The 57671-nt window shown below is 70.2% G+C and carries 45 protein-coding genes and 1 pseudogene (1 of these 46 running past the window's edge); 26 read left to right on the forward strand and 20 right to left on the reverse strand.

Annotated elements, in window-relative coordinates; genetic code table 11:
• Positions 1-693 (reverse strand): annotated as a pseudogene (locus KILIM_RS08235) (beta-1,6-N-acetylglucosaminyltransferase); the annotation flags it as partial.
• Positions 694-945: 252 nt separating this feature from the next.
• Here KILIM_RS08235 and KILIM_RS08240 point away from each other — a divergent pair.
• On the forward strand, positions 946-2490 hold the full coding sequence (locus KILIM_RS08240; RefSeq protein WP_006592198.1) for a lipopolysaccharide biosynthesis protein: 1545 nt from the start codon (positions 946-948) through the stop codon (positions 2488-2490).
• A 15-nt stretch (positions 2491-2505) separates the two neighbouring features.
• On the opposite strand, the gene KILIM_RS08245 is transcribed toward KILIM_RS08240, so the two are convergent.
• Positions 2506-3420 carry a glycosyltransferase family 2 protein gene (locus KILIM_RS08245; RefSeq protein ID WP_006592199.1) on the reverse strand — a complete coding sequence of 305 codons (915 nt, stop codon included), beginning with the start codon at positions 3418-3420 and terminating at the stop codon, positions 2506-2508.
• A 185-nt stretch (positions 3421-3605) separates the two neighbouring features.
• On the opposite strand from KILIM_RS08245, the gene KILIM_RS08250 reads away from it, so the two are divergent.
• Positions 3606-3869 (forward strand): F0F1 ATP synthase subunit epsilon, encoded by a 264-nt coding sequence (locus KILIM_RS08250; protein ID WP_006592200.1) that lies wholly within the window; start codon positions 3606-3608, stop codon positions 3867-3869.
• Between the two features lie 16 nt (positions 3870-3885).
• Positions 3886-4341 carry a DUF2550 family protein gene (locus tag KILIM_RS08255; RefSeq protein WP_006592201.1) on the forward strand — a complete coding sequence of 152 codons (456 nt, stop codon included), beginning with the start codon at positions 3886-3888 and terminating at the stop codon, positions 4339-4341.
• Between the two features lie 41 nt (positions 4342-4382).
• On the opposite strand, the gene KILIM_RS08260 is transcribed toward KILIM_RS08255, so the two are convergent.
• On the reverse strand, positions 4383-5054 hold the full coding sequence (locus KILIM_RS08260; protein WP_006592202.1) for a cob(I)yrinic acid a,c-diamide adenosyltransferase: 672 nt from the start codon (positions 5052-5054) through the stop codon (positions 4383-4385).
• A 100-nt stretch (positions 5055-5154) separates the two neighbouring features.
• On the opposite strand from KILIM_RS08260, the gene KILIM_RS08265 reads away from it, so the two are divergent.
• Together KILIM_RS08265 and KILIM_RS08270 are read left to right on the forward strand one after the other, a co-directional pair.
• Positions 5155-7218, forward strand: a complete 2064-nt coding sequence (locus tag KILIM_RS08265; RefSeq protein ID WP_006592203.1) for an ethylmalonyl-CoA mutase — start codon at positions 5155-5157, stop codon at positions 7216-7218.
• An 11-nt stretch (positions 7219-7229) separates the two neighbouring features.
• Entirely contained in the window at positions 7230-7577 is a 348-nt protein-coding gene (locus KILIM_RS08270) for a hypothetical protein (protein ID WP_006592204.1), read from the forward strand.
• A 50-nt stretch (positions 7578-7627) separates the two neighbouring features.
• On the opposite strand, the gene KILIM_RS08275 is transcribed toward KILIM_RS08270, so the two are convergent.
• Both KILIM_RS08275 and nucS read right to left on the reverse strand, forming a co-directional pair.
• The gene (locus tag KILIM_RS08275; protein ID WP_006592205.1) at positions 7628-9172 is read right to left on the reverse strand and encodes a gamma-glutamyltransferase; all 1545 of its coding nucleotides are present in this window, start codon (positions 9170-9172) and stop codon (positions 7628-7630) included.
• 106 nt (positions 9173-9278) lie between these two features.
• Positions 9279-10010 carry an endonuclease NucS gene (gene nucS / locus KILIM_RS08280; RefSeq protein ID WP_006592206.1) on the reverse strand — a complete coding sequence of 244 codons (732 nt, stop codon included), beginning with the start codon at positions 10008-10010 and terminating at the stop codon, positions 9279-9281.
• 86 nt (positions 10011-10096) lie between these two features.
• Here nucS and KILIM_RS08285 point away from each other — a divergent pair, with 86 nt between their 5' ends.
• Positions 10097-11878 carry a 3-hydroxyacyl-CoA dehydrogenase family protein gene (locus tag KILIM_RS08285; RefSeq protein ID WP_006592207.1) on the forward strand — a complete coding sequence of 594 codons (1782 nt, stop codon included), beginning with the start codon at positions 10097-10099 and terminating at the stop codon, positions 11876-11878.
• 24 nt (positions 11879-11902) lie between these two features.
• Here the strand turns inward: KILIM_RS08285 and KILIM_RS08290 are convergent, their stop codons facing one another.
• Positions 11903-14137, reverse strand: a complete 2235-nt coding sequence (locus KILIM_RS08290; RefSeq protein ID WP_157551595.1) for a hypothetical protein — start codon at positions 14135-14137, stop codon at positions 11903-11905.
• A gap of 168 nt (positions 14138-14305) precedes the next feature.
• On the opposite strand from KILIM_RS08290, the gene KILIM_RS08295 reads away from it, so the two are divergent.
• Positions 14306-14629 carry an Rv1322 family protein gene (locus tag KILIM_RS08295; RefSeq protein WP_040562700.1) on the forward strand — a complete coding sequence of 108 codons (324 nt, stop codon included), beginning with the start codon at positions 14306-14308 and terminating at the stop codon, positions 14627-14629.
• A 28-nt stretch (positions 14630-14657) separates the two neighbouring features.
• Here the strand turns inward: KILIM_RS08295 and KILIM_RS08300 are convergent, their stop codons facing one another.
• The 3 genes from KILIM_RS08300 to mce all read right to left on the reverse strand — a co-directional run bounded on the left by KILIM_RS08300 (position 14658) and on the right by mce (position 18937).
• Positions 14658-16853, reverse strand: a complete 2196-nt coding sequence (locus KILIM_RS08300) for a twin-arginine translocation signal domain-containing protein (protein ID WP_006592210.1) — start codon at positions 16851-16853, stop codon at positions 14658-14660.
• Positions 16854-16958: 105 nt separating this feature from the next.
• Positions 16959-18296, reverse strand: coding sequence for a crotonyl-CoA carboxylase/reductase (ccrA, locus tag KILIM_RS08305; RefSeq protein WP_006592211.1), 1338 nt, complete (start codon positions 18294-18296; stop codon positions 16959-16961).
• 200 nt (positions 18297-18496) lie between these two features.
• Positions 18497-18937: a methylmalonyl-CoA epimerase gene (gene mce, locus KILIM_RS08310; RefSeq protein WP_040562715.1), complete on the reverse strand. Its 441-nt coding sequence runs from the start codon at positions 18935-18937 to the stop codon at positions 18497-18499.
• A gap of 146 nt (positions 18938-19083) precedes the next feature.
• Here mce and KILIM_RS08315 point away from each other — a divergent pair, with 146 nt between their 5' ends.
• The 6 genes from KILIM_RS08315 (at position 19084) to KILIM_RS08340 (ending at position 25242) form a co-directional block, all read left to right on the forward strand.
• Positions 19084-20295, forward strand: a complete 1212-nt coding sequence (locus KILIM_RS08315) for an acetyl-CoA C-acetyltransferase (protein WP_006592213.1) — start codon at positions 19084-19086, stop codon at positions 20293-20295.
• A 171-nt stretch (positions 20296-20466) separates the two neighbouring features.
• Entirely contained in the window at positions 20467-21429 is a 963-nt protein-coding gene (gene meaB, locus KILIM_RS08320; RefSeq protein ID WP_006592214.1) for a methylmalonyl Co-A mutase-associated GTPase MeaB, read from the forward strand.
• 35 nt (positions 21430-21464) lie between these two features.
• Entirely contained in the window at positions 21465-21977 is a 513-nt protein-coding gene (locus KILIM_RS08325) for a MarR family winged helix-turn-helix transcriptional regulator (RefSeq protein ID WP_006592215.1), read from the forward strand.
• A gap of 95 nt (positions 21978-22072) precedes the next feature.
• Entirely contained in the window at positions 22073-23884 is a 1812-nt protein-coding gene (gene icmA, locus KILIM_RS08330) for a coenzyme B12-dependent isobutyryl-CoA mutase large subunit (RefSeq protein WP_083876009.1), read from the forward strand.
• A gap of 121 nt (positions 23885-24005) precedes the next feature.
• Positions 24006-24917: a tetratricopeptide repeat protein gene (locus KILIM_RS08335; protein WP_246308453.1), complete on the forward strand. Its 912-nt coding sequence runs from the start codon at positions 24006-24008 to the stop codon at positions 24915-24917.
• A 91-nt stretch (positions 24918-25008) separates the two neighbouring features.
• The gene (locus KILIM_RS08340) at positions 25009-25242 is read left to right on the forward strand and encodes a hypothetical protein (protein ID WP_006592218.1); all 234 of its coding nucleotides are present in this window, start codon (positions 25009-25011) and stop codon (positions 25240-25242) included.
• Positions 25243-25331: 89 nt separating this feature from the next.
• Here KILIM_RS08340 and KILIM_RS08345 read toward each other — a convergent pair whose 3' ends face one another.
• From KILIM_RS08345 to pgm, 3 genes are all read right to left on the reverse strand, one after another.
• Positions 25332-26177: a maleylpyruvate isomerase family mycothiol-dependent enzyme gene (locus KILIM_RS08345; RefSeq protein ID WP_006592219.1), complete on the reverse strand. Its 846-nt coding sequence runs from the start codon at positions 26175-26177 to the stop codon at positions 25332-25334.
• A 234-nt stretch (positions 26178-26411) separates the two neighbouring features.
• A complete protein-coding gene (locus tag KILIM_RS08350) occupies positions 26412-26891 on the reverse strand; it encodes an MmcQ/YjbR family DNA-binding protein (RefSeq protein WP_217997077.1) in 480 nt (159 codons plus the stop codon).
• Positions 26892-26946: 55 nt separating this feature from the next.
• Positions 26947-28611: a phosphoglucomutase (alpha-D-glucose-1,6-bisphosphate-dependent) gene (gene pgm, locus KILIM_RS08355; protein ID WP_006592221.1), complete on the reverse strand. Its 1665-nt coding sequence runs from the start codon at positions 28609-28611 to the stop codon at positions 26947-26949.
• Positions 28612-28743: 132 nt separating this feature from the next.
• On the opposite strand from pgm, the gene KILIM_RS08360 reads away from it, so the two are divergent.
• Positions 28744-29313: a potassium channel family protein gene (locus tag KILIM_RS08360; RefSeq protein ID WP_217997078.1), complete on the forward strand. Its 570-nt coding sequence runs from the start codon at positions 28744-28746 to the stop codon at positions 29311-29313.
• Complete coding sequence (locus tag KILIM_RS08365) at positions 29310-30608, forward strand: chloride channel protein (RefSeq protein ID WP_006592223.1); 1299 nt, start codon at positions 29310-29312, stop codon at positions 30606-30608. The genes KILIM_RS08360 and KILIM_RS08365 overlap by 4 nt, the downstream gene beginning before the upstream one ends.
• 209 nt (positions 30609-30817) lie before the next feature.
• Here the strand turns inward: KILIM_RS08365 and KILIM_RS08370 are convergent, their stop codons facing one another.
• The 5 genes from KILIM_RS08370 to KILIM_RS08390 all read right to left on the reverse strand — a co-directional run bounded on the left by KILIM_RS08370 (position 30818) and on the right by KILIM_RS08390 (position 40504).
• Complete coding sequence (locus tag KILIM_RS08370) at positions 30818-31615, reverse strand: SGNH/GDSL hydrolase family protein (protein WP_006592224.1); 798 nt, start codon at positions 31613-31615, stop codon at positions 30818-30820.
• 123 nt (positions 31616-31738) lie between these two features.
• Positions 31739-32149: a hypothetical protein gene (locus tag KILIM_RS08375; protein ID WP_006592225.1), complete on the reverse strand. Its 411-nt coding sequence runs from the start codon at positions 32147-32149 to the stop codon at positions 31739-31741.
• A gap of 131 nt (positions 32150-32280) precedes the next feature.
• Positions 32281-36396, reverse strand: a complete 4116-nt coding sequence (gene glgB / locus KILIM_RS08380; RefSeq protein WP_006592226.1) for a 1,4-alpha-glucan branching protein GlgB — start codon at positions 36394-36396, stop codon at positions 32281-32283.
• Positions 36389-38371: a maltose alpha-D-glucosyltransferase gene (gene treS, locus KILIM_RS08385; RefSeq protein WP_006592227.1), complete on the reverse strand. Its 1983-nt coding sequence runs from the start codon at positions 38369-38371 to the stop codon at positions 36389-36391. The genes glgB and treS overlap by 8 nt, the downstream gene beginning before the upstream one ends.
• The gene (locus KILIM_RS08390; protein ID WP_083876011.1) at positions 38372-40504 is read right to left on the reverse strand and encodes an alpha-1,4-glucan--maltose-1-phosphate maltosyltransferase; all 2133 of its coding nucleotides are present in this window, start codon (positions 40502-40504) and stop codon (positions 38372-38374) included. It abuts the gene before it with no gap.
• Positions 40505-40678: 174 nt separating this feature from the next.
• On the opposite strand from KILIM_RS08390, the gene glgP reads away from it, so the two are divergent.
• From glgP to KILIM_RS22225, 10 genes are all read left to right on the forward strand, one after another.
• A complete protein-coding gene (gene glgP / locus KILIM_RS08395) occupies positions 40679-43261 on the forward strand; it encodes an alpha-glucan family phosphorylase (protein ID WP_006592229.1) in 2583 nt (860 codons plus the stop codon).
• Positions 43262-43352: 91 nt separating this feature from the next.
• Positions 43353-45512: a glycogen debranching protein GlgX gene (glgX, locus tag KILIM_RS08400; RefSeq protein WP_006592230.1), complete on the forward strand. Its 2160-nt coding sequence runs from the start codon at positions 43353-43355 to the stop codon at positions 45510-45512.
• A gap of 69 nt (positions 45513-45581) precedes the next feature.
• Positions 45582-46088, forward strand: a complete 507-nt coding sequence (locus KILIM_RS08405) for a T3SS (YopN, CesT) and YbjN peptide-binding chaperone 1 (protein WP_006592231.1) — start codon at positions 45582-45584, stop codon at positions 46086-46088.
• A 3-nt stretch (positions 46089-46091) separates the two neighbouring features.
• On the forward strand, positions 46092-46871 hold the full coding sequence (locus KILIM_RS08410) for an enoyl-CoA hydratase/isomerase family protein (protein WP_006592232.1): 780 nt from the start codon (positions 46092-46094) through the stop codon (positions 46869-46871).
• Positions 46872-47045: 174 nt separating this feature from the next.
• On the forward strand, positions 47046-47831 hold the full coding sequence (locus KILIM_RS08415; protein WP_006592233.1) for an electron transfer flavoprotein subunit beta/FixA family protein: 786 nt from the start codon (positions 47046-47048) through the stop codon (positions 47829-47831).
• Between the two features lie 28 nt (positions 47832-47859).
• Positions 47860-48816, forward strand: a complete 957-nt coding sequence (locus tag KILIM_RS08420; protein WP_006592234.1) for an electron transfer flavoprotein subunit alpha/FixB family protein — start codon at positions 47860-47862, stop codon at positions 48814-48816.
• A gap of 602 nt (positions 48817-49418) precedes the next feature.
• The gene (locus tag KILIM_RS24480) at positions 49419-50654 is read left to right on the forward strand and encodes a cysteine desulfurase family protein (protein WP_051988705.1); all 1236 of its coding nucleotides are present in this window, start codon (positions 49419-49421) and stop codon (positions 50652-50654) included.
• Positions 50654-51748: a tRNA 2-thiouridine(34) synthase MnmA gene (gene mnmA / locus KILIM_RS08430; protein ID WP_006592236.1), complete on the forward strand. Its 1095-nt coding sequence runs from the start codon at positions 50654-50656 to the stop codon at positions 51746-51748. The genes KILIM_RS24480 and mnmA overlap by 1 nt, the downstream gene beginning before the upstream one ends.
• 206 nt (positions 51749-51954) lie before the next feature.
• On the forward strand, positions 51955-53238 hold the full coding sequence (locus KILIM_RS22220; RefSeq protein ID WP_006592237.1) for an alkaline phosphatase: 1284 nt from the start codon (positions 51955-51957) through the stop codon (positions 53236-53238).
• Positions 53235-53987, forward strand: coding sequence for an alkaline phosphatase (locus KILIM_RS22225; protein ID WP_006592238.1), 753 nt, complete (start codon positions 53235-53237; stop codon positions 53985-53987). The genes KILIM_RS22220 and KILIM_RS22225 overlap by 4 nt, the downstream gene beginning before the upstream one ends.
• A gap of 72 nt (positions 53988-54059) precedes the next feature.
• On the opposite strand, the gene KILIM_RS08440 is transcribed toward KILIM_RS22225, so the two are convergent.
• The 3 genes from KILIM_RS08440 to KILIM_RS08450 all read right to left on the reverse strand — a co-directional run bounded on the left by KILIM_RS08440 (position 54060) and on the right by KILIM_RS08450 (position 57101).
• Positions 54060-55517 carry an alanine/glycine:cation symporter family protein gene (locus KILIM_RS08440; protein WP_006592239.1) on the reverse strand — a complete coding sequence of 486 codons (1458 nt, stop codon included), beginning with the start codon at positions 55515-55517 and terminating at the stop codon, positions 54060-54062.
• Positions 55517-55948, reverse strand: coding sequence for a universal stress protein (locus KILIM_RS08445; protein ID WP_006592240.1), 432 nt, complete (start codon positions 55946-55948; stop codon positions 55517-55519). The genes KILIM_RS08440 and KILIM_RS08445 overlap by 1 nt, the downstream gene beginning before the upstream one ends.
• 205 nt (positions 55949-56153) lie before the next feature.
• Positions 56154-57101 (reverse strand): hypothetical protein, encoded by a 948-nt coding sequence (locus KILIM_RS08450; RefSeq protein WP_040562702.1) that lies wholly within the window; start codon positions 57099-57101, stop codon positions 56154-56156.
• A gap of 385 nt (positions 57102-57486) precedes the next feature.
• On the opposite strand from KILIM_RS08450, the gene KILIM_RS08455 reads away from it, so the two are divergent.
• On the forward strand, positions 57487-57671 hold the 5' end (the start) of the coding sequence (locus KILIM_RS08455; RefSeq protein ID WP_006592242.1) for a uroporphyrinogen decarboxylase/cobalamine-independent methonine synthase family protein. Its footprint extends 841 nt past the window's final position; only the first 185 of its 1026 coding nucleotides appear in the window; its start codon is at positions 57487-57489; its stop codon lies beyond the right edge, outside the window.

Here is a 57671-nt window from a genome sequence, read left to right on the forward strand (position 1 = left end):
GGCGGCGCGGGCCGCGTCGTCGTCGCGGGCGAGCTTGCGGACGAACGGCGCGTCGGAGGCGAGCGCCACGGCCCGTACGGCGGCCGCGTCGAGCAGGTGCGGGCTGGCCGAACCGGGGTCGATGATGCGGCCGGTCGTCGCCGAGTAGCGCACGGCCAGGCTCGCGTCGTCGTGCAGCAGCGATTGGAGGTAGGACTCGTCGCTGATTCGCACCGTCGCGAAGAACGCCCGCAGCGCCGGCTCGCGCGCATCGCGCGCCAACGCGACGTCGACGGCCCTGGCCGACAACGTCATCCACTGGCTGCACTTGGTGACCCGCAGGCCTGCCGGCGGTCGGGGGCGCAGCCGGGGCACCCCGACGAGCCACCGCCGGTCGCCCTCGACGAAGCGCGGCAGGACCTGCAGCACCCGCCCGGTGCGCCGGCCCAGTCGCCAGGCCAGGTGACGCACGGCCCGATAGCCACCCGCATGGCGCGGTCGGGGGACCGGCACCATGTACCAGCGGAAGCGCCAGTCCGCAGCCAGGTCGCCCAACGGGTCGAGAAGGGCGTCGGCGCCGCTGTCGACCACCTGCTGCTCCCAGCGGGCCAGATCGCGCACGGGGTAGTCCTGCCCGGAGATCAGCACCAGGTAGTCGGCGCCGGTCACCGCGCGTGCATTGGCCAGGGCCTCCAACATCGCCTCGGTCAGGCTCCACGCCCCCCCAGCGCGCGCGGATCGTGCTGCACAACGGCGTCGCGCCGGCCGCCCGCAGGGCTGCCGCGTCGAACTCGACCGGGTCCTCGAAGCGCACCATGACCCGAGCGCCGGGGCTCAGCTCGCGGACCCGCCGAACGAGCTGCACGATCCCCGAAAACCGATGCGCCAGAATGACATAGCAGAATGTCGGCCTGGCCATGCCGAGAGCCTAACCCGGGGGTATGCACCCGAGCAGGAGGAGCGCGCATGACACGACCGGAGACGCCGCCCGGCGACGGCGGCTCGCACTCCGGCCGCGGCCGCAACGCCAAGATCCTGCTCAAGGGCGCAAGCTGGTCGACGCTGGCGCAGGTCGTCCCGCTCGTCATCAACCTGGCCATGACCCCCTGGGTCATCCACGGCCTCGGGCCGGCGCGGTACAGCGTCTTCCTGCTCGTCTCCTCGATCGTGGCGATGCTGGGCGCCCTCGACGGCGGCATCGGTCAGTCCGTGCTGCGCTTCTTCACGATCTACGCCGGCCGCGACGACCGGATCGCGACCACTCGCCTCCTCGTCAGCGTCTCGGCCCTCGTCGTCGGGGGAGCGGGCCTCGTCAGCGTCGTCGTGCTCACCCTCTCCGGGCGCATCTTCGAGTTCTTCGCGCTGGATGCCGCGCTGCTGCCCGAGACGACCGTGCTGCTGTTCGTCCTGGTCCCGGTCACCGGATTGCTGCTGCTGCGCAACGTGTTCAGTTCGGTCGTCTACGCGCGGCAGCGCTTCGGCATCATGTCGATCGCGATCCTGGCCGCCTACGGCGCCTATGTCGTCGGGGTGGTGCTCACGGTCACGCAAGGCTGGGGGCTGTACGGCATCGCCGGGGCGCTCGTGGCCCAGGGCGTCGTGCTCGGCTGCGTCTCGGTGCCGACGGCCGTGCGCTACCTGGATCGCGCGGGGGCCCGCCTCATGAGTCGCGCCGAATTCGCCGAGTTCTTCGGCTACGCCTGGCGCGTGCAGGTCAGCGGCATCATGTTGTTCATCGGCGGGCAGAAGGACCAACTCGTCGCCGGGCGCCTGCTCTCGGCGCAGCTCTCCGGGCCATACGGGCAGGGCACGAGCTTCGCCACGCAGATCTCCTGGCTGCCGCGCAACGCGGTGGGACCGATCCAGGCCATGATCGGCCAGAAGGTCGGCGCCGCGGGCGCGCAGGCGGCGGTCGGCACCGTCGAGGCGATCCAGCGGGCGTGGGTCAAAGGCGTCACCGGATGGTGTGTCGTCGGGGCCCCGGCGGCGTACTTCGGGGTCCGCGCCTGGCTGCCCGACTCCTACGCCATCGCCGGGACCGTCGCCGCGATCCTCATCCTCGGCAACGTGTTCTGGCTCGCCTCACAGGTGCTGCTGCTGTGGGGGCTGACTCTGGGCAAGTCCGGGCTCGAGATGCGCTCGAACATGGTGTCGCTGGCCTGCAATATCGCGTTGTCGGTGCTGCTCGGGGCGCTCTTCGGCATCTTGGGGATCGTCGCGGCGACCGCCCTGGCGCGCGTGCTGCAGACCTGCTGGGTCTCCTGGGACGCCCGGCGCGTGCTGCCCACCCAGATCCGCTGGTTCGCGCGCGATATCCCCGTGGTCGGCGCCGTCGTCGGCTTCGTCGGCTGCGTCGCCGCCCAGTGGGCCGCCGCGCCGTACTACCCCAGTGGGGCGCTCGGCCTGGTCAGCGCCGGCCTCGTCGGTATCGTGCCGCTGCTCGCCTACGGCGCCTGCGCGCTACGCCCCGCCGAGTGGCGGGCCGTGTGGCGCTTCGTGCGGCGCAGGTGAGGGCCGATCAGGGCGTCAGTCGCGGCGCGGAGCCAGCGTCGCCAGGCCGCCCTTGCGCACGCTGCGCGCCAGCATGTGCGCGACGAACCGCGCGGCACCGGGGCTCCACTGCTGCCGAGGGATGCCCGCGGCCATCGCCAGTACCTGCGCGGTGTCGGCTTGGTTCGCGACGATCTCCAGCAGATTGCGCCGGGCCGCCACGGCGTCGGCCGTCGGCACCTCGCTCAGCCGCCCCACGATCCTGCGATACACCTGTGCGTGGCCGGCCGCCACTCTCTCCCGGCTCGCCGAGATCCGGTCCGGGTCGGCGTCGCCGCGCCAGTAGCGCGCCAACGTCCTGGGCACGCAGGCGATCCCGTGCCGCCGATTGAGCCGCAGGTAGAACTCCCAGTCCTGGCAGGCCGGCAGCGTCGGGTCCGGGCCGCCGACCTCCTCGTAGGCTCGGCGGGTCACCAGCACGGTGGAGAACGTGCCGACGTAGTTGCCGCGCAGCAGCGCCGGCGTCGCGACGCCCTCCTCGCGCGGCTGCCGCGGGGGCAGCACGGTGCCGTCCGGCAGCAGGGTCTCGTACCACGTGTAAACCAGCCCGTAGTCGGGCCCGACCTGCCCCAACCGCTCGACCTGGGCGGCGATCTTCTCGGGAAACCACAGGTCGTCTGCGTCGAGAAACGCCAGGTACTCGCCGCGGGAGGCCTCGACCGCGGTGCGCCGGGCCGCGTTGCCGCCCCGGTTCGTCTCATGCCGCAGGTAGCGCACCCGGTCGTCGCCGAGGCCGCGGACCACGGCCTGCGTGCCGTCCTGCGAGTGATCGTCGACGACGACGACCTCGAGATGCGGATAGGTCTGCGCCAACGCGCTGCGGACGGCGCTCTCGATCGTGTCGGCCCGCTTGTACGAGGGGACGATGACCGAGACAAGGGGCTGGGACACGATGCGGACCTCCTCGCCGCACCCCAGGCACGGCATCCGTGAGCAAGACCCCCCAGCAATGCCTCCCATCCTACGTTCCCGTGCCGACCGGCCCCACCCGCCGCGCGGTCGTGGGACGGCTGGCCCGACCGTCTGCCGCCTTGGCTAGACTCGACTCGTTCCACCGCCCCACCAGGAGGATTTTCGTGGCTGAACTGCATGTCGAACTGGTCGCCGCCCACGGCAAGCTCTGGGAGGGCACGGCCCACCAGGTCAGCGCCCCCGGCAGCGAAGGCAGCCTCGGCGTGCTGCCCGGCCACGTGCCGATGCTCACCGCGCTGGGCGAGGGCGAAGTGCACATCCAGGGTGGCGAGAGCGGCGGCAAGCGAGTGCGGGTCGAGGGGGGCTTTCTCTCCGTCGACCATGACCGCGTGACGATCGTCACCGACTCCGCTCAGGTTCAGGCCTGACCGCACCGCGAGCGCCATGGACGGGCTACTGCTGACCACCGAGATCATCGGCGGCGTGCTGATCGTCGGCATCCTGGTGTTCCTGCTGCTCACGCTCGTCCGTCGCCGCTTCATCGCCGGCGGCACCGTCCCCGTTCAGTGCGCGTTGCGGCTCGTGCAGGGCCGGTGGCGCAGCGGACTGCTCAAGCTGACCCACGAGAACCTTGAGTGGTACCCGCTCTTCGGCCTGACCTGGCGGCCCCGGTACGTCTGGCGGCGCTACGGGCTGGAGCCCGGTGAGATCGGCCCGCCCGACGGCGCCGAGCGCCGCAGCGCCCTCATCGGCATCATGCAGCCCCTGCGCGTCAGCTTTCAGGCTGACTCCGGCCGCGGGCCCGGCGTCTTCGACCTCACGCTCTCGGCCGCCGCCTACACCGCGCTGCGCGCCTGGCTCGAGGCCGCATCCCCGCCCGACCGCCGGTTCGAGGTCTGAGGCCGGCCGCTACCGGCGCCTGAGACCCCGTCCGTGCGAGCTCAGTCGCTTGCTGCGGCCGCAGCACCGTCTCCGGTGCGCTTCTTCTGCTTCCCGCCCTGCGGCTCCCGACCGCCACCCGGCTGCCAGAGCACGTCGCCGCCGTGCCCCAGATTCGCTACCCGCGCGAGAATGAACAGCAGGTCGGAGAGGCGGTTGAGGTACTTGGCCGTCAGCGGGTTGACGCCCCCGGGCGGGTCCGACCCCTTCTCCGCAGGCTCCATGCCGTAGGCCTCGATCGCGGCCCACGTCGAGCGCTCGGCCCGCCGCGTGATCGTGCAGGCCAGGTGCAGGTAGGCCGAGCCCGCGGTGCCGCCGGGCAAGATGAACGAGCGCAGCTTCTCCAACCGCTCGTTGTAGGTGTCGCAGTCCGTCTCCAGCTCGTCGATCCACTCCTGCTGCACCCGCAGCGGCGGAAAATCGTAGCTCGGAGCGAGCGGATTGCACAGGTCGGCACCCACGTCGAAGAGGTCGTTCTGCACCCGCGTCAGCGTCGCCACGACCTCCGGCTCGAGTCCGCCGGCTGCGATCGCGATCCCCAACGCCGCGTTCGCCTCGTTGGCGTCGGCGTAGGCCGCCAACCGCGGGTCCGTCTTGCGTGTGCGGGTGAAATCGCCGAGGTGCGTGAGCCCCTCGTCGCCGGTGCGCGTGTAGATCCGGGTGAGGTTGACCATGAGCGTCATCCTCCCACTCCCGCCCCCCAACCGCCCGGCCCGGCCAACGGTTTCGGTGGATGGCGGGTCGGGTGCGCGGTGCGCGGGATACCGTGCACCTATGGGTGAGCGCACAAAGCCGTGGGTCATGCGGACGTACGCCGGGCATTCCAGCGCGGCGGCCTCCAACGAGCTCTATCGCCGAAACCTGGCCAAGGGCCAGACCGGCTTGTCGGTGGCGTTCGATCTGCCGACCCAGACCGGCTACGACCCCGACGACGAGCTCGCCCGCGGCGAGGTCGGCAAGGTCGGTGTCCCGGTCAGCCACATCGGCGACATGCGGGCCCTCTTCGCCGGCATCCCGCTCGCGCAGATGAACACCTCGATGACGATCAACGCGCCCGCCATGTGGCTGCTCGCGCTCTACGAAGCCGTCGCCCGCGAGCAGGCCGACGAGGCCGGGGCGGACGCCGACGATGTCGTGCGCGGCCTCGGCGGCACGACGCAGAACGACATCATCAAGGAGTACCTCTCCCGCGGCACGCACGTCTTTCCGCCCGGGCCGAGCCTGCGCCTGACCGGCGACACGATCGCGTACACGCTGGTCAACATGCCCAAGTGGAATCCGGTCAATATCTGCAGCTACCACCTGCAGGAGGCGGGGGCCACGCCGGTCCAGGAGGTCGCCTTCGCGATGGCCACCGCCACCGAGATTCTCGACCAGGTGCAGGCGCGCGGGCTCGTGCCGCCGGAGCGCTTCGGCGAGGTCGTGGCCCGCATCAGCTTCTTCGTCAACGCCGGCGTGCGCTTCGTCGAGGAGATGTGCAAGATGCGCGCGTTCGTTCAGCTCTGGGACGAGCTGACCCGCGAGCGCTACGGCGTCACCGACCCCAAGCACCGCCGCTTCCGCTACGGCGTGCAGGTCAACTCCCTCGGCTTGACCGAGGCGCAGCCGGAGAACAACATTCAGCGCATCGTGCTGGAGATGCTCGGCGTCACCCTCAGCAAGGACGCCCGTGCTCGCGCCGTGCAGCTGCCCGCGTGGAACGAGGCCCTCGGCCTGCCGCGCCCATGGGACCAACAATGGTCGCTGCGCATGCAGCAAGTGCTGGCCTACGAGTCCGACCTGCTGGAGTACGACGACCTGTTCACCGGGTCCGTCGTCGTCGAGGCCAAGGTCGAGCAGATCGTCACCGAGGCCAAGAAGCTCATGGCCCGCATCGAGGAGATGGGTGGGGCCGTGGCCGCGGTCGAGTCCGGCTTCCTCAAGGGCGAATTGGTCGCCAGCCACGCCCGGCGCCGCCGCCGCATCGAGGGCGGCGACGAGATCGTCGTCGGCGTCAACGCGTTCACCACCACCGAACCCAGCCCGCTGACGGAGAACCTCGACACGGCCATCCACCGCGTCGACCCCGGCGTCGAGGCCGCCGCTCGCGAGGCGGTGGCGGCCTGGCGCACCGAGCGTGACGCCGACCCGGCCCGGGCGCAGGAGGCCGCGGAGGCGCTCACGCAGTTGAGCCGCGACGCCGCCGACGCGAGCGTCAACCTCATGCCCGCCACCGTGCGCTGCGCGCGCGCCGGCGTGACGACGGGGGAGTGGGCCCAGGCGCTGCGCGAGGTCTTCGGTGAGTTCCGCGCGCCGACCGGCGTCAGCGGCGCGGTGAGCAGCGCCGACGGGGCCGAAGACTCGGCCTCCGCGCAGCGGACCCGCGCGGTGCAGCAGGCGGTTCGGGAGACGGGTGAGGCCCTCGGCGGTCCGCTGCGGCTGCTCGTCGGCAAGCCCGGCCTCGACGGCCACAGCAATGGCGCCGAGCAGGTCGCAGTGCGCGCCCGCGACGTCGGCTTCGAGGTCGTCTACCAGGGCATCCGGTTGCGCCCCAGCGAGATCGTCGCCGCCGCCGTCGCCGAGGACGTGCACTGCGTCGGCATCTCGGTGCTCTCGGGCTCGCACAACGAGTTGGTGCCCGAGATTCTCGACGGCCTGCGCGATGCCGGAGCCGGTGACGTGCCGGTCGTCGTCGGGGGCATCATCCCCGCCGCCGACGAGGCCCGACTGCTGCAGTTGGGGGTCGCCGCCGTCTTCACCCCCAAGGACCACGACCTCACCGCGTGCATGGGTCGCATCGTCGACGCCATCCGCGCCGCCAACGGCCTCAGTGTTGACCGCGTGCTCGAATCCGCCTGATCATCAGGGTCGTGAGCGACCTGCAGTGTCCGGCGACCTTCTACGTGCGCGCTCCGGCTCCTGAGGAGCAGGTGCCACTGCCCGTCGGGAGCGACGACGAGCGGATCGTGCTCGTGTGGTCGGCGCCATCGCGCCTGGGCCTCGCGCGCCGGCTTGCCGCCGAATTGGGTTGCGACGCCCGCGAAGACGAGGATCTGGCCGGAGACGTCGTCGCCGCACTCGAGGCACTCTCGGACCTGCACCGGGGCGAGAGCGTCGTGGCACTGCCCGCGGGCGCCTACCCTGGACACCCCGCCGGCGCGTGGCTGCGCGTGCGCATCGACGCCGACGGCACGGCCGTGACGGTCGTTGAGGGGTAGCCCGGCCAGCAGGGCTGACGGGCGACGCCAGAGGGACGATATGTCGACGATCAGCCGACGGCGGTCGCGGCCTCGCGGCGGGGGTCGCCGGCGGCATCGAGTCGGCCGTCGTCGTGCCGGGCTGCCACGCCGACGCCGCCGAAGAACATGGCCAGCGGCGGGTGCTCCACGGACGGCAGTCCCGTCGCCGCGACCGCCTCCGCGAGCACCTGCGAGGCTTCATAGTGCAGCCGCGGGGAGCCGTCGTCCTCGATGGCGACGTGCACGCGCGGGGCGTCGATCGCCTGCTGCAGCGGGTGCCCGTCGAGGCAGACGCCCCCCAACACCTGGAACAGGGCTGTCGTGATGCGATCCGCCCCGGGGCTACCCACCGCGAGCACCGCCCCACCCCCGTGGCGGGCGGTCGAGGGCGCCATGTTCGACGCCAGGCGGGTGCCGACGGGCAGGGCGTGCAGGCCGCGTCGGTTCAGCTCCGGCTCGCCGAGCGCGTTGTTGAGGATGAGCCCGGTGCCCGGTGCCGTGATGCCCGAGCCGTACCCCGACGAGCTGGTGATGGAACAGGCCAGCCCGTCGGCGTCGACGGCGGAGACGTGGATCGTCTCGCTCGAGGTCGACACCGCATCGAGGCCCGCAGGGCCGAGCCGCTCGAGGGTGTCGATGAGTTCGCGGCCCGCCTCGCCCAGGTCGTGTGCCTGGTCGATGCTGCGCCGGCGATACTCCAACACCCGTCGCTGAATGTCGATGACGTCGCCCGCGTGGCTGACCCCGGCCTCCAGTCGACGCTGCCCGAGCATCCGCAGCATCGCGGTGAGCACCGGCCCGCCGATCGAGGGGGCGGGGTTGACCCCGATGTCCCAGTCGCCGAGCCGCGAGCGCAGCGCCGGGCGGGTGACCGTGCGATAGGCCGCGAGATCCTCGCGGCTCAGCAGGCCCTCGTTGGCATCCATGTCGGCGCCGACGACCTCGCCCAGCTCGCCGCCGTACAGCGTGGCCACGCCGTCGCGGGCGATGACCTCCATCGTGTTCGCCAGGTCGGGCGAGCGCATGATCTGCCCAGTCACCGCCGGCCCGCCGCCTTGGAGGACGAACGCGCGAGTCGCGTCGTGGTGATCGAAGAGCGGGAAGGCGTCACGCAGGTACGAGGCGGCGGACTGCCCCAGCGAGTAGCCCGAGCGGGCGTAGTGGGCGGCCGGCTCGACGAGCCGAGCCCACGGCGCGCTACCGAAGCGCGCGTTCGCCTCCGAGACGGCCGCGAACATGCCCGGGGTGGCGACCGAGCCGTGCCCGGCGAACAGCGTGATGCCGCCGTAGAAGTCGATGAAGATCTCGCGGATGCCGCGCCTGAACCGCTCGTCGGGCCGTCCTCGGCCGGGCATCTCGACGTTGCCGTCGATGACGAGCGGCTCCCCGCCCGGCGCCCAGATATTGACGAACGCCCCGCTCATCGGGCTCACGATGCCAGGTTCGGTCACGGTTGCCACGAGGATCGCCGTGACCGCCGCATCGACCGCATTGCCACCGTCCGCGACGACCTCGATCGCGGCTTGCACCGGCTCACGCCCCGGGGCTGCGATGGCGACGCGAGGGCTGGGCACTGCGGACTCCTTGTGGCAGACGGTGGTCTCGACATCACACCGGGGCGGACGTGCCCTGAGTCTGGCAGAGCCGCACGGTGGATGGCCGCCTGGCCCTGGGCTGGGATCAGAACAGGCGCTGCAGCGGGTCGTCGGCGCCGCGCAGGGCGTCGTAGTCCAACGTCAGGCAGGTGATGCCGCGGTCGGTGGCCAGGGTGCGCGCCTGAGGCTTGATCTCTTGAGCGGCAAAGACGCCGCGCACGGGGCCGCCGGTCGTCAGGTGCGGGTCGCGGTTGAGCAGCTCGAGGTAGCGGGTGAGCTGTTCGACGCCGTCGATCTCCCCGCGACGCTTGATCTCCACCGCCACGTGCCCGCCGTCGGCGTCGCGGCACAGGATGTCGACCGGGCCGATCGCCGTCATGTACTCGCGGCGCACGAGTCGATAGCCGGGGCCGATCGTCGTGATGTGCTCGGCCAGCAGCGCCTGCAGGTGCGCCTCGACGCCGTCCTTGACGAGTCCGGGGTCGACGCCGAGGTCGTGACTGGAATCGTGCAGCACCTCGTGGATGCGGATGCGCAGCTGGTCGGGCGTCGCGGCGGCCGCCTTCGGGCCGCGGCCCGTGCCGGCGAGCACGACCCACACGGCCGTCGTGCCCTCGGCCGCCTCGACCTCGCTGGGCTCGGCCACTGACAAGCGGCACGGCGGTGACATCCAGTTCAGCGGCTTGTACGAGCCACCGTCGCTGTGCACGAGCACCGACCCGTCGGCCTTGACGAGCAACAGACGGGTCGCCAAGGGGAGGTGGGCCGTCAGTCGGCCCAGATAGTCGACGCTGCAGGTGGCGATCACGAGACGCACCCCGCCACCCTAGGTGATGGGGTGGGAGGAGGCATCAGCGAGCAGAACGCGCATGACATCGCGCGGACCTGGCAGACTCCGACACCATGGCACGCGAGATCAAGACGGTGGCCGTCATCGGCCTGGGAACTATGGGTGCGGGCATCGTCGAGGTGTTCGCCCGCAACGGCATCGAGGTCGTCGGCATCGACGCCAACGAGGAGGCCGTGGCCCGCGGCCGGGGCTTCCTGGAGTCCTCGACGCAGCGCGGCGTCGACCGCGGCAAGCTCGACGCGGCGGCCCGCGAGGAGGTGCTCTCCCGGGTCACGTTCAGCGCGGACATGGCGGCCCTGGCGCACGTCGATCTCGTGGTCGAGGCGGTGCCCGAGCGCATCGAGCTCAAGCGCGCGATCTTCGCCCAGCTCGACGAGCACGCCCGCCCCGACGCGATCTTGTGCACCAACACCTCCAGCCTGTCCGTCACCGACATCGCGACCTCCACCAAGGAGCCCAAGCGGGTCGTGGGCATGCACTTCTTCAACCCCGCGACGGTCCTGCGGCTCGTCGAGGTGATCCGCACGGTCATCACCTCCGACGAGATCGTCGAGGCCGTCGTCGAGCTGTCCAAGCGCCTCGGCAAGCGACCCGTCGTCGTCGGCGACCGGGCCGGCTTCATCGCCAACGCCCTGCTGCTGGGCTACCTCAACCACGCCGCGACGATGTACGAGAATCGCTATGCCGCTCGTGAGGACATCGATGCCGCGATGACGCTGGGCTGCGGCTACCCCATGGGCCCGCTCGCGCTGCTCGACCTCATCGGCCTGGACACCTCCTACGCCGTGCTCGACACGATGTACAAGCAGGGCCGCGACCGGCTGCACGCCCCCACGCCGATCCTCAAGCAGCTGATCACCGCGGGGCTGCTCGGGCGCAAGGCCGGGCACGGTTTCTACACCTACGAGAAGCCCGGCTCCGGACGGCTCGTGCCCGACGCCATGAGCGCCCTGACCGCCGAGCCGGTGGCCCCTGGTGAGGCCGCGCCGATCGAGCGGGTCGGGGTCGTCGGCAGCGGCGACATGGCCATCGGTATCGCGGAGACGATCGCGCGGCACGGGCTGCCGGTGCGGCTCATCGCCCGCACCTCGGAGCGTGCCGCGGAGGCCCTCGACGCGCTCTCCAAGTCGCTGCACAAGGCCGAGCAGCGCGGGCGCATCGAGGAGGCGGAGGTGGGCGCCGCCCTCGCTCGCATCGAGTCCACCGCCGGCCTGGACGGTCTGCGCGACTGCCAGGTGGTCATCGAGGCGATCGCCGAGGACCTACCGGCCAAGCAGGCCATGTTCGAGAACCTGGACGAGGTGTGTGCTCCCGGCACGGTGTTGGCCACGACGACGGCGGCGCTGTCGGTCGTCCAGTGCGCCGCCGCCACGAAGCGGCCGGCCGATGTGCTCGGCATGCACTTCCTGTCCCCACCGCAGGATGTCGACCTCGTCGAGGTCGTCTCGACCGTCTCGACCTCCCCGCAGGCCGTCGGCACCGCCACGGCCCTGTGCGAGCGCATCGGCAAGCGGGCCGTGCAGACGGCCGACCGGTCGGGCTTCATCGTCAACGCGCTGCTGTTCCCTTACCTCAACGACGCCGTCAAGATGCTGGAGACCAACTACGCCTCCGCCGACGACATCGACACGGCGATGAAGGACGGCTGCGGCCTGCCGATGGGCCCCTTCGAGGTGCTCGACGCCATCGGCCTGGACGTCGCCCTCTCGATTCAGCGCGAGCTCTACCTGGAGTTCCGCGAGCGCAGCCTGGCGCCGGCGCCGTTGCTGGAGCACCTCGTGCAGGCCGGCTACCTGGGCCGTAAGAGCGGTCGAGGCTTTCGCACCTACGTCTAGTCGTCCGCGCGAGCAGCGCGGCAGCTACGTCGTCGTCGCCGGGGCCCCGGGCGTGCCGGGAGTCCCCGGGGAGGGCGACGTGGCGCTCGGCGGCTGCTGCCGGGTGACGTCGCCCAGGGCCGTGGAGACGGTCTGCGCGCCGGTCTTGATGCGTTCGGTGTAGGCCGCGGTGCTCCAGGTCGGCATGCCCAGCGGGAACGTGATGGGACTGCCCGGGGTGCTCGACTCGATCGTCACGTTGATGGCGCGGGCCACCGCCAGCGTCGGCCGCACCGTCGTCGGCACCAGGATCTGGCGGCCGGCCGGATCGGCCATGGCGAGCATCGACCAGGGCAGCCGGAACCGCAGGATGGCCGGGTCCTGCGCCGAGGCGCGGGCCATGTGCCAGGTCGCCAGCGAGTTGTAGTCGTCGGCGTTCTCGTCCCACCACGAGCCGAGCAGCAGGGTGCCGATGTCGAGGAACTGCGGGGCCACCGGCGCGGTGCTGCCGGGCACGAGGTAGCCCCGGTTGAGCACCAGTTGCTCGGTGTTCCAGCCGCCGGTCGAGGTCGAGGGCCACCAGCCGCGCGGCAGTCCGTCGAGGCGGATGGGGTCCAGGCCCGAGCGGATGAAGACGACCGTCGTGCTCATCGTCGGCACCATGCGGATGGCGACGTCGAAGATCGGTGTCCCGCTGCCGCCGGGAAAGCGCAGGCCCGCGCCCGCCAGCATGTCGAAGCCGATCTCCACCGGCGAGGTGACGCGCCCGGCGAAGTACAGCGTCAGGTAGATCCAGGAGGCGTCGTGCTCGAAGGTCACCCGCTGCATGTAGTCGGTGGATGCCTCGTGCACCACCCGCTCGCGTGAGCGCACAGAATCCTGTGTGATGAGACCGCGCCATTGCTCGCCGGAGAGCGGGTCGTGGAAGAGCGCGCGCTGGGCCGCCGGCACCTGCGTGTACCGCTCGGCGGTGTTCCACGTCGAGGCGGACCAATCGTCCTGCCAGGGGATCGTCGCCCCGGTCAGACCGATCGAGGCGAACATCGAGAGCATCTCGGCGTTGAGCTGCATCATCTGCGGCTCGCTGTGATGCCCCTGGTCGCGCCCGTTGACGCCGTTGCCCGCCGACCCTAGCCCGCTGCCGACGGAGAACGACGTGACGAACAGCGGGATGCCTTCGAACGCCTCCTGCAGCGCCTGCAGGTATGCCCGGTAGGCGTCGTCGCCCTGCAGGTCGGGCTCGTGGAAGAGAAAGAGCGGCCGATACGGCAAGGCGACGTAGGCGGCGAAATGCCCGCCGGGCCAGGCCGCCGTCGGCGTCACGGCGCGCGCGTCGAGGGAGACCAAGTCGGCCTGGGGGTCCGGCTCCTGCGGATGCTTCAGCGGGTCGATCTCCGGGGAGGCCGAGATGGCCAGCGGCACGCTGACGCCCCGCTGGGCCAGGTCGGCGGCCAATTCTTCGAGCCGCGCGGCGCACCAGCGCTCGGTGGGGGTGGCCGCGGCGGAGCTGGTGAAGAAGCGGCCGCGCACGCCGGGGGCGTCGGGGTTGGCCTCGTCGGTGCGCTGGAGCAGCGCTGGTTGCCAGCTCGTGCCCAGCACGAAGGCGATGGTCCACGGTGAGACGTCCGCAGTCCACGTGCCGGTGACCGGGGCGCTGCCGGAGCGTCGGCTCAGGTCACCGTGCACCGCGGCGCTGGCGCCGAGCACCTCGGCGCGGGCCCGCTGCGTCAGCGCTGAGTCGTACAGGCCCGAGCCGGTCAGCGCGTCGGCCGCCAGCACCTCCACGCCCTGGATGAGGTAGATCGGGGCCGCGGCGTTCGCCTCGTTGTAGCGCAGCAGCTCCTCGTAGAACACCGAGCCGTGCAGCCCGCTCAGGCGCACGACGCGCACCCCCAGCTCGGCCATCTGGACCAGCCAGCGCCGATAGTCGGCGCGGGTCGCGGAGCGAGTGCCGGTCACGTGGCCCGGCGTCGTGGGGGAGAGGGTGACGCCCGCCCAGAACGTCACGTCGCCCCCGACGGTGTGCAGCACGAGGCGGTTGTTGACCTGGCCCGCGACGCAGGCCAGCCCGTCGTGCTGCGCCGGCGCCGGCGCCCAGGAGTCGCCGATGGCGGTCGGTGTCGGACTGACCGGCATCGTCGGGAACTGCGTCGCGGGGCTCTGCGGCTCGGGCTGGTCGGAGCAGGCGGCCAGGGCCGCGGCCGACCCCAGGGAGCCCGCGACGAGAGCGGAGCCATGAAGGAATCGCCGCCTGCTCATCGGGGGAGGCGGGATGCTCACGTGCGTCTCCTGCTGTGGGGCCGGGCGTGCGGCGGGCAGCGGCACGCGGGGGTCTGGGCGGTCGGGTTCTCGGACGGAGGCGCCGGCGCGCAAGGGGTGCCGCCTGTGGCGACCCCGGCGCACGTGGCTTCTGTCCAGGCCTGTCTATCAGCCTGGAAGAATACCGGCATGCCGCGATCCAACCGGCGTCGGCGTGAACCCACGTCGCTGAGCATCGAGCGGGCCCTGGGCGGCACCGCTCGTACTGAGTCGCATCCTGACGGCCAGTGGTTCGTGCGCTCGGTGGCGGGCTCGCGGCCGGGGATCGGCGGGGCGGAGTCTGCGCCGCGCCGGTATCTGTGCCCGGGCTGCCAACAGCAGTTCGACGGCGCCACCGCGCATGTCGTCGCCTGGCCCGCCGACGGTCTGGGTGACCTGAGCGACCGGCGGCACTGGCACACCACGTGCTGGCGGGCGCGTGACCGCCGCCGTCCCGGCGGCGCCACCCGGTGACGCATCTCTCGTCGGTCGAGGCGTCTGCTCATCCCAGCATCGAGGTCTGCGCCAACGCGTCGGCGAAGGTTTGCGCCCCGGTCTTGATCCGCTCGGTGTAGACGGCCTTGTTCCACCCCTCCCACCGGATGTCGAAGGCCACCGGGGTGGTCGCCGTCGCGTTGCCTCCCGCGACCGCCACCGCGATCCGCTCGATCTGCACCGCCTGCGGCAGCTTGTTCTTGGGCACGACGGCGGTCAGCGACGACGGATCGCCGAGCGCCAGCAGGCCCCACGGCATCCGCAGGTGGATCCGGGTCAGCCCGTCGTCGCCGGCCGGGGTGATGGCCCAGGTCGAAAGGGTGTCGCCGGTGGTCCCGGACAGGGCTGCGGCGTCGTCGGCCCGCACGAGGTTGCCGATGTCGAGCAGTTCGGCCTCGCGCGCCGGAGCCGCGCCGCGCGCCGGGAAGGGGCGGTTGAGCGTCATCCGCTGCAGTCGCCAGCCGTCGGGATCGGGCGCGGGCACCGAGCCGTCCGGGAGCCCGTCCAGCAGCAGCGGGTCGAGCTCGGCGCGGATGCGCGTGCGGGCGGTGCCGGCGACCGGGTCGCAGCGGACCTCGACGTCGAACCGTTGCTGCGCACCGAGCCCGGGCAACCCCAGGCCCGCGCCCGGCACGATGTCGAAGCCCAGCGTCACCGGCGCGTCCAGCGGTTGCGAGTAGGCCAGCGTGAGGTGAACCCAGGAGGCGTCGTGGTCCAGGACGACCGCGGTGAGCCCCTCGCGCGCCTCGTGCACCGTGCGCTGTCCGGCGCGCACCGGGTCGTCGGCGAGCAGGCCGAAGTGCTGCTCGTTGGTCAGCACGTCGTGCCACAGCGAGCGCCGCTCGGAGTCGACGACCGCGTGCCGCGGCAGCGTGTTCCAGGTGAACTTGAACCATTCGCTGTTCCAGGCGAACAGCATGCCGCCACCGAGGCCGATCTCCTTGAACATGCGCAGCATGTCGGCGTTCATCCCCATCGCCTGCGGCTCGGTGTGGTGCCCCTGATCGCGGCCCAACGTGCCGATGTGCGCCGAGCCCAGCGAGGAGGGCACGCCGAACTCGGTGACGAGCAACGGCATCCCGGCGTGGTGCCGCTTGAGGTCCTGCAGGTAGGCGCGGTAGGGGTCGCCGGAGGGGTCGTTGCGGTAGCTGGGCTGCCAGCGCTGGAAGTCCGGATAGTACGGATAGGCGTGGTAGCTGGCGAAGGTGCCGCCGGGCCAGGCGTCGGAGGCGATGACGTGGTTGGCGTCCACGCCCACGAGGTCCTCGCGCTCCAGCGGCTCGTCGGGGTGGGTCAGCGGGTCGGTGGTCGGCCAGTTCGCCAGGGCCATCGGCACGCTGATCCCGGCCGCGGCCTCGTACCCGGCCAACTCGTCCATCCGGGCGGCGATCCACCGCTCGGTGGGGGTGGCCTGGGGGCCCGAGGAGAAGTACGTGCCCCGGTGTGCGGGCCGGTCGGCGTTCAAGCGGTCGGAGGCGTCGGTGGCCACCGGATCCCACTCCACGCCGACGATCCAGCCGGCGAGCCAGCGCGAGACGTCCGTGCTCCACGTGCCGCTGGCACGGCCCTGCACGGGCGCCCGGCGCAGGGTGCCGTGCACGGCGGCGCTGGCGTCGCGCACCTCCTCGACCATCGCCTCCGTCGACTCGGCCGAGAACAGGTCGTGCGAGTCCAGGTACGACTCGTTCGGCAGGTAGATGCCGTGCACGAGGTACAGGGGGTGCTCCGGATTGGCCTCGTTGTGCTCGGCCAGCACCTGGTACATGTGCGGCGGGTGGATCGTGTAGATCCGCAGCACCCGTACCCCGGCGTCGCGCATGAGGCCGAACCAGCGGCGGTAGTCCTCCGCGGTGATGGCCAGCTCGCCGGGGGAGTGCCCGGGGGTCGTGCTGCCCAGGTTGATGCCCGACCAGAAGGTGGCGTCGCCGGAGACCGTGTGCAGCCTGATCGTCTCCCCCTCCTGGGTCGCCAGGCAGCGCAGCCCGCCGATGGTCGCCGGTTTCGGCGCCCACGAGGGGCCGAGCGGCACCGGAGTCAGCGACGGGCTGGGCGCGGTGGGCGCGGGGGGCCCCGAGCAGCCGGCCAGGCCCAGACCCAGCAGGCCGCCGCCGAGCAGTGTGCCGGCGAGGAAGCCGCGTCGGCTCACGGGGCGGCGCAACAGGGCGGAGGGCAGTGGCGGCCGCGGAGGGAGATCACCGTGCATACCGCCCTCATCGGCACGTCGAGGCCCCCGGTGTACCCGGGGGCCTCGACCCGGCGCCCGAAAGGCTGCGCGCGCTGGGGTTTTCGGTGCGACTCAGGTGTGCGTCTAGATGTTGCGGAACCGGTTGATGGCGGCCTCGTGCGGTTCGCGTCGCTCCGGCATGGAGATGCCCAGGCCCGGTTCGGGGGCACCGACGAGCACGCCGACCTTGCCCTGGTGCATGTTGCGGTGCACGTCGTAGGCGGCCTGGCCGACGTCGCCGAGCGCGTAGGTCTTGCTCAGCGTCGGGTGGATCAGCCGGCGGCGGATGAGGCTGTTGGCCTCCCACGCCTCGCGGTAGTTGGCGAAGTGGCTGGAGACGATCTTCTTGAGGTTCATCCACAGGTAGCGGTTGTCGTACTCGTGCATGAACCCGGACGTCGAGGCGCAGGTGGTGATCGTGCCGCCCTTGCGGGTGACGAAGACGCTGGCGCCGAAGGTCTCGCGGCCGGGGTGTTCGAAGACGATGTCGACGTCGTAGCCGCGGGTCAGCTCGCGAATGTCCTTACCGAACCGGCGCCACTCCTTGGGGTCCTGGGTCTGCTCGTCCTTCCAGAACTTGTAGCCGCGCTCGTTGCGGTCGATGACGTGCTCGGCGCCCATCTTGCGGCAGATCTCCGCCTTCTCCGGGCTGGAGACCACGCACACCGGGGTCGCGCCGCCGGCCAGGGCCATCTGCGTGGCGTAGGAGCCGAGGCCGCCGCTGGCGCCCCAGATGAGCACCCGGTCGCCCAGCTTCATCGCCGCGCCGTTCTTGCTGATGAGCTGCCGGTAGGCGGTGGAGTTGACGAGCCCGGGGCAGGCCGCCTCCTCCCACGTGAGGTGCTCGGGCTTGGGCATCAGCTGGTTGGCTTTGACGATCGCCAACTCGGCGAGCCCACCGAAGTTCGTCTCGAAGCCCCAGATGCGCTGCTCGGGGTCGAGCATCGTGTCGTTGTGTCCGTCATGGTGCTCCAGCTCGACGGACAGGCAGTGCGCGACGCACTCCTGACCGGGCTGCCACAGGTGCACGCCCGGGCCGGTGCGCAGCACGACGCCGGACAGGTCGGAGCCGACGATGTGGTAGGGCAGGTCGTGGCGCTTGGCCCACTGCGACAGGCGGCCGTAGCGCTCGAGGAAGCCGAAGGTCGACACCGGCTCGAAGATCGAGGTCCAGACGGTGTTGTAGTTCACCGAGCTGGCCATGACGGCCACGAGCGCCTCACCCGGGGCGAGCTCGGGCAGCGGCACCTCGTCGAGGTGCAGGCTCTCGCGCGGGTCCTTGTCGCGGCTCGTGCGGCCGGCGAACATGTCGACCTCGTCCTTGTGCACGGTGACGGCCCGGAAAGACTCGGGCACAGGCAGGTTGCCGAACACCTCGGCCGATCGCTCACCGGCCAGGATCGCGTTGCGGATCTCGTCCATTCCTATGGCCTCCTCGCCATGCGGGGCCGGCGCCGACCAGGCGCCGCGTTGATGCCCAACATACCTAGCGGCGCATGATTAACATCGGTACTTCGCCGGGAAAGTCGGCGCCGCCGACCACCCGACCGGTAATCGGCAGGTGATCGGCGGCGATCAGGGCTGACCAACGCCCCGTCGTTCGGCTTGGATTTCGGCCTGGCTCAGTGCCCCTCGGTGGAGGGTTCGACGAGTTCGACGAGCACTCCACCGGCGTCCTTGGGGTGGATGAAGTTGATCCGGCTGCCGGCGGTGCCACGCTTGGGCTCGGGGTAGAGCAGGCGCAGGCCGCGCTCGCGCAGGGTCTCGCACACCTCGTCGATGTTCTTGACCCGGTAGGCCATCTGCTGGATGCCCGGGCCGCTCTTGTCGAGGAACTTGGCGATGGTGCTCTGCTCGTTCAGCGGAGCCAGCAGCTGGATGCAGGAGGTCGAGTCGCCGACCTCCATCATCGCCTCCGCGACGCCCTGCTCCTCGTTGACCTCGCGATGCGCCATGCGCATCCCGTACTTCTCCTCGTAGAAGGCGATGGCCTCGTCGAGGTCGCGGACCGCGATCCCGACGTGGTCGATATGGGTGAACAGACCGGTGACATCAGCGCTCATGCGCCACAGCCTAAGGGCGAGCACCGAGCCAGCGGGCGGGACCATTGGCAGTCCCTCGTCAGTCCCTCGTTAACGGTTGCGCGGTCCGGTTACAGTGGCGGCACTCGCTGCGACGACGCCGGGTGCCCGGCCGGAAGGACACGCTCATGACCCACCGCCCGCAGGACAATCCCAGCGTCATCGTCGCGGGGGCCCGCACCCCGATCGGGCGGCTGCTCGGGTCGCTGTCCGGGTTCACCGGCGCCCAACTGGGCGGCATCGCCATCCGCGAGGCCCTGGAGAAGGCGGGGGTCGCCCCGGGCGACGTGCAGTACGTCATCATGGGCCAGGTGCTGACCGCCGGCGCCGGTCAGATCCCGGCCCGCCAGGCGGCCGCGGCCGCGGGCATCCCGATGAGCGTCCCGGCCCTGACCATCAACAAGGTGTGCTTGTCGGGCCTCGACGCCATCGCCCTGGCCGACCAGCTCATCCGCGTCGGCGAGTTCGATGTCGTCGTCGCCGGCGGGCAGGAGTCGATGAGCCAGTCCCCGCACCTGCTGACGGGCAGCCGCGGCGGCCACAAGTTCGGCGACATCACGATGCTCGACCACATGTCCTTCGACGGGCTCTACGACGCGTTCACCGACCAGGGCATGGGCCCGCTGACCGAGTCCGGCAACGTCGGCGAGTTCGAGGTGAGCCGCGCCGACCAGGACACCTACTCCGCGCGCAGCCACCAGCTTGCCGCCAAGGCCTGGGCCGACGGCCTCTTCGCCGATGAGGTCGTGCCCGTCGCCATCCCCCAGCGCAAGGGCGAGCCCATCGAGTTCGCCGCCGACGAGGGCATCCGCGCCGACACCACCGCCGAGTCCTTGGGGCGGCTGCGTCCGGCCTTCGGCAAGGACGGCACGATCACGGCCGGCAGCTCCTCCCAGATCAGCGACGGCGCCTGCGCGGTCGTCGTCATGAGCAAGGCGCGGGCGCAGGAGCTGGGGCTGACCTGGCTCGCCGAGATCGGCGCCCACGGCGTGGTCGCCGGGCCCGACTCGACGCTGCAGATCCAGCCCGCGGCCGCCATCGCCGCCGCGTGCGCCAAGGAGGGCATCGAGCCGACCGACCTCGACCTCGTGGAGATCAACGAGGCGTTCGCGGCCGTCGGCATCGCCGCCGCCCGCCACCTGGGCCTGAACGAGGAGCTCATCAACGTCAACGGCGGCGCCATCGCCATGGGTCACCCGATCGGCATGTCTGGTGCGCGCATCGTGCTGCACCTGGCGCACGAGCTGCGTCGGCGCGGCGGTGGAGTCGGGGCGGCCGGCCTGTGCGGTGGCGGCGGCCAGGGCGACGCCCTCATCGTGCGGGTGCCGCGGCAGGAGTGAGCGCAGGCTTACCGCGCCCATCCGCGCCCATCCGCGCCCATCCGCGCCCGAGCCGACCGACTCAACTGCCAGGATGGGGCTCAGCCCACGTCGCCGCCCGCCCGCGACGACCATCCGACCCTGCTCCGCCCGGGATCGCCGCCGCGGAGCGCTAGGAGTGTGACAGCGCACATGGCACGCCGTGACGTCGACGTCCCCACCCTCGTCGAAGCCGCCCGAAGTGGCTCCCCGCGAGCGGTGGCCCGACTCATCTCCCTCGTGGAGGACGCGAGCCCCAAGCTGCGTGAGGTCATGGCTGCCCTCGCGCCGCACGCGGGGCGCGCACACATCCTGGGGATCACCGGTAGCCCGGGGGTCGGCAAGTCGACGTCGACCAACGCGCTGGTCGGGGCGTTGCGCGCGCAGGGCAAGCGCGTCGGCGTGCTAGCCGTCGACCCCTCCTCGCCGTTCTCGGGGGGTGCGTTGCTCGGTGACCGGGTACGGATGCAGGAACACGCCCTGGACCCCGAGGTGTACATCCGCTCGATGGCCAGCCGCGGGCACCTGGGCGGATTGTCGTGGTCCACGCCGCAGGCGATCCGAGTGCTCGACGCGGCCGGCTGCGACGTCGTGCTCGTCGAGACGGTCGGCGTCGGGCAGTCGGAGGTCGAGATCGTCGGGCTGGCCGACACGACGATCGTGCTGCTCGCGCCGGGGATGGGTGACGGTATCCAGGCGGCGAAGGCCGGCATTTTGGAGATCGGCGACGTGTTCGTCGTCAACAAGGCCGACCGCGACGGCGCCGACGCCACCGTGCGCGACATCCGGCACATGATCAGCCTCGGCGACCGCACGCAGCCGAACCTGTGGCGCCCGCCGGTCCTAAAGACCGTTGCGGCCCACGGCACCGGCATCGACGAGGTGATGGAGGGCATCGACAAACACCTCGCCTGGATGACCGAGCACGGCGAGCTGCAGCGCCGTCGGCAGCGCCGCGCCGCCGACGAGATCGAGGCCATCGTGCTCGCGCAGCTGCGCACCCGGATGGGTGACCTGCGCGGCTCGCATGGCATGGACGAGTTGGCCGCCCGAGTCGTCGCCGGCCAGACCGACCCCTACCGCGCCGCCGACAAGGTGCTCGCCGACATCACCTGAAGGCGCCTGAGGCCGCAGGGAGTAGCCTGACCTGCGTGTCTGTTCGCCTCGCCTTCGACCCGATCCGCCGTGCGGCGGTGCTTTGGGAGCGCCGCTGGGGGCGGGCGTCGGCACCGCAGAGCATGGCGACCGCGACATCGATCATGCGGGTGCAGCAGATTCTGCTCGCTGACTTCGACGCCGCCCTGGGTGAGCTCGGTCTGACCTTCGCTCGCTTCGAGGCGCTCGTGTTGCTCACGTTCAGCCGCGACGGACGCCTCCCGATGCGGGTCGTGGGGGAGCGCCTCATGGTGCACGCCACGAGCGCGACGCACATCGTCCAGCGGCTGGAATCCCAGGGGCTCGTCGCCCGCATCCCCAACCCCGACGACGGTCGGGGCACGTTGGCGGTCATCACGCCCGAGGGCCGCGAGCTGGCCGACCGCGGCATGGCGTCGCTGGTCTCCCGCGGCTTCGGGCTCTCGGAGCTGACCGGGCCCGAGCGCGTCGAGCTGTTCCGCCTGCTGGAGAAGCTGCGTCGCGCCCACGGCGACTTCGACTCCGACTGAACTGCTGCCGGCGAAACTGCTTGCAGCGCAAGGTATTTGAGAAGGAGCAGACTCAGCCCTGGCATTTACTAGGAGATCCTAGTAATCTCTTGGGCATGACGATCATCGAAGATCAGGCCCAGGCGGCCGCATCCGACTCTGCAAACAACAGTGTGCCGGGCGACGGGCGCCGCCGTTGGCAGGAGCGCTTCGACGCCGCCACAGCGCGCGGTCAGGTTCGCGATGCAGACTTCACCACCCTCTCCGGCATGGAGCTTGAGCCCGTCTACGGCCCGAGCGACGAGGCCGAGGCCGCGGACGAACGCATGGAGCGGATCGGCTGGCCGGGCGAATTCCCCTACACCCGTGGCCTTTACGCCACCGGCTACCGCGGCCGCCCGTGGACGATCCGGCAGTTCGCCGGCTTCGGCAACGCCAAGCAGACCAACGAGCGCTACAAGATGATCCTCGGTCGCGGCGGCGGCGGCCTGTCCGTCGCCTTCGACATGCCGACGCTCATGGGGCGCGACTCCAACGACCCGATGAGCCTCGGCGAGGTCGGCCACTGCGGTGTGGCCATCGACTCGGCCGTCGATATGGACATCCTCTTCTCCGACATTCCGCTCGGCGACGTCACGACCTCCATGACGATCAGCGGCCCGGCCGTCCCGGTCTTCTGCATGTACCTCGTCGCCGCCGAGCGGCAGGGTATCGACCCGGGCGTGCTCAACGGCACCCTGCAGACCGACATCTTCAAGGAGTACATCGCACAGAAGGAGTGGCTGTTCGATCCGGAGCCGCACCTGCGCCTGATCGGCGACCTCATGGAGTTCTGTGCGGAGAAGATCCCGGCGTACAAGCCGCTGTCGGTCTCGGGCTACCACATCCGTGAGGCCGGCTCGACGGCCGCGCAGGAGCTCGCGTTCACCCTTGCCGACGGTTTCGGCTACGTCGAGTTGGGTCTTTCCCGCGGCCTCGACGTCGATGTGTTCGCCCCGGGCCTGAGCTTCTTCTTCGACTCCCACGTCGACTTCTTCGAGGAGATCGCCAAGTTCCGTGCGGCCCGGCGCATCTGGGCCCGCTGGATGCGCGACGTCTACGGCGCCAAGACCGAGAAGGCGCAGTGGCTGCGCTTCCACACCCAGACCGCCGGCGTCTCCCTCACGGCCCAGCAGCCGCTGAACAATGTCGTGCGTACCGCGACCGAGGCCCTCGCCGCGGTACTCGGCGGCACCAACTCCCTGCACACCAACGCCCTCGACGAGACCCTCGCGCTGCCCACCGAGCAGTCCGCCGAGGTCGCCCTGCGCACCCAGCAGGTGCTCATGGAAGAGACCGGCATCTGCAATGTCGCCGACCCGCTCGGCGGCAGCTGGTACGTCGAGGCGCTGACCGACCAGATCGAGGCCGAGGCCAACAAGATCTTCGACCGCATCCTGGCCATGGGCGGCAGCGATCACTCCACGGCGGACCTGGCCGCGCTCGCGCAGACCGTTCGGCAGAACGTCGGCAAGTCCGAGGGCGGCCAGTGGCCGATGACGAAGGGCATCCTGCGCGGCATCGAGGAGGGCTGGTTCATGGCGGAGATCGCCGACGCCGCCTTCCAGCACCAGATCGCGCTCGAGCAGGGCGACAAGAAGGTTGTCGGCGTGAACACCCTCACCGAGTCGGTGGCCAGCGAACTCGACATCCTGCGCGTCAGTCACGAGGTCGAGCGCGAGCAGGTGCGCGAGCTGGACGACCGCAAGGCCGGCCGCGACGAGGCCGCGGTGCAGGCCGCGTTGACGCACATGGTGGAGGTCAGCCGCACCAGCGACAACATGATCCCCGCCATGCTCGACGCCGTCCGCGCGGAGGCCACCCTCGGCGAGATCTGCAACGTGCTGCGCGACGAGTGGGGCGTCTACCGCGAGCCCGCCCGCTTCTGACCGAGTCCACCCCGAAAGCCGGCGCCTCTTGGGGCGCCGGCTTTCGGGGCTCTGAGGGAGGGGGTGGTAGCCGGGGTGAGGAGCATCAGTGAGAATGGCGACCATGTCGGATCAGCCACTGATGCCCCGTTCTGCCATGCGTGGCGCCGTCGACCTCTCGGGGATCGGCCAGGCGCCGAGCGCACCACCCGCCTCAGGCGGATCGTCGACCGGATTCGCGGGAGGCGTTCGCGTCGATGCCACCGAGGCCGAGTTCCAAGACGTCGTCATGTCGACCCGCGACGTCGCCGCACTCGTCGTGCTCTGGTCGGCCGCCCATCCGGAGACCGAGCAGGCCGTGACGAACGCCGTCACCGTGGCGGAGCGCCAGGACGGACGCCTGCGGGTCGTCGCGGTCGACGTGCAGGCCAACCCGGGCATCGCGGCCGCCTTCCAAGTGCAGCAGATCCCGATGACCGTCGGCCTGGTCGCCGGCCAGCCGGTGCCGCTCTTCCCCGGAGTCCAGCCCGCCGAGCAGCTGGCCCCCGTCGTCGCCGAACTGCTCAAGGTCGCCGCGCAGAACGGCGTCACCGGCCACATCACCGACGCCGGCCAGGTCGAGGCGCCCGACGAGCCGGAGATCGACCCGCGCTTCGAGGCCGCGTTCGATGCCGTCGAGGCCGGCGACTACGACACCGCGATCGCCGCCTACGAGCAGGTACTCAAGGAGGCGCCCGCCGACGACGACGCCAAAGCCGGCCTCGCGCAGGTCAAGCTGCTCAAGCGGGTCGCCGATGCCGACCTCGCCGCAGCGCGCGCCGAAGCCGCCGCCAAACCGACCGATGTCGCCGCGCAGACCCTGGCCGCCGATCTCGACCTCGCCGGCGGCCACGTCGAAGACGCCTTCACCCGGCTCGTCGACCTCGTACGCGCCACCGCGGAGGAGGAGCGGGACGCCGCCCGCGCCCACCTGCTGGAGCTCTTCGAGATCGTCGGCCCCAAAGACGAGCGCGTCGTCAAGGCCCGCCGAGCCCTGATGAGCGCCCTGTTCTGAGGGTCGCGCCTTGAGGGAGGTTCTCGTCCGTCTGCCACGTGGTTGACCTGGGGTCATTGCCTACTGACCGGTAGCGGCCTACCGTCGCGTCATGACTCTGTTCAGCCTGCTCGGCCCCGCCCGCGGTACGGACGCGACGGCGTTTCTCCTGCCTTCGGACGGCGCTCCGCAGGCCGAGCGACGCACGCATCCTGTGCCGGGCGAGCCGTTCGGGGTACAGATGCCGAAGCGCTTGCTCGACCTGCCGGAGGAGGTCACGGCCTCGGTCGCGGCGGCCTGTGACTCCAACCTGGGGCTCGCCGGTACGACTGACCCGCACGACTGACCACTGACCCCCACGACTGACCACGCGGCTGACCGCACGATTGACCCGCACGCCCGGGTCGGACGTCGCGTGGGGCGCCGCGCGGCTGCTCAGCGCGGTGCCACCGCGTCCAGCACGCCCTCGAGCTCGGCGACCAGCACCGCGTCGCCGGCCCGAAGCGGCTCGGTGAGCACCGGGCGGCGCCACAGCCGGCAGTACAGGTCCTCGGCCGAACCCGACAGGATGCCGACCGGATGCACGGTGCCGTCGACCGGGTCATTTCCGGCGACGTAGATCGCCGGATCGTCGTGCTCGACTCCCCGCGGATCGGTGCCGGCGCGTCGCGCGAGCGTGACCAGCCAGGTGTCGCCCGTATCCGTCGCCACCACCCGGACGGTGCGACCCGGCTCCGGCCTGATCACGGCCCACGCGGGGTGGTACCCCATGAAGACGCGCAGCATCTCGTCGATGCCGTCGGCGGCCAGGGCGGCGTCGATGGGGCTGCGGTGGCTGCCGTCGGGCGCTGCCGTCAGCTCCGCGTCGAGGCGATGGATGCACGCCTCGTGCGCCTGCCGGCGCGCGGCGAAGCCCGCCGTCTGGTCTCGTGACCACGACCAACGCTGCGCCTGCGCGGGGGTGGCCTCCAGGGCGTCGGCTAGCCGAGCCGCCTCCTGTCGGAACGCCGCCAGCAACTCGGGACGACCGTCGGGTCGCGGCGCAGGGGTCAGCTGGCTCACCTCGGCTTCGGTGGTCAGGCCGTCGGAGACCACGCGGCACCAGAACGACTGCACGACGAGCAGGTGGGCCAGCAGATCGTCGGCGTCCCAGCCCGGGCAGGTCGGCACCCGGGCGCCCGACGGCGCCTGCGCTAGCACGTCGGCCAAGCGCTCGGAATCTTGGCGCAGAAAGCGCAGGTAGGCCTGCTCCGACAGGCGGGTCCCTTGGTGCGTGCCCATTGGCTCACCCTAGCCACAGCGATGGCGGAGCCCAGCTCGTCGCGACGGGACACAGCCTGACCCGACGGGACACACCTGATCAGCTGTGTGCCGTCGGGTTTCGCTGTGTTCCGTCGCGACCGGCCGTGTCCCGTCGCGACCGGCCGTGTCCCGTCGCGACCGGCCGTGTCCCGTCGCGACCGGCCGTGTCCCGTCGCGACCGGCTACCGGCAACAAGCCCCGACGCCCGGCGAGTCAGAGACCGCCGGGCAGCCCCTGCTCGGCCAACCAGGCCCGTGCCCGGGTCGGGGAGGCCTGGGCGAGCCAGGCACCCTGCACCAGCTCGACGATCTCGACGCGAGTCGTTTCGTGTAGGCGGCCGGCCCGCACGAGCACGCTGGGATGCCCCTCGAAGTGCGGGGTCGTGAAGAACGGGGACTCGGCATCCTGCACGAGGGCGAGCTTCTCGGCCTCCTCGCCGACCCAGATCACGATGACGTCGTCGTAGCGCTCCCCTGTGACGGGGTCCACGGCGTCCGGGCGGGGCGTGCGGAAGAACACGAACGACTTACCGCCCACCTGGTAGATCGGATTGGACGCCCGCTTGCCGGTCTCGACGGTGACGTGCGGCATCGCCAGAGCAGCCTCGTGCACGTCGGCAACGCGAGCGGGACGGTCGGCGCTCACCGCGTCCTGGCGATCCGGGCCCTCGAGCCACATACTCTGCGGCGACATGCAGAGAAGGTTCTCTGGATGTCGCCGCAAGGGAGCGTCTTTCGGGAGGCGGGGGTCAGCTGCCCAGGGCCGCCGAGACGACCTCACGGGCTTCGGCCTGCACCTGCTTCAGGTGCTCGGGGCCCTGGAAGCTCTCGGCGTAGATCTTGTAGACGTCCTCGGTGCCGGACGGGCGCGCGGCGAACCACGCCGACTCCGTCGTGACCTTCAGCCCACCGATCTTCGCGCCGTTACCCGGCGCCTCCGTGAGCTTGGCCGTGATCGGCTCGCCCGCGAGCGTGTCGGCGGCGACGTCGGCGGGGGAGAGCGCGCCGAGCATCGCCTTCTGCTCGCGGTTGGCCGGAGCATCGACCCGCGCGTACGCCGGGTCGCCGTGCTTGGCGACCAGCTCGGCGTAGTGCTGGCTCGGGCTCTTGCCGGTCTTTGCCTGAATCTCCGACGCGAGCAGCGCGAGGATGATGCCGTCTTTGTCCGTCGACCACACCGTGCCGTCGATCCGCAGGAACGACGCTCCCGCCGACTCCTCGCCACCGAACGGCCCGGAGCCGTCGAGCAGCCCGGGCACGAACCACTTGAACCCGACGGGCACCTCCACCAGCTTGCGGCCGAGGTCTTCGGCGACGCGGTCGATCATCGAGCTGCTGACGAGGGTCTTGCCGATGAAGCCGTCGGCCGGCCAGTTCGGCCGCCCGCCGCCGTACAAGTATTGGATCGCCACCGCGAGGTAGTGGTTCGGGTTCATCAGCCCGCCGTCGGGGGTGACGATGCCGTGCCGGTCGGAGTCGGCGTCGTTGCCGGTCGCGATGTCGTACTTGTCCTTCTGCTCGATGAGCGAGGCCATCGCGTACGGCGAGGAGCAGTCCATGCGGATCTTGCCGTCCCAGTCCAGTGTCATGAACCGCCACGTCGGGTCGACCAGCGGGTTGACCACCGTCATGTCGAGCTCGTAGTGGTCGGCGATCGCCTGCCAGTAGTCGACCGCCGCGCCACCCAGCGGATCGGCGCCGATCTTGACACCCGCGTCCTTGATCGCCTTCAGGTCGACGACGTTCTCGAGGTCGGCCACGTAGATGCCGCGGTAGTCGTACCCCTTGACCGCCTCGCGGGCCTGCGCGAAGGGCACGCGCCGGACGCCGCTCAGCCCGTCCTTGATGTAGTCGTTGGCCTTGGCCGCGATCCACTTCGTCGCGTCGCTGTCGGCCGGGCCTCCGTGCGGCGGGTTGTACTTGAAGCCGCCGTCGGTCGGCGGGTTGTGGCTCGGGGTCACGACGATGCCGTCGGCCAGTCCGGTGTGCGCCGGCAGGTCGTCGACCCCCCCGATCTTGCCCTTGTTGGCGCGCAGGATGGCGTGGCTCACCGCGGGGGTCGGTGTGTACCGGTCCTCCTCGTCGACGAGCACGTCGACGCCGTTGCCGACGAGCACCTCCAGGGCCGAGGCCCACGCCGGCTCGGAGAGCGCGTGGGTGTCACGGCCGATGAACAGCGGCCCGTCGTAGCCGTGCTCGGCGCGGTAGTCACAGATCGCCTGGGTCGTGGCCAGGATGTGGTCCTCGTTGAACGCCGTCTTCAGCGACGTGCCGCGGTGCCCCGACGTGCCGAACACCACGTGCTGGTCGATGTTGTCGGGGTCCGGTCGCAGCGTGTAATACGCGGTCACGAGGTGCGGGACGTCAACGAGGTCGCTGGGCTGGGCCAAAGTGCCGGCGCGGGAGTCGTTCATGCGCCCATCCTGTCAGCGTTGCCGCCCCGATGGCGGGTCCTAGGCACCACGAAGCGCCCCACACCGGCAGGAAGCCCTGACTGGCCCGCGCGTCCGTCGAACCGGTGGCTTTCCTGAGGCACGATGGAGCGCGTGCGTCGCCTGTCTACCCTCTGGCACGATCTGAGTCCGACGACTCGCTTGGTGCTCACCATTCCGCTCCTGGTCGGCTTCTACTACGTCGTCCCCGTCGATGCGGTCGACGCGTTCGCCGTGCCCCGGATCATCGGCACCGTCCTGGTCGTCGTCGTGCTGGGGCGCACGATCCTCTCGGAGCTGCGCAACCGAGACAGCGACATCAGCAGCCTTGTGATCCTGTTCCTCGCCGTCGTCATCGTCGGATCGCTGCTGTTCTTCACGCTGCAGACCCATCGCCCGCAGGAGTTCGTCGGGCTGGAGACCCGCACCGACGCCCTGTACTTCACCTTGACGGCGATGACGACGGTCGGCTTCGGCGACATCCACGCCCAGGGGCAGGTGGCCCGGGCGGTCGTCAGCGTGCTGCTCGTCTTCGACGTCGTCTTCATCGCCGCGCTCTTGTCGCGGATGTCGGACCGGCTGCTGCGCCCCCTGAACGACCTCGCGACGATCGACAATGACGCGTCGGCCGAGCCCAGCACGCGGGCCGAGTCAGTGAGTCGTGAGGGGGAGGAGAACACATGAACAGCGCCGAACCAGAGCAGGTCGAGCCGCCGCAGACCCCAGCGCAGAAGGAGTCCGCGGGGGAGCAGGAGGGGGAGGAGCGCGGCGACCCCACCGCCCTCCAGCGGGCCGTCCTCGTGGCGGTGGCCATCGGCTACGGCGCGCTGGCCGGCGGTGTCGCGGCGCTGACGTTGCGGCTCATGGGCCTGGTCGGCGACATCGTGTGGTCGGTCAGTGATGCGCGCTGGTACATCCCGGTCGTCATCGTCGCCGGTGGGGTGCTCATCGCCGCGTTGCGCTGCGTCTCCAGCGACGTGGCCGACCTCGATATCGACGGCCAGCTGGATCAGGCCCACGACCCCGTGGCGATCGAGCGACGCTCGACGCTGTTCCTCGCGCTGTCGGCCATCGTGGCGGTGGCCTTCGGCGGCGCGATCGGCCCGGAGGCCGGACTGCTGGCCGTCATCGCCGAACTGTCCTGCCTCGTCGCGATCCGCCTCGGGCGGACTCGGGCGCAGCAGCGCGCCCTCGGTGATGCCGGGGCCGCCGCCGCCCTCGCGGGCCTGTACGGATCGCCTCCGGGAGCCGTTGCCTACGGCGACGACGACCTGAGCCCGCCGAAGATCCTCACGCTGCTGGCCGCCGTCGCCGGCTTCGGCGGCTTCCTGCTCGTGGCCTCGCTGATCTTCGCCGAGGGCCTGCATGGCCTGGCGCTACCCGAGCACACTCCGGCCGGTAACGGCGTCGACCTGGTGGCGGCCCTGCTGCCGGCGTTGTGCGGCGCGGCCGTTGGGCTGGGCTACGCCTGGGTGCGGCCGACGGTCGCCGCCGTCCTGGCCAAGGCTCCCGGCCCGACCGCGCGGATCATGATCGGGACGGTGGTGTTCGCGGCGCTGGCGACTGCGGTGCCGCTGGCGCGCTTCTCCGGGCACGACGACATCGGCACGCTGGTGGAGTTCGCCGGATCAGGCGACTGGCTCACGCTGCTGGGATTGGCGCTCGTCAAGGTCGTGGCGCTCGCCCTGTGCCTGGCCGCCGGCTGGAAGGGCGGCGAGTTCTTTCCGCTCATCTTCATCGGGGGAGCGGTCGGTGCCGCCCTCGCGACCCTCCTGCCTGGCCTGGATCTGACCGTCGCGATGGTGGCGGCGATGTCCGCCGCGCTGACCGTGGCGATGCGCAAGCCCATCGCCGTCCTGCTCCTGCTCACCCTCATGACGGGGGTCTCGAGCCTGGCCGCGGTGTTCGTCGGCGTCGCCATCGGCCACCTGGTCAGCGCGCGCCTGCCCACGACCGCCACCGCCCACGGCGGCCACTGAGCGCGCCCAGCGGCACGGCAGGGCCGCCGCGACCGGGCAACCGCTGGGCCGACTGGGCAACCCCTAAGCCGACTGGGCAACCGCTGACCCCACTGGGCTATTGCTCGAGTCGTTGTCCAGAGGGACCAGCGATTGTCCAGTGGGCCGAGCGATTGTCCAGTGTGGCCGTGTGGGGCCGTCCGGGGTAGCACGCGCCTACCGGAGGCGAGTCACACGTCGAAGTCGACGGACTTCACGGCCGGCCGCTTGGCGCTGCGCCCGTCGCCGCTGCTGCGCCCGGTCAGGTGCCGGCGCACCCACGGTGCGAGATGCTCGCTGGCCCACTCGCGGTTGGCCGCCAGCGTCCCCAACCGAGTCAGCTTCGGGGCGGGCTCCAGCACGTGGTCGGACTGGGGTACGTCGAGGCCGAGGGTCCAGGCCGCCTGGTCGGCGACGCGGCGGTGACCGGCCGTGGAGAAGTGGATGCGGTCCGGCGCCCACATCCGCATGTCCTGCAGCTCGCGGGCGGTCCACAGATCGACCACCGGACAGTCGTGGCGCTGCGCGATGCCCCAGACGTGCGCGGTGAGCTCGGCCATCCGCGGGTTGACCCGATTGACCAGGGGAGCGAAACCGATGTCGGGCGCCGAGACCATGAGCACGTCCGCGCCGGTCTCGCGCAGCCGCACCACGGCCTCCTCAAGGCCCTTGGCGACTTCGGCGATGCTGACCCGCGGGCGCAGCAGATCGTTGCCGCCTGCCGAGATGCTCACCAGGTCCGGCGTCAGCTCCAGTGCCGCCTCCAGCTGCGGGCCCGCGATGTCGGCCAGCAACCGCCCCCGCACGGCGAGGTTGGCGTAGCCGAAGTCGAGACCGAGCGCGGCGTTGCGGCGCGCCAGCCGGGCGGCCAACCGGTCGGCCCAGCCGACATAAAGCTCCGGGTCGTCGACCGAGGGGTCCATCAACCCTTCGGTGAACGAATCCCCGATCGCGACGTACCGCTCCCACGTGCGCTCCAGCGGCGCCATGCTCGAACTCCCCTGATGTCGAACGCTGCTCCCGCCGCCCAGATTACCCGGCGGTAACCTCACCCGCCGAATCGAGCGGCCGCCGCCAGCCCGACGAGCCCGAACAGGGCAGGCCGCGCAGTGTCAGCCCCGCCGGCGCCGGCTACCGCGGTACCGGGCGCCGGACCGCGGAGCATGGGCGGCGCCATCCGTGAATCCCGACTCGGGGGCGGGCGGCGGCCGGTCCTCAAGCTCCCCCAAGCGCATCGAATACTCACCGGGCCGCAGCGTGGCGATGGTCTCGGCAACGTGCACACAAAGCAGGCCGGCGAGCGCAACCTCGGGATCCTTATCCGGCCACCACCGCGAAAGGACCTCGGCTTGCTCGGCGAGCATCGCTTCGAGAGCCTCGCGTCGCGCCGTGATGGCAAGCCCGTCGGGCAGGCCCTGAGCATCGGGCGGAAGCTGCGCGCTCAGTCGATCGCGCCCCAGATCGATGGCCAACCCCGGGTACTCACGCGCCAAACCCTCGGCCAGGGCCGTCATCACGTCCATGCCATCACCCCTGAAATTGCCCTCACGAGGAGACGGACCGGGCCGTGAGGGAAAGCCCGAACGGCGCGGGGGTCGAGCGCAGACGTTCCTGCGCTCGACCCCCGGTCGATCAGCGTCGATAGGCGTTCGGCTCAGCCCGGTTCGCCGGGCTCGGTGTCGGCGTCGATGCGGGCCTGGCTGCCGGTGCTGGCGTGGCCACCGGAGGTGCCGACGCGCGGGTTGGCCAGGTCGGCGGGGTCGATGCCCGAGGCCTTCGGCTGGTCTTCGGCCACCGGCGACTGCGAGAGCTCCGGCCGCGACTGGCCCGGCGTCTGAGCCCGCAGCGAACCCGTCGGGGCGTCGTCGGCGATGCTCGGGCCGGCCTCGGCGGCCTTGAACTCCGCCTCGTCGACCTCGCCGCTGACCGGCTCGAACCAGACGGCGCCGAGCTTGGGCAGGGTCACCAGGGCCGAGTACGGCTGGCCGTGCCAGGGCACCTCTTCGGCGACGATCTGGCCGAGGTTGCCGACCCCCGAGCCGCCGTAGTCGACGGAGTCGGTGTTCAGCACTTCCTTCCACGGCCCGGCCTTGGGCAGCCCCACGCGGTAGTGGTGGTGCTCGGCGCCGGAGAAGTTGGCGATGACGGCCATGGTGGGCCGCTCCCCGTTCTCGTCGGCGTGCCCGAACCGCAGGTAGGAGTAGGTGTTGCCGCTGGCGTCGTTGGCGTCGATCCAGGTGAAGCCCGACCAGTCGTTGTCCAGCTCCCACAGCGCCGGGTGCGAGACGTACAGGTGGTTGAGGTCCTTGACGAGCTTGTGCATGCGCCAGTGCGGCTCGTGGTCCAGCAGCCACCAGTCGAGGCTGCGGGCGTCGGCCCACTCGGCCTCCTGGGCGAACTCCTGCCCCATGAACAGCAGCTGCTTGCCCGGGTGGCTCCACATGAACGCGTAGTACACGCGCATGCCGGCCAGCTGCTCCCAGCGGTCACCCGGCATCTTGCGCAGCATCGACCCCTTGCCGTACACGACCTCGTCGTGGCTGATCGGCAGGCAGAAGTTCTCGCTGTAGGCGTACACCATCGAGAACGTCATCTCGTGGTGGTGGTACTGCCGGTAGATAGGGGAGAGCGAGGCGTACCCGAGCGTGTCGTGCATCCAGCCCATGTTCCACTTCAGGCCGAACCCGAGGCCGCCCATGTACGTCGGCTTCGTGATGCCGGGCCAGCTCGTGGACTCCTCGGCGATCGTCACCGCGCCGGGGTAACGGCGGTAGACCGTCGCGTTCATCTCCTGCAGCAGTTGCACGGCCTCGAGGTGCTCGCGGCCGCCGTACTGGTTGGGCAGCCACTCGCCGTCGTTGCGGGAGTAGTCGAGGTACAGCATCGAGGCGACCGCGTCGACGCGCAGCCCGTCGATGTGGAACTCCTCGATCCAGAAGGAGGCGTTGGCCACCAGGAAGTTGCGCACCTGCGGACGACCGAAGTCGAACACGTGGGTGCCCCAGTCGGGCTGGTCGCCGCGGCGCGGGTCGGAGTGTTCGTACAGCGCCTGACCGTCGAACCGGGCCAGCGCGAACGCGTCCTTCGGGAAGTGCGCCGGCACCCAGTCGAGGATGACGCCGATGCCCGCCTGGTGCAGCTTGTCGACGAGGTAACGGAACTCGTCCGGAGAACCGAACCGCGAGGTGGGCGCGTAATAGCCGGTCACCTGGTAGCCCCACGACGGGCCGTAGGGGTGCTCGGCCACCGGCAGGAACTCGACGTGCGTGAACCCGAGGTCCTTGACGTAGTTGACGAGGTGCTCGGCCAGGTCGACGTAGCTGCTGCCCTGACGCCACGAGCCGAGGTGGCATTCGTAGACGCTCATCGGGCCGTTGTGCGGCTCGATGTTGCCCGCACGCTGCTGCATCCACTCCGAGTCGCCCCACTCGTAGTGCGACTCGTCGACGACGGAGGCGGTGGCGGGCGGGCATTCGGTGTGTCGGGCCAGCGGGTCGGCCTTGCCGCGCCAGAAGCCGTCGGCGCCGAGAATCTCGTACTTGTACGGGGTGTTCTCACCGACGCCGGGCACGAACAACTCCCACACGCCGGTCGAGCCGAGCGCGCGCATCGGGTGCATCTGCCCGTCCCAGCGGTTGAAGTCGCCCACCACCCGGATCGCGCGGGCGTTGGGTGCCCACACGGCGAACGACGCGCCGTGCACCTCGCCCATCTGGCCCGGGTAGGTGCGCACGTGCGACCCGAGCACCTTCCACAGTTCCTCGTGGCGACCCTCACCGATGAGGTAGAGGTCCATCTCGCCGAGGGTGGGCAGGAAGCGGTACGGGTCGTCCTGCACGTGCTCGTAGTCGTCGCCGTAGGTGACGTGCAGCCGGTAGTCGGAGACCTCGATGTCGTCGAGCTGACGCACCCAGATGCCCTCGTAGTCGTGGTCCATCACGTGCAGCGAGCCGTCGGGCAGTTCGATCTGCACGGTCTGGGCCAGCGGGCGGAACGCCCGGATCGTCACGCCACCCTCGAACGGGTGGGCGCCAAGAATGCTGTGCGGATCGCCGTGGCCGCCGCGCACGAGCAGGTCCAGCTCATGGGGGTCGACCGGCAGCGGCGCCGAGTGATACTCCGCAGGCGTGGTGTCGACTGCCGCCGGCTCTCCCGCTGCCTTCTTCTTCTGGGCCATGGTCTCGGGGCTCCTGTCCTTCGGGTGGGCCGGCTGCCCGACCGAACGGTCGGGCTCATCGGAATCGGGCGTGGTGGGGGCAAGCAGAGACGTGGCGGGGCCGGCACACAGGCTCTCGATGGCCCCCAGGGGGATCGAGATCCACGCGGGCCGGTTGCGGGCCTCGTAGACGACCTCGTAGAGCGCCTTGTCGAGCAGCAGCGCCTCCAGCAACGTCGCGGTATCGGGGTCGGTGCGCAGGTCGGCGCCCGGCCACGCACTCGCGTAGCCCTGGACGAAGGCGGCGGCGCTCGCCTGCGCCCACTGCCGGGGCGTGCCGGAGTCAGTGGGGTCGCCCTCGCCCGGCTGTACCGGAGCGGGAATGGCAGCGCTGTCGAAGAAGCCGCTCTCCCGCTCGATCGATCCGGCCGCATAGTCGAACGAGCGCAGCATGCCCGCGACGTCGCGCAGCGCGAGGTCGGGGGCGCTGCGCTCGGTCAGCGAACGCAGCGGCTCGCCCTCGAAGTCCAGCAGCACCCAGCCGGTCTCGCCGCGACCGGGCACCTGCAGCACCTGGCCGAGGTGGTAATCGCCGTGCACCCGCTGCAATGCGGGCCACGACGCGGCGGCGGCCCGGTCGAAGATCGCCTCGATGTGGTCGGCGTGCTCCTGCAACGCCGGGGCCTCGCTGACCGCCGAGACGAGCCGCGAGCGCCAGCCCGCGACGAGCGCGGCACGGCGGTCCTCGTCGGCCTCCTGCGTGGGCAGCACCTGCGCCAGCGTTTCGTGCACCCCAGCGGTGGCGACGCCGAGATCGAAGGCCGGCCCGGTGAAGTCCTCTCCGGCGCGGGCCGCTTCGCGCGCCACCCGCCACGCGTCGCGGGTGCCGGGCAGAAACTCCTGCGCGAACGCCAGGTGGCCCACGCAGCGTTCGTCGCCACCGGCCGGATCGGCCCAGTCGCCGGTGACATGCCCCAGGGGGAGCGGCACGAGCGGGGAGCCTTGCGCGGCCAACGCCGACTGCAGCACGACATCCGGATTCTGACCCGGGTGCAGCATCCGGAAGACCTTGACGACCACGGGGCTGGACTTGCCCGCAGCGTCGGTGGCCTCGTAGATGATCGAGGTGTTCGACTGCTCCCCGGAGAGCACCTTGGCCGAGACGAACGTGACGTCTTCGGCCCCGGGGTGCGGCGAGCCGGTGACGGCCGGGTCGACCGTGTGACTCTGCGTGGCGTGCTGGGCCTGCACCTGGCCGCGGGCCAGCTCCAGCAGGGCCCGCGCATACACGGGATCGTGTGCGCCGTCGTAGATGTAGCGAGTGCCCAGCACCCCGTGTTCCATCGTGCCGAGGAAGGCCGCGTCGGCGCCGCCCAGGGGCGCCCCCCGGTAGGTCAGCGGCACCTGGTAGACCACCGGCTGGGAGCCCGATTCGTCGGCGACGATGAGCGTCTCGACGCCCACCTGCCCGTCGGGATCGTCGAGCCGGTAGCCACCGAGGCGACGCAGCACCGGCGTGCGGCCCTTGGCCGCGAACCAGCGCTGCGAGCCCATCCAATCGGCCAGCAGCTCGAGCTTGGTCGGCGTGAGCGTCGTCTGATAGATCTCAGCCATCCTCCGCCTCCTTGGTGCTCGTCGCCTTCTTCGTCGCCGTCTTCGAGGCGGTCTTGGCCGCAGCCTTGGTGGCGGTCTTCTTCGCGGTGGACTTCTTGGCGGCCGTCGTGGGTGCCGCCTCGGCCGCGGCCGTCGCTGCCGCCTCCGGTTCAGGTGCGGGCCTGGCGGCAGCCTCAGGTGCGGGCTCGGCGGGGGGCGTTGTCGGCTCAGGTGTGGCAACCGGCTCGGCGGCGGCCGGCTCCGGGGCGTCGGCCTCGGGTTCGGCCTGCGGCACCGGCTCGATCCGCAACCAGTAGAAGTCGCGCGACCCCAAGGTGAGCGTCAGGGTGCCGTCGGGGCCCACGGCGGGGAACCGGGAGCCGCCGAAGACGTCCCGCAGGCGGGCCCCGGCGAACCGCTCGGGCAGCGTCATGGTGCCCGACTGCGAACGGGAGGACAGGTTGTTGACGCACAACACCGTCTCCGCACCGTCCTCGCCCAACGGGGAGTCCGCCGCGCTCAGATCGCGCACGAACGTCATCAACGTCTCGTTGTCGCAGGGCAGCATCTCGAAAGTGCCGAGCCCGAAGACCGGATGCCGGGCGCGCACCTGCAGCATCGCCCGCACCCAGTGCAGCAACGAGGAGCCGTGCGCCATCTGCGCCTCGACGTTGACGTTGTTGTGGTGATAGACGAGCGACTGGATGACCGGCAGATACAACTTGCCGGGGTCGGCGCTGGAGAAGCCGGCATTGCGGTCGGGGGTCCATTGCATCGGCGTGCGCACCGCATCCCGGTCGGGCAACCAAATGTTGTCGCCCATGCCGATTTCGTCGCCGTAGTACAGGCACGGGCTACCCGGCAGCGAGAGCACCAGCGCGTGGATCTGCTCGATCTCGGCGCGGGAGTTGTCCAGCAGCGTCGAGAGCCGCCGCCGAATGCCGACGTTCGCGCGCATGCGCGGGTCGGGGGCGTACCAGCCGTACATCGCCGAGCGTTCCTCCGGCGTCACCATTTCGAGCGTCAACTCGTCGTGATTTCGCAAGAAGGTGCCCCACTGGGTGCCGCGCGGGATCGGCGGCGTCTCTTCCAGCGCCTTTCGGATCGGGGTGGCCTTCTCGTCGCGTAGCGCCGAGTACAGGCGCGGCATGACGGGAAAGTGGAAGCACATCTGACACTCGGGCGCCTCTTCGGTGCCGAAGTAGTCGACGACCTCGTGCGGCATCTGGTTGGCCTCGGCCAGCAGGATGCGGCCCGGGTATTCCTCATCGACCATCGCGCGCAGCCTGGCGAGAAACTCGTGGGTCTTGGGGTGGTTCTCCCCGTTGTGGCCCTCTTCCTCGAACAGATACGGCACGGCGTCGAGGCGGAAGCCGTCGATGCCCAAATCCATCCAGAACCGCACGACGTCGAAGATCGCCTCCGCCACGGCGGGATTCTCGAAGTTCAGGTCGGGCTGGTGGGAGAAGAAGCGGTGCCAGAAGAATTGCCGGCGCACGGGGTCGAAGGTCCAGTTCGACACCTCGGTGTCGACGAAGATGATGCGGGCCTCGCCGTACTTGGTGTCGTCGTCGCTCCAGACGTAGAAGTCGCCGTAGGGGCCCTCGGGGTCCGAGCGGCTCGCCTGGAACCACGGATGCTGGTCACTGGTGTGGTTCATCACCAGGTCGGTGACGATGCGGATGCCGCGGGCGTGCGCCTGGCTGACCAGCTCGGTGAAGTCGACGAGCGTGCCGAACTCCGGCAGCACCGCCGTGTAGTCAGCGATGTCGTAGCCGCCGTCGCGTAGCGGCGAGGCGTAGAACGGCGGGATCCACAGCGCGTCGACGCCCAGCCACTGCAAGTAGTCGAGGCGACCGATGAGACCGTTGAAGTCGCCCGAACCCGAGCCCTTGGAGTCCGCGAAGGCCCGCACCAGCACCTCGTAGAAGACCGCGGTCTTGAACCAGTTGGGGTCGTACTTCAGGCCGGGCTGGGACAGGTTGAGGCCCTGCACTTAGAACCTCCTCACGTGGATGATGTGCACCGGCTCGGCGTCGCGGCCGACGCGCACGAAGTTGTGCTGACCCCAATGCCAGGAGGCCCCGGTGATGAGGTCCTTGGCGACGAATCCCTCGTTCCAGTCCAGCCCCAATTCGGGCATGTCCAGGTGTACCCAGGTCTCGCGGGTGGTGTGCGGGTCGAGGTTGGCCACGACGAGGATCACGTCTTGCGCGCCGCCGTTGGCATAGCGCTTGGAGAAGCACATGACGAACTCGTCGTCGGTGGGGTGCGCGCGGTAGTTGCGCAGCCAGTGCAGCGCCTTGTGCGCGCGTCGAATCTCATTGAGCTTGCGCAGATAGTCGGCCATCCACAGCTGGCCCTCCTTGGGGCCGCCCGGTTCGTAGTCCGCCCAGCGCCGGTCTTTGAACTGGTATTTCTCGTTGTCGATCTGCTCTTCGACGCCCGGCCGGGGCACAGACTCCAACAGTTCGTACCCCGCGTAGATGCCGTACGTGGGCACCAAGGTGGCCGCCAGTGCAGCCCGTGTCTTCCAGGCGGCCGGACCGCCGTACTGCATGTACGGCGTGAGGATGTCGTGCGTCGTCGGCCAGAAGCTCGGCCGCATGAAGTCGGCCGAATCGGTCGAGAGCTCGGTCATGTACTCCTCGAGCTCGGCCTTGGTGTTGCGCCACGCGTAATACGTGTAGCTCTGCTGGAAGCCGACCTTGGCCAGCGTGGCCATCATCTGGGGCTTGGTGAAGGCTTCGGCGAGCCAGATGACATCGGGGTGGCTCTGGGCGACGTCCTCGATGAGCCACTGCCAGAACTCGACCGGCTTGGTGTGCGGGTTGTCGACCCGGAAGAGCTTGACCCCGTGGTCGATCCACACCTGGATGACGCGGCGCACCTCGGCGTAGATGCCGGCCGGGTCGTTGTCGAAGTTCAGCGGGTAGATGTCCTGGTACTTCTTCGGCGGGTTCTCGGCGTAGGCGATCGTGCCGTCGGCGCGGGTGGTGAACCACTCCGGGTGCTGCGTGACCCACGGGTGATCGGGAGCGCACTGCAGCGCGATGTCCAGGGCCACCTCCAGGCCGAGCCGCTTGGCCTGCGCGACGAAGTAGTCGAAGTCGTCGAAGGTGCCCAGCGTCGGCTCGATCGCGTCGTGCCCGCCGTCCTTGCTGCCGATGGCGTACGGGCTGCCCGGGTCCTTCGGGCCGGCATCGAGAGTGTTGTTCGGGCCCTTGCGGTTGATCGTGCCGATCGGGTGCACCGGCGTCAGGTAGATGACGTCGAAGCCCATGTCCGCGATCGCCGGCAACCGCTTGGCCGCCGTGCGCAGGGTGCCGGTGACCCAGTCGCCGGTCTGCTCGTCGAAGTAGCAGCCCTCCGAACGCGGGAAGAACTCGTACCAGGCTCCGTAGAGCGCGCGCTGGCGCTCCACCAGCCAGTGGTAGTCGGGGCTGGGGCTGACGTAGTCGCGCAGCGGTCGTTGCGCCAGTTCGTGGGCGACCTCCGGGGCGGTGCCGGCGGCCAGCCGTGCCTGCGCCGGGCGCGACTCGTCGCGCAGCGCGCCGATCGCGTCCTGCAGCAGCTGCCGCGCCGACTCCGGCCGGCCCGGTACCGACAGCGCGCGCTCGAGCACCAGGGCGCCCTCGGTGAGCATCAGCTCGACGTCGACCCCGGCCTCGACCTTGATCGTCGCGTCGTGATCCCACGTGCCGTAGGGGTCCGACCAGCCCTCCACGCGATAGCGCCACGGCCCGACGCGGTCGGCCACGATCGTGCCTTCCCACAGGCTCAGGCCCACATTGGTGCAGGTCAACGGGTGCACGTGCTCGCCCCCGGTGGGGTCGGTGAGCACGATATTCGCGTTCACGGCGTCGTGGCCTTCGCGGAACACCCGGGCGCTGAGCGGCACCTGCTCCCCGACGACGGAGTTCAGCGGGAAGTCGCCGCCCTCGACGAGGGGAGTGATCCCCACGACGGGGATTCGACCCATCGGGCGTTGTCCGCTGGGCGGCGGGGAGAGCGTGCCGGCTTTGGCGGCGGCCGGCTCGGGCGACTGGTCAGGGGATGCCTGGGATGTCGTCGTGGTCACGACACCCGAACCTATCGGGTCGACAGGCCTCATGGCAGCCGGAGGCATCGCGGACGCCTCCAGCTGCGGCGCGGTGGCGGCCCGGTGGCGGCCGTGGGGCGCGCCGCCCCAGCGACCACTGCGCCACCGGACGCCTGACCAGATCAACGGACGTATACAACGGGGGCTCCCGAGCAGCCTTGCAAGGACCGCAAACTGCGCCCCCAAATCTAGACTTACGACGTGAAGGCCATCCGTCGTTTCCACGTGCGCACCGTTCTGCCCGACGCCATCGCTCCGCTCGGCGATCTGGCCAGCAACCTGTACTGGTCCTGGCACGAGCCGACCCGGCGGCTGTTCGCGCAGATGGCTCCCGTCCGTTGGGAGAAGGTGCGCCACGACCCCGTGGCCTTGCTGTCGAGCCTGACCGCGCAGGAATTGAACGACCTGGCCGACAACGAGACCTTCGTCGCCACAGTGCACGCGGCCCAGGCCGAGCTCGAGGGCTACCTGCGGGCCGACCGGTGGTTCCAGAAGTGGGGCGCGCACGTCGAGGGCGGCGTCCCAGCGGCCATCGCCTACTTCTCCGCGGAGTTCGGCATCACCGAGGTGCTGCCCCAGTACTCCGGCGGTCTTGGAGTGCTGGCCGGCGACCACCTCAAGGCCGCCTCCGACTCCGGCGTTCCGATCATCGGTGTCGGGCTGTTCTACAAGACCGGCTACTTCGCGCAGTCGTTGAACCGCGACGGCTGGCAGCAGGAGACCTTCCCGGTGCTCGACCCCGACGGCATGCCGCTGTCGCCGCTGCGCGAGGCGGACGGCACCGCCGCGACGATCGAACTGAAGCTGCCCGGTGGCCACACGCTGCGGGCGTTCGTGTGGAAGGCCCAGGTCGGCCGGGTCCCGCTGCTCCTGCTGGACTCCGACGTCCACGAGAACGCCGATCACGTGCGGGGCATCACCAACCGGCTCTACGGCGGCGGCAGCGAGCTGCGTCTGCAGCAGGAGATCCTGCTCGGCATGGGCGGGGTCAAGGCGCTGCGGCTGTACTCCCGGCTCACCGGGGCACCCGAGCCGGATGTCTACCACGCCAACGAGGGGCACGCGGGCTTCCTCGGCGTCGAGCGCCTCGACGAGCTGGTCACGCAGCAGGGCCTCACCTTCGACGCGGCGCTGCGGGCCGTGCGCGCCAGTACCGTCTTCACGACGCACACCCCCGTGCCGGCGGGCATCGACCGCTTCGGCCTCGACCTCATCCGCCACTACTTCGGCGGGGACTGCGCCGTGCCCGGAGTGCCGCTGGGTCGACTCCTGGAGCTGGGTGCCGAGACCTACGCGGGCGGCGACCACAGCGTCTTCAACATGGCCGTCATGGGGTTGCGGCTGGCCCAGCGCGCCAACGGGGTCGCCGCCCTGCACGGTGCCGTCAGCCGAGAGATGTTCCGCGGCCTGTGGCCCGGCTTCGACGTCGAGGAGGTGCCGATCACCAGCGTCACCAACGGGGTGCACGCCCCGACCTGGGTCGACCAGCGTATCTTCGAGCTCTCCGACCGCGTCACCGGTAAGCCCATGCCCTCGGCCGACGAGATTCCGGCGGTCGTCGAGCAGGTGCCCGCACACGAGCTGTGGCACCTCAAGCGGGAGCTGCGCGACAGCCTCGTGCAGATGGTGCGCACCCGCGTGCGGCAGTCCTGGATCGACCGTGGGGCCAGCGCCGCAGAGCTCGGTTGGACCGAGTCGATCCTCGACCCCGACGTGCTGACGATCGGGTTCGCCCGCCGGGCGGCCACCTACAAGCGGCTGACGCTCATGTTGGAGGACCCCGAGCGGTTCCGCCGGCTACTGCTCGACGGCGACCGGCCGGTGCAGATGATCATCGCCGGCAAGTCGCATCCCGCCGACGACATGGGCAAGGGCCTCATCCAGCAGATGGTGCAGTTCACCGACGATCCGGCGATCCGGCACACCATCGTCTTCCTGCCGAACTACGACATCGGCATGGCCCGCACCCTCTACCCCGGCTGCGACGTCTGGCTGAACAACCCGCTACGCCCCATGGAGGCGTGCGGCACGTCGGGGATGAAGGCGGCGCTCAACGGCGGTCTCAACCTCTCGATCCTCGACGGCTGGTGGGACGAGTGGTTCGACGGGGAGAACGGCTGGTCGATCCCGACCGCCGACGGCGTCTTCGACCCCGAGCGCCGGGACGCCCTCGAGGCGGCCGCCCTCTACGACCTCATCGAGAACAACGTGGTGCCGCGCTTCTACGACCGCGACACCGACGACATCCCGCAGCGCTGGGTCGCGATGATGCGCCACACCCTGGCGCACACCGGTCCCAAGGTGTTGGCCAGCCGGATGGTGCGGGAGTACACCCGGCGCCTCTACACGCCGGCGGCGCAGTGGGGGTGGGCCGCCGCGGCCGAGGACTACGCGCAGGCCAAGAGCCTGGCCCGCTATGCGCACCGGCTGGGGGAGCAGTGGCCGCACGTGCGTGTCGACCATGTCGAATCCTCCGGCATCTCCGACGCGCCGCAGATCGGAGATCCGCTGATGATCCACGCCTTCGTCTCCCTCGGCGGCCTCAAGCCCAAGGACGTGCGGGTGCAGGCGCTCTACGGGCGGGCCGCCGAGAACGACGAGCTGTCGGACCTGAACGTGCAGGACCTGGCGCTGGAGGAGTCCTACGAGGGCGGGCGGCATTCCTTCACCGGCACGCTCGACCTGACCCGCACCGGGTCGATGGGCTACACCGTGCGCGTCGTGCCGACCCACGCCGGCCTGTCGAATGTCGCCGAGCTCGGTCTGGTGAGCAACGCCGGCTGACCTGCCTCCCGGTCGCGCTACCAGCCGGGCTCGAGGCGCGCAGAGCATTGCGCAACGAATCAGCCTGTCGGGGAACGGGTCAAGGGCATCGATGTGGGCCCGTACCCTGGGTCGGGTGGCCAGCGCACCTGATCTGCCGCCGCCCTTAGGCGCCTTCGTCGACGACGACGGCTGCACCTTTGCCATCATGGCGGCGCACGCGACCGGAGTCGAGCTCTGCCTGTTCGGCGATCACGAAACCGACGGGCCGCAACGCATCGTCCCGATGACCGACCGCATCCACGGCGTCTGGTTCGTCCACGTCCCCGGGGTGCAAGCCGGGCAGCGCTATGGCTACCGGGTGCACGGACCCTGGCGCCCCGATCAGGGGCAGCGACACAATCCGGCGAAGCTGTTGGTGGACCCGTACGCCCGCGCGATCGAGGGCGATGTCGCCTGGGTGCCGCAGGTCTACGGGCACGTGGTCAACGAGAGCTTCAGCGGGGACCCCGCGGTGCGCGACGATCGGGACAGCGCGCCTTTCGTGCCGCGCAGCGTCGTCGTCGACAACGACTTCGACTGGGGGCCACACGAGCAGCCGGTGGAGGAGCGCCGCGTGCCCTGGCCCGAGACCGTCATCTACGAGACGCACGTGCGCGGCGCGACCAAGCTGATGCCGGGGGTGCCGGAGCACTTACGCGGCACCTACGCCGGCATGGCGCACCCGGCGTTCATCGAGCACCTCTTGGGCTTGGGCGTGACGACGGTGGAGTTGCTGCCCGTGCACTACTTCGTCGACGAGCCGGCGCTGGCCCACCGGGGGATGAGCAACAGTTGGGGGTACAACACTCTCGGCTTCTTCGCCCCGCAGATTCGTTATTCGGCCGCGCCGGACGCCCTCGGGGCACTGACGGAGTTCAAGGAGCTGGTGCGGGCGCTGCACGCGGCCGGCCTGGAGGTCATCCTCGACGTCGTCTTCAACCACACGGCTGAGCAGTCGACGAGCGGGGCGATGCTGAGCTTTCGAGGGATCGATCAGGGCACCTACTATCGGCTCGACGAGCGCGGCCACGACATCGACGTCACCGGCTGCGGCAACACCGTCAACACCCGGCACCCGACCCCGTTGCGGCTCGTCATGGATTCGCTGCGGTACTGGGTCGAGGAGTGCCACGTCGACGGCTTCCGATTCGACCTGGCCGTCGCCCTGGCCCGCGGCCGCACCGACGAGTACGACCGCGACCACCCGCTGCTCATGGCTCTGCGCACCTCCCCGGTGCTCTCGCGGGTCAAGCTCATCGCCGAGCCCTGGGACGTCGGGATGCACGGTTGGCGCACCGGGCAGTTCCCGCCGCCCTTCGGCGAGTGGAACGACCGCTTCCGCGACACGTCCCGATCCTTCTGGCTCGCCGACGTCGCCGTCCCCGCCCACCACGGGCACGGGGTGCGCGAGTTGGCGACCCGGCTGGCCGGCTCCCAAGACCTGTTCGGCACCGACGACCGCGGCCCGCTGGCCTCGATCAACTACGTCGCCTCGCACGACGGATTCACGCTGGCCGACGCCTGCAGCTACCAGCAGAAACACAACCACGCCAACGGCGAGGACAACCGCGACGGCCACGGCGACAACCGGTCGTTCAACCACGGCGTCGAGGGCCCGACCGACGACGAGGAGGTGCTGGCCAACCGGCGGCGCAGCATGCGCAACCTCCTGGCCACGACGCTGCTGTCGACCGGTACCCCGATGATCCTGGCCGGCGACGAGTTCGGCCGCACCCAGCGCGGCAACAACAACGCCTACAACCAGGACAACGCGATCTCCTGGACCGACTGGGACCTGGAACCCTGGCAGGAGGACCTGCAGGCCACGACCGCCTACCTCATCGGCTTGCGGCGCACCTACCGGGTGCTGCGGCAGGCCACCTTCTTCTCCTCCCACCCCCGCCCCGGCGACGGTCGGGTCGACCTGCTCTGGTTCGGCCGTCGGGGCGAGCGGATGACGTGGGAGTCGTGGGAGGACCCGGCCTCCCGCACGCTGCAGATGCTGCTGCTAGGCGAGGACGTGCACGGCGACTCCCTGCTGCTGGTGCTGCAGGGCAAGCCCACCAAGAGCGTGCTGCACCTGCCGATCCAGGAGGGCTCGGACCACAGCTACGAGCTGATCTGGGACAGCACCTGGGAGCGCCCCGACCCGGCGGGCGGCGGGGTCGTCTCCGCCGGGCAGCCGGTGACGCTCGGGCCGACCTCCGTGCAGATCTACCGGGTGCGCTGACCTCGCTGCCGCAGGGCGTAACCGGGCGTCGGTGCCGCGAACGCGGACTCGACTGGATACCGTGGTGCCATGACGGATCCCACGAGTCTGCCCAACTTCCCCCAGCCCGCTGCCGAGAACCCGCTGCGCGACACCGTGATCGATGTCCTGCAGGGAGAGGGCTTCCGCCCCGAGGTCGACGGCGACGGCGACGTGAGCTTCAAGATCGAGGGCCAGCAGCTCTTCGTTCACTGCACCGAAGGTGAACTGCCGGTCGTGCGCGTCTTCGGCCAGTGGCAGATTGCGGACAACCTGCCCAGCGACCCGCTGACCCAGCTGCGCGCCGCCAACGACCTGTCGTTGCGCCTGAATATCGTCAAGGCCGGCATCAACGGGGGCACCCTCGTCGTGACCTGCGAGCACATCGTGCACCCGGGTGCCGACGTGCGGCAGCTCATCCAGCTCAGTTACCAGCTCGTGCTGACCGCCGTGCAGATGTGGCACCAGCTCATGCTCGGCGAGGACGTGTTCGGCGACGGCAGCGGCCGTGCCGCCCAGAATGGCGAAGCGGGCCCGGTCGCCCCTGGCCAGGGCTGAGCCATGGGCGAGTTTGTGCGGCTCGAGGTCGCCGACGGCCTCGGGACGATCCGCCTCGATCGACCGAAGATGAACGCCCTCAACGCCCAGGTGCAGGAGGAGTTGGCGCAGGCTGCCGCGGAGGCCAGCGAGCGCGACGACGTGCACGCGGTGATCGTCTACGGCGGCGAGAAGGTCTTCGCGGCCGGGGCGGACATCAAGGAGATGGCGTCGATGAGCTACGGCGAGATGCTGCAGCGGGCGCCACGGCTGTCCGACTGCTTCACCGCCGTGTCCCGTATCCCCAAGCCGACCGTGGCCGCCGTCGCCGGGTACGCCCTCGGCGGTGGTTGCGAGTTGACGCTGTGCTGCGACTTCCGCATCGCCGCCAACGATGCGACGTTCGGCCAGCCCGAGATCCTGCTCGGCATCATCCCCGGCGCCGGCGGTACCCAGCGCCTGAGCCGCCTCGTCGGCCCCGCCAAGGCCAAGGACCTCATCTACTCCGGCCGGTTCGTGCCGGCGAACGAGGCCCTGGCTATCGGTCTGGCTGACGAGTTGTGTGAGCCGGGCACCGTCTACGAGACCGCCGTGGCGCGGATGTCGCGCTACGTCAAGGGCGCTCCGCTGGCGTTGCGGGCGGCCAAGGAGTCGATCGACCGCGGCCTGGAGGTCGACCTGAGCACCGGTCTGGCGATCGAGACGGGGCAGTTCGCTGCGTTGTTCGCCACCGACGACCAGTCGATCGGGATGACATCCTTCGTCGAACAAGGCCCCGGTAAGGCAGAGTTCACGGGACGATAGATCGCCACACCTGCCCGCCCCGTCGTTCCCGCGAGATCGGGACGGCGGGGCGCGTCGTACCCCTGGGCCGCCGGCCCCGGGAGAGCGACTAAGCGACTGCTCAGTAACATGGGGGTCTGTAGGCTCAATCACCGGCCGCACCGCGCGGCCACGTCGAACCATCGAAGGGCGGACATGAACATCGTCGTCTGTGTCAAGCATGTGCCCGACGCCCAGTCGGACCGCACATTCGAAGCTGAGGACAACACCACCGATCGCGAGAACATCGACGGCCTGCTCTCCGAGCTCGACGAATACGCCGTCGAAGAGGCGCTGAAGATCAAGGAGGGCTCCTCCGGTAGCGAGGTCACGGTCCTGACGATGGGCCCGGCCAAGGCCGCGGATGCCATCAAGAAAGCCCTGCAGATGGGCGCGGACAAGGGGGTGCACGTCAGCGACGAGGGCATCGCCGGCTCCGACGCGCTGGCCACGTCCTTGATCCTGGCCAAGGCCGTCGAGAAGATCGGTGGCGCCGACCTCGTGCTCACCGGCATGGCCTCGACCGACGGCACGATGTCGGTCGTCCCGGCGATGATCGCCGAGCGGCTCGGGCTGCCGCAGGTGACCTTCGCCTCGGAGGTCACCTTCGACGGCGGCGGCGTGACGATCCGCCGCGACGGCGACGTCGCCACCGAGATGGTGCACTCCTCGTTGCCGGCCGTCGTCTCGGTGACCGACCAGATCAACGAGCCGCGCTATCCCTCCTTCAAGGGCATCATGGCGGCCAAGAAGAAGCCGATCGAGACCTGGGCGCTGAGCGACCTGGGGGTTGAGGCCGACCAGGTCGGCCTCGGCGGCGCCTGGACCGAAGTACTCAGCGTGAGCAAGCGCCCGCCGCGCCAGCAGGGCCTCATCGTCACCGACGACGGCAACGGCGGGGCGGTCTTCGCCGAGTACCTGTCCCTGCAGAAGTTTATCTGAGTCGGCGCGAGCGGAGAGCGAGGAAATAATGACGCAGGTTCTGGTTCTCGTCGACCACGTCGACGGACAGGTACGCAAGACAACGTTCGAGTTGCTGACGCTGGCGGCCCGGCTCGGTGAGCCCGCCGCCGTCTTCATCGGGGACGGTCTCGACGCCGCCACCGGTGCGCTCGGGGAGTACGGCGCGCAGACGATCTACGCCGTCTCCGGGGCAGACATCGACGACTACCTCGTGGCCCCGGTCGCGGAGGTGCTGGCTCAGCTCGTCGAGTCGGCCGCGCCGGCCGCTGTGCTCGTGTCGAGTTCGGCGCACGGCAAGGAGATCGCCGCCCGCCTGGCCATCAAGACCGGCTCGGGGCTGATCACCGACGCCATCGACGTGCGGGCCGGGGACGGGGGAGTCGAGACCACCCAGTCGGTGTTCGCCGGCTCCTACACCGTCGACTCGCGGGTCACCCACGGCACCCCGATCATCACGGTCAAGCCCAACTCGTGCGCCCCCGAGCAGCGCTCCAGGCAGGCCGAGGTGCAGCAGACCGACGTGCAGATCTCGGACGGCGCCAAGGCGGCCAAGATCACCGAGCGCCGGGAGAAGCAGGCGACCGGTCGACCGGAGCTGACCGAGGCGGCCATCGTCGTCTCCGGCGGACGGGGCACCTCCGGCGACTTCGGGCCCGTGGAGTCCCTGGCCGACGCCCTCGGTGCGGCCGTGGGCGCCTCCCGGGCCGCGGTGGACGCCGGGTGGTATCCGCACACCAGCCAGGTCGGCCAGACCGGCAAGCAGGTCTCGCCGCAGCTGTACGTCGCCTGCGGAATCTCGGGTGCGATTCAGCACCGCGCGGGCATGCAGACGTCGAAGACGATCATCGCCGTCAACAAGGACGAGGAGGCGCCGATCTTCGAGCTCGTCGACTTCGGCGTCATCGGCGACCTCTTCGAGGTGCTGCCGCAGACCACGGACGCGGTCAACGCGCGTAAGGGCTGATCGCGGCCAAGCGCAGCGATTCGCGACGGGGTCGGAGGCGGGTGCCTCCGACCCCGTCGGCGTTTCCGCCAGGGGCTCGCGGGTGACGGCATAACTGAACCCCGACGGCTTCGGGGGGCAGCGTCGGGGCTCAGTCGTTCTGTGGGGATCGGCGTCGCGGGTGTTCGCGTCTGCGGCGATCCGGCTCTCTGCAGTTGTTAGGTCAGATGTCACAACGTCGTGCTGTTGTCAGTACGTCACACGCTGACAATGTCGACCTTTGTCACACGGTGGTACCTATCTCCGGCTTTGTGCACTGCCTGCGATGGCTGCCCACCACTGTCATTCTGACTGCCTGTCGGCCGAAGGTCGTCCCACATCAGTACTTTACGACCTCTTGAAGGTATCCCACTCTTGCCTCGAAGCAAGAACACTGCAGTTCGTGGCGTTGCGCAATCTTCCGATGGGTGTTCGACATCACAGGGGTGTGTCGGGGCCTGCGGCGTCATCCGGTGGCGCCGCGCAGGCCGCTGGCCTGCGCAGTCCCGCGGTTCACCAAAGGTCGCCGCTCGGCGGGTGAGAGTCCTCGAGGGGCCCTTGCGAGAGCGTTCTAAGATCTGAGAATGAGTTCTCTGCGCCCGGCCGGCGAGCGTGGCTCGCGCGGAATATATCTGGATCACGCGGCGACAACCGTCGTGCGACCCGAGGCGATCGCGGCTATGAGCGCAGAGCTTGCGCAGGTCGGCAATCCTTCCTCCCAACATGGCAGCGGCCGTGACGCGCGCCGCCGCCTGGAGGAGCGACGCGAAGAGATGGCTTCGGCTTTGGGGGCCCGGCCCTCGGAGCTGCTCGTCACCTCCGGCGGTACCGAGGCCGACAATCTCGCGGTCATCGGGCTGTTCCGGGCTCGCAAGCGCGCCGATGCCACGCGGGTCCGGCTCATCGTCTCGGCCCTGGAGCACCCGGCCGTCCGCGACGTGGCCCGCACCCTCGTGGAGCGCGAGGGCGCCCAGCTGACGTGGGTCCAGCCCGACCGCGACGGCATCGTCACCGTCGAAGCGATGCGGGCGGCACTCGCGCAGGACGGTGGCCCGCAGAACGTCGCGCTGGCGGCCTGCATGTGGGTGAACAACGAGATCGGGACGATTCAGCCGGTCGAGCAGATCGCGCAGCTCCTCGCCGAACACGACATCCCGCTGCACGTCGACGCGGTGCAGGCCGCCGGTCGCATCCCGTTCGACTTCGCCGCCCTCGGGGCGGCAACCGCAGCGGTCTCGGGGCACAAGCTCGGTGGGCCGACCGGCGTCGGCCTACTGCTGGCGCGCCGCGACGCCCCCCTGGAGGCGGTCTCCCTCGGGGGCGGACAGGAGCGTGGCATCCGCAGCGGCACGCTGGCCGGCGGCCTGGTGGCCGGCCTGAGCACGGCGCTGGTGCTGGCCGTCGCCGAACAGGGCCCGGAGGCGCAGCGGCTCGTCGCCCTGCGCGATCGGCTCATCACCGGTGCCCAAGACCTCGTGCCCGGGACCCTCGTCACGGGGGCCTGGGAGCCCGGCGACAGTACCCGGCGCAGCCCGTCGAACGCCCACCTGCTCGTGCCGGACAGCGAGGGCGATTCGCTGCTCTTCCTGCTCGACGCCGCCGGCATCGAATGCTCCACCGGGTCGGCGTGCCACGCGGGTGTGCCGCAGCCCAGCGACGTGGTGCTGGCCATGGGGTACAGCGAGGAGCAGGCGCGCGGGGCCTTGCGACTGAGCCTGGGCCACACCAGCACGGAGGCGGACGTCGAGGCCTTCCTGGCCGCTTTCGGCCAGGCGGTGCAGCGTGCCCAGCGCGCGCACCGGGCGGCGAGGGCCGGCTGATGCGGGTCGTGGCCGCGATGAGCGGCGGGGTGGACTCGGCCGTGGCCGCCGCCCGCATGATGGAAGCCGGTCACGACGTGGTCGGGGTGCATCTGGCGCTGAGCAGTTCGGCGGCCACCCTGCGGGAGAGCGCGCGCGGCTGCTGCACGCTGGAGGATGCCGGCGACGCTCGGCGGGTCGCCGATCGCCTCGGCATCCCCTTCTATGTGTGGGACCTCGCCGAACGCTTCCGCCGCGATGTCATCGACGACTTCGTCGCCGAGTACGAGGCCGGCCGTACCCCCAATCCGTGCTTGCGCTGCAACGAGAAGATCAAGTTCGCGGCGCTCCTGGACAAGGCGTGGGCATTGGGTTTCGACGCCGTCGCCACCGGGCACTACGCGCGCATCGTCGAGCCCGACGACCCGGCGTGCCGCACCGGCAAGCGTGAGCTGCACCGTGCCGTCGACCCCGCCAAGGACCAGTCGTATGTGCTGGGGGTATTGGACGCCGACCAGCTCGCCGGCGCGTTCTTCCCGCTCGGCGACTCGACCAAGACCCAGGTTCGGGCCGAGGCCGCCGAGCGGGGCTTCGCCGTGGCCAAGAAGCCCGACAGCCACGACATCTGCTTCATCGCCGATGGCGACACCCGCGGCTGGCTGGAGCGGCGCCTGGGTCAGCAACCGGGCGACATCGTCGACGACCGGGGCGACGTGGTCGGCAGCCACGACGGCGCCTTCGCCTACACCGTCGGCCAGCGGCGCGGATTGCGGCTGAACCGCCCGGCCGCCGACGGTCGCCCTCGGTATGTCGTGCGCACCGATCCGGCGAGCAACACCGTCTTCGTGGGGGCCCAGGAGCTGCTCGGCATCGACTCGATCACCGCGCAGAACGTGCGCTGGTGCGGGCCGGCCCCCAGCGGTCAGGTGCCGGTCGGGGCGCAGCTGCGCGCGCACGGCGAGGAGGTGCCCGCGCATGCCGCCGTTCGCGACGGGCAGTTGCACGTCGCCCTCGAGCGCTGCGTCCGCGGGGTGGCGCCGGGCCAGTCCGTGGTGCTCTACGACGGAACCAGGGTGCTCGGCTCGGGCACGATCGCGCAGACCGCGCGCGCCTGAGCGGGGCGGCCGACGTCGGCCCCCGCGACCCCCGCCGATCCGCGAGGGGCAGGGGGTGCCAGGAGGGTGAGCCATCGCTCGGTGCGGTCGAATTCACGCCCAGTTCGTTTACCGGACAGGCGAATTCAACCGCCTATCGGTTGGCTACGGATGCCACGAGGCGACGTGTTTCACCGACCAGCACCCTGACCCTCCAGGAGTTCTCGATGACCGACCAGCCCGCGAACCGCCCCGATTCTGCTCGCCCCGGCGAGAACGCCGACGCACCCCGCGGGATGTCCCGCCGCACCGTCCTGCGGGGCGGTGGTGCCGGAGTTGCCGGCGCGGTGATCCTCGGCCTGGGCTGGAGCAACTCCGCCTCCGCGGCCACTGCCGGCGCCCCCGCGGGTGCTGCCCCCAAGGCCGCCCCCAAGGCGGCCACCCCGCGCGCGGCCGCCAACCTGCGTTCGCTGGACCCGCACGCCTTCACCGGCCGCAGCATCACCGGTCGGCACCCTGAGTTCCTGCACGCCGCGGCGACCGGCCAGGTGGCCGTGCGCATCCTGCCGATCGACCGGGCCAAGTTCCTCGTCAATTCGGTCTTCGACCTGCGGGTCGAGGCCACCGGCGTGGACCCCAACACCGCCAAGATCGAGATCAACGTCAGCGGCCCGGGCGGCGCCGCCAAGATCCTGGTCGGCACCCCGGAACGCACCAGCTCGGCGTCCAACAGCCTCGAAGTCACCTACCGCGACGTGCACTATCCGGCCGCGGGTACCTACACGATCACCGCCAAGGTCACCTCCGGCTCCGCCACCAAGGAGACCAAGGTCAGCAACGAGGCCGTGCTGGCCCGCGCCCGGCAGCGCCCGGTCAAGAACGTCATCTTCTTCCTCGGAGACGGCATGGGCCAGCCTGCGATCACCGCGGCGCGCATCCTGTCCAAGGGGATCTCCGAGGGCAAGTACCACGGGCTGCTCGAGATGGACCGGATGGAGTATCGCGGCCTGGTGACGACCTCCGGCTACGACTCCATCGCCACCGACTCGGCGAACTCGATGTCGTCGTACATGTGCGGGCACAAGTCGAGCGTCAACGCGATGGGCGTCTACGAGTCCAACGCCACCGACGCGAACGCGCACCCCAAGGTCGAGACGATGGCCGAGATGGTCAAGCGCGGCAAGAAGATGGCCGTCGGCATCGTCACCACCGCCGAGATCCAGGACGCCACACCCGCCGCGGTCTTCGCGCACACCCGCCGCCGCAGCGAGTACGTCGAGATCATGCGTCAGTCGCTGCTGCCCGGCCAGATGCCCGACGTCTTCATGGGCGGCGGCATGGCCAGCCTCGTGCCGAGCAGTGTCGAGGGGTCCAAGCGCAAGGACGACACCGACCTGCGCAAAGAGTTCCAGGGCAAGGGCTTTGCCTACGCCACGAGCCGCGCCGAGCTGAAGAAGGCTGTCGCCGGCAACCCCGGCAAGCTGCTCGGCCTGTTCCACATGGGCATATGAGCGTCTACGTCGACCGGGAGATCACCAAGGACCCCAAGTCGCTCAAGGAGTTCAAGGACCAGCCGACGCTCATGGAGATGACCAAGGCCGCCCTGTCGGTGCTGGAGAAGAAGAAGGACGGCTTCTTCCTCGTCGTCGAGGGCGCCTCCATCGACAAGATGGAGCACCCGCTGGACGGCCCCCGCGCGGTCTTCGACTGCATCGAGCTGGACCAGGCCGTCGGCATCGCCAAGGAGTGGGCCAAGAAGCACGGTGACACCCTCATCGTCGTCACTGCCGACCACAACCACTCGATGAGCATCGTCGGCACCCACGACCGGCGGGAGAACCCGAACCCCGACCGCGAGGGCAACGGCGTGTACGGCGACGCGGGCTTCCCGAACTACGTCGACTCCAACGGCAACGGCTTCCCCGACAGCCCAGACCCCGACATCCAGCTGTTCTTCGGCTGGAGCAACCACCCCGACCACCGCGACGACTTCCAGTTCAACCCCTCGTTCGAGCAGCCGGCTCTGGTCAACGAGGGGTCCGGTCAGTCCGAGCCCAACCCAGTGCGCGACCCGAACGCGCTGCTGCAGGTGGGTAACCTGCCGGGCGAGCAGAGCAACTGCGTGCACACGGTCGAGGACGTCTCGGTCGTGGCCTCGGGGCGCGGCAGCCAGCGCTTCAACGGCGTGCTGGACAACACCGAGATCTTCTTCGCCATGGCCGACGCGATGCAACTGCGCCTGCCGGCGCCCAAGAAGTAGACCTACGCAACTAAAGGGTGGCCCGAGGCGCAACGCCTCGGGCCACCCTTTACCGCTGGCTGGTAAAGCCGATCAGTGCGAGCGCTCGTGGTGCTCGACCTGCTTGACCTCGCCACTGCGGACCCGGTTGAAGTACCCGACGATCTCGCGTCGGATGACCGGGGCCAAGAGGTACAGGCCGATGATGTTGAACAGGCCGAGCAGGAAGATCATGGAGTCGGAGAAGTTGATGACCGAGTCAAGGCCGGCGGCCGCACCGATGACGGTGAAGACGCAGAAGATCACCTTGTAGGCGTTCTCCGCGATGCGGTTCTCGCCGGAAAGGTAGGACACGGCCTTCATGCCGTAGTACGCCCAGCTGAGCATCGTGGAGAACGCGAACAGGATGACGGCGACCGCCAAGACGATCGGGAACCACGGCAGCACCGTCTCGAAGGCCCGCGACGTCAGACCCACACCACCGACGCGGCTGGCGTCGGGGTCGTTCCAGGCGCCGGTGATGACGATGGCCAGAGCGGTCATCGTGCAGATGACGATCGTGTCGATGAACGGCTCCAGGGCGGCGACGAAGCCCTCGGTGGCGGGCTCCTTGGTGCGGACCGCGGAGTGCGCGACCGCGGCCGAACCCAGACCGGCCTCGTTGGAGAAGGCCGCTCGCTGGAAGCCGACGATGAGGGCGCCGATGACGCCACCGGTCGCGCCGGCGCCGGTGAAGGCGCCGTCGATGATCTGCCCGAAGGCGGCGGGCACCATGTTGACGTTGACGATGATGACGACGAGGCAGGCGGTGATGTAGAGGACGGCCATGAACGGCACGATCTTCTCGGTCACCCGCGCGATCGACTTGATGCCGCCGATGATGACGACGCCGACCAGCAGGGCGAAGCCCAGGCCGACGACCCAGCCGAGGCCGGCCAGCGGGCTGTTGTCCCCGCCGGTCACGCCGATGACCTGCGCCGTGGCCTGGTTGGACTGGAACATGTTGCCGCCGCCGAGCGAGCCGCCGATCATGCAGATCGCGTAGATCACGGCGAGGATCTTGCCGAAGGTGCCCAGGCCGATCGACTTCAGGCCGTCGGTGAGGTAGTACATCGGGCCACCGGAGACGGTGCCGTCCTCCCGCTCACGGCGGAACTTCACCGCGAGCATGCACTCGGCCATCTTGGTGCTCATGCCCAGGAATCCCGCGACGATCATCCAGAATGTCGCTCCCGGGCCGCCGATGGAGATCGCGACGGCGACACCGGCGATATTGCCCAGGCCGACTGTGCCGGAGACGGCGGTGGCCAGCGCTTGGAAGTGGGAGACCTCGCCGGCGTCCTTGGGATCGGAGTATTTGCCGCGCACCAGGTCGATCGCGAGCTTGAACCCGCGCACATTCATGAAGCCCAGATAGAACGTGAAGAATACGCCGGCAATGGCCAGCCAGAAGACGATGAGCGGCAGGGTGGCCCCGCCGATGTTGACGGAGAAGAAGACGACCCCGGTGATCCACTCGGAGAAGGCGTCGAAGAGCTGGACAATACCCATTACGGCACCACCGTTACGGGCACGGGCGAGTGCTGCACCAGGCGGGAGGCGGTGCTACCGAAGACGGTGCCTCGCAAGCCGGAGTCACCCGTGCGGCCCACGATGATGTGGCTCGCGTCGTGCTTGTAGGCCAGGTCGACGAGCGTCTCCGAGGGGTGACCGTGCTGCACCTCGGTCTGCGCGCTCAGGCCCGCCTCCTCGACGATCTTGGTCATCGGCTCGATGATCTGCTCGCGGGCGGTTACCAGCTCTTGCTCACGTCGCGCGTGGCGCTGCTCGTTGTCGCTGGGCGTGCTGAATGAGAACGGCGACCAGTTGATGACGTACGCGAGGATCAGGCTGAGATCTTCAGCGCGGGCCACGTCGACAGCGAAGCGCAATGCGCGCGTGGACGCATCGCCTCGGTCGACTCCGACGATGACCTTGGGCATCGTCCCTCCTTGTGGGTTGCGGGAATGGTGAAGCGCCGCCCACCTGGACCGTCGTGCCCGTCCGGGTTGCGGTGCCCTGGGGTCACCATGACCGCCCCAATGGCGCCAGGTCGCGCATCGACCTCGTTTCGTAACCCGTTCTTTATGCCCTCGCTTTGTGTGCGATATGCGGTCCGCGATACCGCTGAGGCATCGTTTGCGCTGTTCAGGGACGGTTTCGGATGGGCGCCAAGGTGCCCGGGCTCCATTCCCACGCCAGGCCCCACACCCCTGGGCCGAAGTCGCGCCGATAGCGCCGCAGCGTGTGGTCGATGACCGGCAGGGGAGTCGTGCGGCGGTCCTGCCCGATCTCGACGAACTCCTCCGCTTTGACCGGGATGGCCTGGGGGTCGAATTCGACCTCCAGGTAGCTCTCGCGCACCGTGCCGACGGTGCCGCGGCTCCAGTCCAGGAAGGGTTCGGTCTGCCCGCCGGCCCCGTTGGTGTACTGGATATGGACGACCTCGCCGACGTTCATCGGCCGCGGCAGCAGCAGCTCGGCGACGACCAGCGGCAGGTCCTTGCTCTCGACGACCTGGCCGATGCGGCAGTTGTTCTCGGCGCTGATGAAGGGGTAGGCGCCGGGGTCGTCGTGGCCGTACCACGTGGGGAGGCGGTCGACCCCCTCACGGGTGGCGCGCATGAGCGCCGTGACCAGGTGGCCTTCGAGGGTGCCGTCGCGGCGGATGCGCATGTGGTCGTGCACCGACAGGTACTCCATGCCCATGTCCCAGTTGAGCCCGAGCTCGGACATCAGCTGCGAGATGACCTCGGCGCGCTTGATGAAGCGCTCGGCCTGCACGAGGTTGCGTCCGTCGCCGGTGAGGCGGGTGGGGCGAGGGGGCACCAGCGAGGCCAGCGAGCCGCGTTCGACGCCGAGGATCTCTTCGAGGGCGCCCAGCGCCGCGATGGAGGTGCTGCGCTGCGGCACGCTGCGTCCCGTGCGCCAGTAGCTCAGGGTTGCGGTCGACAGGTCGTGGCCGCGCCGGCGTAGGTGGTAGGTGATGCGCTCCAGCGACAGCCCGCGCTGGTCCGTTGCCTCCCGAAAAGCGTGGGCGAAAGTAGTCGCTGAGCGTAGGTCGACGTCAGCTTCGTCGGAAGCAACCAATGCCACGCCTTTCGTCGATGCTGCCCGCGTACTGCATCGGTGGTGCAGTGTCGTCGGCCGCGATCGGTGGGTGTGGTCGCGGCCGTGACCGCGGTCGCGGCCGGTTAACAACGGGCCACAAGAGACTAGACGTTCGTGTGCACGGATGTCCGTGCCCACATCCGCTTGCCGCCGTGTTAATGCTGGTCACAGTCTTCTCGGCCCCGCCAGATGACTCGTTCTGCGCGCCCGCCCCCGTAATTCATCGTAGATTGTGAGCTTGCCGAACGGGCTAAGTTAGGCCGCTGGAAACTCGGGTCGTCGCCGGAATCACCGGGCTTTCCCGGAGGAAGTCCCGGTGTTTGGAGGGGGTCGAGACCGACCGGCGATGGGGCGCATAGGGTCGGGGATCATGAGCGCTGTCACCGGGATCGGATCGTGGCCCGGCACCGACATCCGGCTCGCCCTGCGGATCGTGCGAGATGTGCTCGCGGTGCAGGTGCCCGCCGGGGTCGTCGGTGTGCCCTACCTGCCGGAGCTGCCGGATCGCGGCCCCGGCGCCGAACTCATCGGACGCACCGCCGGACTGTTGAGCGA

It is taken from the genome of Kineosphaera limosa NBRC 100340 (assembly GCF_000298215.1).
Taxonomy (GTDB): Bacteria; Actinomycetota; Actinomycetes; order Actinomycetales; family Dermatophilaceae; genus Kineosphaera; species Kineosphaera limosa.

Bases quoted from the DNA above. Each gene is read 5' to 3' on its own strand.
- KILIM_RS08300 (WP_006592210.1), bottom strand. From the start codon at position 16,853: ATGCACGGTGATCTCCCTCCGCGGCCGCCACTGCCCTCCGCCCTGTTG.
- KILIM_RS08445 (WP_006592240.1), bottom strand. From the start codon at position 55,948: ATGCCCAAGGTCATCGTCGGAGTCGACCGAGGCGATGCGTCCACGCGC.
- KILIM_RS22225 (WP_006592238.1), top strand. From the start codon at position 53,235: ATGAGCGTCTACGTCGACCGGGAGATCACCAAGGACCCCAAGTCGCTC.
- KILIM_RS24480 (WP_051988705.1), top strand. From the start codon at position 49,419: ATGAGTTCTCTGCGCCCGGCCGGCGAGCGTGGCTCGCGCGGAATATAT.
- meaB (WP_006592214.1), top strand. From the start codon at position 20,467: ATGGCACGCCGTGACGTCGACGTCCCCACCCTCGTCGAAGCCGCCCGA.
- pgm (WP_006592221.1), bottom strand. From the start codon at position 28,611: ATGAACGACTCCCGCGCCGGCACTTTGGCCCAGCCCAGCGACCTCGTT.
- KILIM_RS08345 (WP_006592219.1), bottom strand. From the start codon at position 26,177: ATGGGCACGCACCAAGGGACCCGCCTGTCGGAGCAGGCCTACCTGCGC.
- KILIM_RS08265 (WP_006592203.1), top strand. From the start codon at position 5,155: ATGGGTGAGCGCACAAAGCCGTGGGTCATGCGGACGTACGCCGGGCAT.
- KILIM_RS08420 (WP_006592234.1), top strand. From the start codon at position 47,860: ATGACGCAGGTTCTGGTTCTCGTCGACCACGTCGACGGACAGGTACGC.
- glgX (WP_006592230.1), top strand. From the start codon at position 43,353: ATGTGGGCCCGTACCCTGGGTCGGGTGGCCAGCGCACCTGATCTGCCG.
- KILIM_RS08390 (WP_083876011.1), bottom strand. From the start codon at position 40,504: ATGCCTCCGGCTGCCATGAGGCCTGTCGACCCGATAGGTTCGGGTGTC.
- KILIM_RS08370 (WP_006592224.1), bottom strand. From the start codon at position 31,615: ATGGCGCCGCTGGAGCGCACGTGGGAGCGGTACGTCGCGATCGGGGAT.
- KILIM_RS08340 (WP_006592218.1), top strand. From the start codon at position 25,009: ATGACTCTGTTCAGCCTGCTCGGCCCCGCCCGCGGTACGGACGCGACG.
- KILIM_RS08405 (WP_006592231.1), top strand. From the start codon at position 45,582: ATGACGGATCCCACGAGTCTGCCCAACTTCCCCCAGCCCGCTGCCGAG.
- KILIM_RS08365 (WP_006592223.1), top strand. From the start codon at position 29,310: ATGAACAGCGCCGAACCAGAGCAGGTCGAGCCGCCGCAGACCCCAGCG.
- KILIM_RS08285 (WP_006592207.1), top strand. From the start codon at position 10,097: ATGGCACGCGAGATCAAGACGGTGGCCGTCATCGGCCTGGGAACTATG.
- glgB (WP_006592226.1), bottom strand. From the start codon at position 36,396: ATGGCTGAGATCTATCAGACGACGCTCACGCCGACCAAGCTCGAGCTG.
- icmA (WP_083876009.1), top strand. From the start codon at position 22,073: ATGACGATCATCGAAGATCAGGCCCAGGCGGCCGCATCCGACTCTGCA.
- KILIM_RS08335 (WP_246308453.1), top strand. From the start codon at position 24,006: ATGCCCCGTTCTGCCATGCGTGGCGCCGTCGACCTCTCGGGGATCGGC.
- KILIM_RS08315 (WP_006592213.1), top strand. From the start codon at position 19,084: ATGACCCACCGCCCGCAGGACAATCCCAGCGTCATCGTCGCGGGGGCC.
- KILIM_RS08415 (WP_006592233.1), top strand. From the start codon at position 47,046: ATGAACATCGTCGTCTGTGTCAAGCATGTGCCCGACGCCCAGTCGGAC.
- KILIM_RS22220 (WP_006592237.1), top strand. From the start codon at position 51,955: ATGACCGACCAGCCCGCGAACCGCCCCGATTCTGCTCGCCCCGGCGAG.
- KILIM_RS08375 (WP_006592225.1), bottom strand. From the start codon at position 32,149: ATGGACGTGATGACGGCCCTGGCCGAGGGTTTGGCGCGTGAGTACCCG.
- KILIM_RS08255 (WP_006592201.1), top strand. From the start codon at position 3,886: ATGGACGGGCTACTGCTGACCACCGAGATCATCGGCGGCGTGCTGATC.
- KILIM_RS08295 (WP_040562700.1), top strand. From the start codon at position 14,306: ATGCCGCGATCCAACCGGCGTCGGCGTGAACCCACGTCGCTGAGCATC.
- ccrA (WP_006592211.1), bottom strand. From the start codon at position 18,296: ATGGACGAGATCCGCAACGCGATCCTGGCCGGTGAGCGATCGGCCGAG.
- KILIM_RS08350 (WP_217997077.1), bottom strand. From the start codon at position 26,891: ATGTCGCCGCAGAGTATGTGGCTCGAGGGCCCGGATCGCCAGGACGCG.
- KILIM_RS08240 (WP_006592198.1), top strand. From the start codon at position 946: ATGACACGACCGGAGACGCCGCCCGGCGACGGCGGCTCGCACTCCGGC.
- mce (WP_040562715.1), bottom strand. From the start codon at position 18,937: ATGAGCGCTGATGTCACCGGTCTGTTCACCCATATCGACCACGTCGGG.
- KILIM_RS08260 (WP_006592202.1), bottom strand. From the start codon at position 5,054: ATGGTCAACCTCACCCGGATCTACACGCGCACCGGCGACGAGGGGCTC.
- KILIM_RS08440 (WP_006592239.1), bottom strand. From the start codon at position 55,517: ATGGGTATTGTCCAGCTCTTCGACGCCTTCTCCGAGTGGATCACCGGG.
- mnmA (WP_006592236.1), top strand. From the start codon at position 50,654: ATGCGGGTCGTGGCCGCGATGAGCGGCGGGGTGGACTCGGCCGTGGCC.
- KILIM_RS08410 (WP_006592232.1), top strand. From the start codon at position 46,092: ATGGGCGAGTTTGTGCGGCTCGAGGTCGCCGACGGCCTCGGGACGATC.